The sequence below is a fragment of the Sphingobacterium chungjuense genome (assembly GCF_011316935.1).
Lineage (GTDB): Bacteria > Bacteroidota > Bacteroidia > Sphingobacteriales > Sphingobacteriaceae > Sphingobacterium > Sphingobacterium chungjuense.
Genome location: NZ_WLYS01000001.1, coordinates 749,728 through 807,398, shown reverse-complemented (window position 1 = coordinate 807,398; position 57,671 = coordinate 749,728). Strand labels below are relative to the sequence as shown.

54 protein-coding genes and 2 tRNA genes (2 of these 56 only partly in view) are annotated in these 57,671 nt (G+C 42.7%); 31 read left to right on the top strand and 25 right to left on the bottom strand.

Annotated elements, in window-relative coordinates:
- The 3 genes from GKO22_RS03695 to GKO22_RS03685 all read right to left on the bottom strand — a co-directional run.
- Window positions 1–271: the 5' portion of a gliding motility lipoprotein GldH gene (locus GKO22_RS03695; protein WP_166332721.1), read on the bottom strand. Its footprint begins 203 nt before the window's first position; only the first 271 of its 474 coding nucleotides appear in the window; its start codon is at window positions 269–271; the stop codon falls past the left edge of the window.
- Between the two features lies 1 nt (window position 272).
- Window positions 273–1,574 carry a PSP1 domain-containing protein gene (locus GKO22_RS03690; protein WP_166332720.1) on the bottom strand — a complete coding sequence of 434 codons (1,302 nt, stop codon included), beginning with the start codon at window positions 1,572–1,574 and terminating at the stop codon, window positions 273–275.
- Between the two features lie 94 nt (window positions 1,575–1,668).
- Window positions 1,669–2,817 (bottom strand): DNA polymerase III subunit, encoded by a 1,149-nt coding sequence (locus GKO22_RS03685; protein ID WP_166332719.1) that lies wholly within the window; start codon window positions 2,815–2,817, stop codon window positions 1,669–1,671.
- An 87-nt stretch (window positions 2,818–2,904) separates the two neighbouring features.
- Between GKO22_RS03685 and dnaN the strand changes: the two genes are divergently transcribed.
- The 5 genes from dnaN to nadD all read left to right on the top strand — a co-directional run bounded on the left by dnaN (window position 2,905) and on the right by nadD (window position 6,851).
- Window positions 2,905–4,026 (top strand): DNA polymerase III subunit beta, encoded by a 1,122-nt coding sequence (gene dnaN / locus GKO22_RS03680; RefSeq protein WP_116775370.1) that lies wholly within the window; start codon window positions 2,905–2,907, stop codon window positions 4,024–4,026.
- A 14-nt stretch (window positions 4,027–4,040) separates the two neighbouring features.
- Window positions 4,041–4,712 (top strand): DedA family protein, encoded by a 672-nt coding sequence (locus GKO22_RS03675; protein WP_116775369.1) that lies wholly within the window; start codon window positions 4,041–4,043, stop codon window positions 4,710–4,712.
- A gap of 97 nt (window positions 4,713–4,809) precedes the next feature.
- A complete protein-coding gene (locus GKO22_RS03670) occupies window positions 4,810–5,685 on the top strand; it encodes a YicC/YloC family endoribonuclease (protein WP_166332718.1) in 876 nt (291 codons plus the stop codon).
- A 7-nt stretch (window positions 5,686–5,692) separates the two neighbouring features.
- Entirely contained in the window at window positions 5,693–6,262 is a 570-nt protein-coding gene (gene gmk, locus GKO22_RS03665; RefSeq protein ID WP_166332717.1) for a guanylate kinase, read from the top strand.
- A gap of 7 nt (window positions 6,263–6,269) precedes the next feature.
- Window positions 6,270–6,851: a nicotinate (nicotinamide) nucleotide adenylyltransferase gene (gene nadD / locus GKO22_RS03660; protein ID WP_166332716.1), complete on the top strand. Its 582-nt coding sequence runs from the start codon at window positions 6,270–6,272 to the stop codon at window positions 6,849–6,851.
- Window positions 6,852–7,367: 516 nt separating this feature from the next.
- Here nadD and GKO22_RS03655 read toward each other — a convergent pair.
- A complete protein-coding gene (locus GKO22_RS03655) occupies window positions 7,368–8,198 on the bottom strand; it encodes an N-acetylmuramoyl-L-alanine amidase (RefSeq protein WP_240920093.1) in 831 nt (276 codons plus the stop codon).
- A gap of 82 nt (window positions 8,199–8,280) precedes the next feature.
- On the opposite strand from GKO22_RS03655, the gene surE reads away from it, so the two are divergent.
- Window positions 8,281–9,063, top strand: a complete 783-nt coding sequence (gene surE / locus GKO22_RS03650) for a 5'/3'-nucleotidase SurE (protein ID WP_166332715.1) — start codon at window positions 8,281–8,283, stop codon at window positions 9,061–9,063.
- On the top strand, window positions 9,063–9,332 hold the full coding sequence (locus GKO22_RS03645; protein ID WP_166332714.1) for a hypothetical protein: 270 nt from the start codon (window positions 9,063–9,065) through the stop codon (window positions 9,330–9,332). Before surE ends, GKO22_RS03645 begins: the two co-directional genes overlap by 1 nt.
- A gap of 10 nt (window positions 9,333–9,342) precedes the next feature.
- Here the strand turns inward: GKO22_RS03645 and GKO22_RS03640 are convergent, their stop codons facing one another.
- The 10 genes from GKO22_RS03640 to GKO22_RS03595 all read right to left on the bottom strand — a co-directional run bounded on the left by GKO22_RS03640 (window position 9,343) and on the right by GKO22_RS03595 (window position 20,171).
- The gene (locus GKO22_RS03640) at window positions 9,343–10,662 is read right to left on the bottom strand and encodes a nicotinamide mononucleotide adenylyltransferase (protein WP_166332713.1); all 1,320 of its coding nucleotides are present in this window, start codon (window positions 10,660–10,662) and stop codon (window positions 9,343–9,345) included.
- Window positions 10,663–10,723: 61 nt separating this feature from the next.
- Window positions 10,724–11,194, bottom strand: coding sequence for an NUDIX hydrolase (locus tag GKO22_RS03635; RefSeq protein ID WP_394352152.1), 471 nt, complete (start codon window positions 11,192–11,194; stop codon window positions 10,724–10,726).
- Window positions 11,195–11,296: 102 nt separating this feature from the next.
- Window positions 11,297–13,036 (bottom strand): phospho-sugar mutase, encoded by a 1,740-nt coding sequence (locus tag GKO22_RS03630; protein WP_166332711.1) that lies wholly within the window; start codon window positions 13,034–13,036, stop codon window positions 11,297–11,299.
- A gap of 71 nt (window positions 13,037–13,107) precedes the next feature.
- Window positions 13,108–13,767: a hypothetical protein gene (locus GKO22_RS03625; protein ID WP_166332710.1), complete on the bottom strand. Its 660-nt coding sequence runs from the start codon at window positions 13,765–13,767 to the stop codon at window positions 13,108–13,110.
- Window positions 13,768–13,770: 3 nt separating this feature from the next.
- Window positions 13,771–14,643 (bottom strand): SDR family oxidoreductase, encoded by an 873-nt coding sequence (locus GKO22_RS03620; protein ID WP_166332709.1) that lies wholly within the window; start codon window positions 14,641–14,643, stop codon window positions 13,771–13,773.
- Between the two features lies 1 nt (window position 14,644).
- Window positions 14,645–15,415: an enoyl-CoA hydratase/isomerase family protein gene (locus tag GKO22_RS03615; RefSeq protein WP_166332708.1), complete on the bottom strand. Its 771-nt coding sequence runs from the start codon at window positions 15,413–15,415 to the stop codon at window positions 14,645–14,647.
- A gap of 63 nt (window positions 15,416–15,478) precedes the next feature.
- The gene (locus tag GKO22_RS03610; RefSeq protein ID WP_166332707.1) at window positions 15,479–18,139 is read right to left on the bottom strand and encodes a hypothetical protein; all 2,661 of its coding nucleotides are present in this window, start codon (window positions 18,137–18,139) and stop codon (window positions 15,479–15,481) included.
- Between the two features lie 147 nt (window positions 18,140–18,286).
- On the bottom strand, window positions 18,287–18,625 hold the full coding sequence (locus GKO22_RS03605; RefSeq protein ID WP_166332706.1) for a hypothetical protein: 339 nt from the start codon (window positions 18,623–18,625) through the stop codon (window positions 18,287–18,289).
- Window positions 18,626–18,758: 133 nt separating this feature from the next.
- A complete protein-coding gene (locus GKO22_RS03600) occupies window positions 18,759–19,337 on the bottom strand; it encodes a TetR/AcrR family transcriptional regulator (RefSeq protein WP_166332705.1) in 579 nt (192 codons plus the stop codon).
- An 84-nt stretch (window positions 19,338–19,421) separates the two neighbouring features.
- The gene (locus tag GKO22_RS03595) at window positions 19,422–20,171 is read right to left on the bottom strand and encodes an SDR family NAD(P)-dependent oxidoreductase (protein WP_166332704.1); all 750 of its coding nucleotides are present in this window, start codon (window positions 20,169–20,171) and stop codon (window positions 19,422–19,424) included.
- A gap of 257 nt (window positions 20,172–20,428) precedes the next feature.
- Here GKO22_RS03595 and purD point away from each other — a divergent pair, with 257 nt between their 5' ends.
- The 8 genes from purD to GKO22_RS03555 all read left to right on the top strand — a co-directional run bounded on the left by purD (window position 20,429) and on the right by GKO22_RS03555 (window position 27,136).
- The gene (gene purD, locus GKO22_RS03590) at window positions 20,429–21,706 is read left to right on the top strand and encodes a phosphoribosylamine--glycine ligase (RefSeq protein WP_166332703.1); all 1,278 of its coding nucleotides are present in this window, start codon (window positions 20,429–20,431) and stop codon (window positions 21,704–21,706) included.
- A 97-nt stretch (window positions 21,707–21,803) separates the two neighbouring features.
- Window positions 21,804–21,878, top strand: a tRNA-Glu gene (locus GKO22_RS03585).
- A gap of 313 nt (window positions 21,879–22,191) precedes the next feature.
- Window positions 22,192–23,034 carry an ABC transporter ATP-binding protein gene (locus GKO22_RS03580; protein WP_166332702.1) on the top strand — a complete coding sequence of 281 codons (843 nt, stop codon included), beginning with the start codon at window positions 22,192–22,194 and terminating at the stop codon, window positions 23,032–23,034.
- A gap of 1 nt (window position 23,035) precedes the next feature.
- Window positions 23,036–23,842 (top strand): hypothetical protein, encoded by an 807-nt coding sequence (locus GKO22_RS03575; protein ID WP_166332701.1) that lies wholly within the window; start codon window positions 23,036–23,038, stop codon window positions 23,840–23,842.
- Between the two features lies 1 nt (window position 23,843).
- Window positions 23,844–24,197 (top strand): GntR family transcriptional regulator, encoded by a 354-nt coding sequence (locus GKO22_RS03570; RefSeq protein WP_166332700.1) that lies wholly within the window; start codon window positions 23,844–23,846, stop codon window positions 24,195–24,197.
- An 11-nt stretch (window positions 24,198–24,208) separates the two neighbouring features.
- Entirely contained in the window at window positions 24,209–25,000 is a 792-nt protein-coding gene (locus tag GKO22_RS03565; RefSeq protein WP_166332699.1) for a hypothetical protein, read from the top strand.
- Window positions 25,001–25,556: 556 nt separating this feature from the next.
- Entirely contained in the window at window positions 25,557–26,048 is a 492-nt protein-coding gene (locus tag GKO22_RS03560) for a VOC family protein (protein ID WP_166332698.1), read from the top strand.
- A gap of 140 nt (window positions 26,049–26,188) precedes the next feature.
- Window positions 26,189–27,136 (top strand): aldo/keto reductase, encoded by a 948-nt coding sequence (locus GKO22_RS03555; RefSeq protein WP_166332697.1) that lies wholly within the window; start codon window positions 26,189–26,191, stop codon window positions 27,134–27,136.
- Between the two features lie 237 nt (window positions 27,137–27,373).
- Here the strand turns inward: GKO22_RS03555 and GKO22_RS03550 are convergent, their stop codons facing one another.
- Window positions 27,374–28,384, bottom strand: a complete 1,011-nt coding sequence (locus GKO22_RS03550; RefSeq protein ID WP_166332696.1) for a helix-turn-helix domain-containing protein — start codon at window positions 28,382–28,384, stop codon at window positions 27,374–27,376.
- A gap of 107 nt (window positions 28,385–28,491) precedes the next feature.
- Here GKO22_RS03550 and GKO22_RS03545 point away from each other — a divergent pair, with 107 nt between their 5' ends.
- From GKO22_RS03545 to GKO22_RS03530, 4 genes are read left to right on the top strand one after another with little or no spacing between them, the layout of a single operon-like run.
- On the top strand, window positions 28,492–30,882 hold the full coding sequence (locus GKO22_RS03545; RefSeq protein ID WP_240920091.1) for a TonB-dependent receptor: 2,391 nt from the start codon (window positions 28,492–28,494) through the stop codon (window positions 30,880–30,882).
- Between the two features lie 56 nt (window positions 30,883–30,938).
- Window positions 30,939–31,214, top strand: a complete 276-nt coding sequence (locus GKO22_RS03540) for a hypothetical protein (protein WP_166332695.1) — start codon at window positions 30,939–30,941, stop codon at window positions 31,212–31,214.
- 2 nt (window positions 31,215–31,216) lie between these two features.
- A complete protein-coding gene (locus tag GKO22_RS03535; RefSeq protein WP_166332694.1) occupies window positions 31,217–31,501 on the top strand; it encodes a hypothetical protein in 285 nt (94 codons plus the stop codon).
- Between the two features lie 7 nt (window positions 31,502–31,508).
- Window positions 31,509–33,137 (top strand): PepSY-associated TM helix domain-containing protein, encoded by a 1,629-nt coding sequence (locus tag GKO22_RS03530; protein ID WP_166332693.1) that lies wholly within the window; start codon window positions 31,509–31,511, stop codon window positions 33,135–33,137.
- Between the two features lie 114 nt (window positions 33,138–33,251).
- Here GKO22_RS03530 and GKO22_RS03525 read toward each other — a convergent pair whose 3' ends face one another.
- Window positions 33,252–33,698 carry a KTSC domain-containing protein gene (locus GKO22_RS03525; RefSeq protein ID WP_166332692.1) on the bottom strand — a complete coding sequence of 149 codons (447 nt, stop codon included), beginning with the start codon at window positions 33,696–33,698 and terminating at the stop codon, window positions 33,252–33,254.
- A 256-nt stretch (window positions 33,699–33,954) separates the two neighbouring features.
- Between GKO22_RS03525 and GKO22_RS03520 the strand changes: the two genes are divergently transcribed.
- From GKO22_RS03520 to GKO22_RS03510, 3 genes are all read left to right on the top strand, one after another.
- The gene (locus tag GKO22_RS03520) at window positions 33,955–37,206 is read left to right on the top strand and encodes a SusC/RagA family TonB-linked outer membrane protein (RefSeq protein ID WP_166332691.1); all 3,252 of its coding nucleotides are present in this window, start codon (window positions 33,955–33,957) and stop codon (window positions 37,204–37,206) included.
- Window positions 37,207–37,224: 18 nt separating this feature from the next.
- Complete coding sequence (locus tag GKO22_RS03515) at window positions 37,225–39,240, top strand: RagB/SusD family nutrient uptake outer membrane protein (RefSeq protein ID WP_166332690.1); 2,016 nt, start codon at window positions 37,225–37,227, stop codon at window positions 39,238–39,240.
- A gap of 213 nt (window positions 39,241–39,453) precedes the next feature.
- The gene (locus GKO22_RS03510) at window positions 39,454–40,779 is read left to right on the top strand and encodes a hypothetical protein (protein ID WP_206367793.1); all 1,326 of its coding nucleotides are present in this window, start codon (window positions 39,454–39,456) and stop codon (window positions 40,777–40,779) included.
- On the opposite strand, the gene GKO22_RS03505 is transcribed toward GKO22_RS03510, so the two are convergent.
- Window positions 40,769–41,596, bottom strand: a complete 828-nt coding sequence (locus GKO22_RS03505) for an SMP-30/gluconolactonase/LRE family protein (protein WP_166332689.1) — start codon at window positions 41,594–41,596, stop codon at window positions 40,769–40,771. The two genes, GKO22_RS03510 and GKO22_RS03505, sit on opposite strands and share 11 nt — an antisense overlap.
- Before the next feature lie 85 nt (window positions 41,597–41,681).
- Between GKO22_RS03505 and rlmN the strand changes: the two genes are divergently transcribed.
- The gene (gene rlmN / locus GKO22_RS03500) at window positions 41,682–42,746 is read left to right on the top strand and encodes a 23S rRNA (adenine(2503)-C(2))-methyltransferase RlmN (protein WP_116775325.1); all 1,065 of its coding nucleotides are present in this window, start codon (window positions 41,682–41,684) and stop codon (window positions 42,744–42,746) included.
- Between the two features lie 35 nt (window positions 42,747–42,781).
- Window positions 42,782–43,483 (top strand): ComF family protein, encoded by a 702-nt coding sequence (locus GKO22_RS03495; RefSeq protein ID WP_166332688.1) that lies wholly within the window; start codon window positions 42,782–42,784, stop codon window positions 43,481–43,483.
- Window positions 43,484–43,545: 62 nt separating this feature from the next.
- Here the strand turns inward: GKO22_RS03495 and GKO22_RS03490 are convergent, their stop codons facing one another.
- The gene (locus GKO22_RS03490) at window positions 43,546–43,923 is read right to left on the bottom strand and encodes a VanZ family protein (RefSeq protein WP_166332687.1); all 378 of its coding nucleotides are present in this window, start codon (window positions 43,921–43,923) and stop codon (window positions 43,546–43,548) included.
- A gap of 200 nt (window positions 43,924–44,123) precedes the next feature.
- Between GKO22_RS03490 and GKO22_RS03485 the strand changes: the two genes are divergently transcribed.
- The 4 genes from GKO22_RS03485 to GKO22_RS03470 all read left to right on the top strand — a co-directional run bounded on the left by GKO22_RS03485 (window position 44,124) and on the right by GKO22_RS03470 (window position 49,273).
- Window positions 44,124–44,459, top strand: a complete 336-nt coding sequence (locus GKO22_RS03485; RefSeq protein WP_166332686.1) for a PadR family transcriptional regulator — start codon at window positions 44,124–44,126, stop codon at window positions 44,457–44,459.
- Between the two features lie 23 nt (window positions 44,460–44,482).
- On the top strand, window positions 44,483–46,126 hold the full coding sequence (locus GKO22_RS03480; RefSeq protein ID WP_166332685.1) for a PspC domain-containing protein: 1,644 nt from the start codon (window positions 44,483–44,485) through the stop codon (window positions 46,124–46,126).
- A 47-nt stretch (window positions 46,127–46,173) separates the two neighbouring features.
- Window positions 46,174–48,591: an outer membrane beta-barrel protein gene (locus tag GKO22_RS03475; RefSeq protein ID WP_166332684.1), complete on the top strand. Its 2,418-nt coding sequence runs from the start codon at window positions 46,174–46,176 to the stop codon at window positions 48,589–48,591.
- A gap of 94 nt (window positions 48,592–48,685) precedes the next feature.
- Entirely contained in the window at window positions 48,686–49,273 is a 588-nt protein-coding gene (locus GKO22_RS03470) for an LOG family protein (RefSeq protein ID WP_206367792.1), read from the top strand.
- 17 nt (window positions 49,274–49,290) lie between these two features.
- Here GKO22_RS03470 and GKO22_RS03465 read toward each other — a convergent pair whose 3' ends face one another.
- From GKO22_RS03465 to GKO22_RS03440, 6 genes are all read right to left on the bottom strand, one after another.
- The gene (locus tag GKO22_RS03465; protein ID WP_166332683.1) at window positions 49,291–50,991 is read right to left on the bottom strand and encodes a sodium:solute symporter; all 1,701 of its coding nucleotides are present in this window, start codon (window positions 50,989–50,991) and stop codon (window positions 49,291–49,293) included.
- A 105-nt stretch (window positions 50,992–51,096) separates the two neighbouring features.
- Window positions 51,097–51,288 carry a hypothetical protein gene (locus GKO22_RS03460; RefSeq protein ID WP_166332682.1) on the bottom strand — a complete coding sequence of 64 codons (192 nt, stop codon included), beginning with the start codon at window positions 51,286–51,288 and terminating at the stop codon, window positions 51,097–51,099.
- A 20-nt stretch (window positions 51,289–51,308) separates the two neighbouring features.
- Window positions 51,309–53,759, bottom strand: coding sequence for a PIG-L family deacetylase (locus GKO22_RS03455; protein WP_166332681.1), 2,451 nt, complete (start codon window positions 53,757–53,759; stop codon window positions 51,309–51,311).
- Between the two features lie 246 nt (window positions 53,760–54,005).
- Complete coding sequence (locus tag GKO22_RS03450) at window positions 54,006–54,263, bottom strand: DUF6952 family protein (RefSeq protein WP_166332680.1); 258 nt, start codon at window positions 54,261–54,263, stop codon at window positions 54,006–54,008.
- Entirely contained in the window at window positions 54,244–54,558 is a 315-nt protein-coding gene (locus GKO22_RS03445; RefSeq protein ID WP_116775315.1) for a thioredoxin family protein, read from the bottom strand. The genes GKO22_RS03450 and GKO22_RS03445 overlap by 20 nt, the downstream gene beginning before the upstream one ends.
- A 112-nt stretch (window positions 54,559–54,670) precedes the next feature.
- Complete coding sequence (locus tag GKO22_RS03440; RefSeq protein WP_166332679.1) at window positions 54,671–55,303, bottom strand: peroxiredoxin; 633 nt, start codon at window positions 55,301–55,303, stop codon at window positions 54,671–54,673.
- A gap of 212 nt (window positions 55,304–55,515) precedes the next feature.
- On the opposite strand from GKO22_RS03440, the gene GKO22_RS03435 reads away from it, so the two are divergent.
- The 3 genes from GKO22_RS03435 (at window position 55,516) to GKO22_RS03425 (ending at window position 57,203) form a co-directional block, all read left to right on the top strand.
- Window positions 55,516–55,587, top strand: a tRNA-Arg gene (locus GKO22_RS03435).
- Window positions 55,588–55,860: 273 nt separating this feature from the next.
- Complete coding sequence (locus GKO22_RS03430; protein ID WP_166332678.1) at window positions 55,861–56,562, top strand: porin family protein; 702 nt, start codon at window positions 55,861–55,863, stop codon at window positions 56,560–56,562.
- 104 nt (window positions 56,563–56,666) lie between these two features.
- The gene (locus GKO22_RS03425; protein ID WP_166332677.1) at window positions 56,667–57,203 is read left to right on the top strand and encodes a hypothetical protein; all 537 of its coding nucleotides are present in this window, start codon (window positions 56,667–56,669) and stop codon (window positions 57,201–57,203) included.
- A gap of 135 nt (window positions 57,204–57,338) precedes the next feature.
- Here the strand turns inward: GKO22_RS03425 and GKO22_RS03420 are convergent, their stop codons facing one another.
- A protein-coding gene (locus GKO22_RS03420; RefSeq protein ID WP_166332676.1) for an ABC transporter substrate-binding protein crosses the window boundary here: on the bottom strand, window positions 57,339–57,671 show its 3' end. 771 nt of this gene lie beyond the right edge of the window; 333 of the gene's 1,104 nt are visible here — the last part of the coding sequence; its start codon lies beyond the right edge, outside the window; it ends in the stop codon at window positions 57,339–57,341.

Sequence of the window (57,671 nt, the reverse complement as noted above, 5' to 3'; positions counted from 1 at the left end):
TATACGTGGTATCCTTACCGGAAGCATGCTGCTGTTCTACAGAAAACACCAGATTGGTGTAGGGATAAAAATTATTGTGCCGCACATTTACCAATATTTCATATGGTTGGGAGACATCAGCAATGTGCGCAGAAAACTGTGCAACAGAATCGCGATTCCAACGGTAATCGTCGATCCTGTTGTTTTTCTCGTATGCAATATGCGGATCGCAGGATGCCAACAACAACAGCCACACTAAGCTCAAAACTATTAGGCTATGTGCTCTCAGCATGCTATTCTGTCTTGTTTTCGTTGTTGTTATTATTCCTTCTATCGCGGTTTCTGTTATTGTTATTGCGTCTTTTTGGGCGCGGTTTTGCGGCACCTTCGGTTCCTTCGCCCGCAGTTGTTGCTTTTGGTTTAGGACTGTCCGTACGGGGAGCGTTCTCTGCTTTGGCTTGTTGCTGTCTTGGTGGTCGTGCTGGTCTACTTTCAGCAGATTTTTGCGGTGTTTCTCCGTTTGGATTTTTACTGGCAGGTTTTTTCTTACGACGTTTCTTTTTGTTGCGGTCGTCTAGTCGAGTTAAGCTATCCTGTCCAACTACGTTCTCGTAATCGTAGTTAATTGGCTTCGCTTTTGTTTCCTCTTCCGGCTCTATGTACAGCAATTCGGTTGGCTTTTGGCCGCCCTTGTTCATCTGTACGAATTCGCGCACTTTATCAACGGTCAAAGGAATCCAGTTTTCTGCTTTCGGGTACGAAAACCACATGGTTTTCTTGAAAATATCGGTCTTCTGCAAGTACGCCATCCCGATCTCGGTATCAATACGATCTATATCCGTCGGGATATCTTTTAAGGCATCCATATAGCTATCCAACTCGTAGTTCAAACAACACTTCAACTTGCCACATTGTCCGGCCAGTTTCAACGTATTCAACGAAAGATTTTGATAGCGCGCAGCCGAAGTAGAAACCGTTTTAAAATCTGTTAACCACGTAGAGCAGCACAATTCGCGTCCGCAAGATCCAATTCCGCCCAAACGACTCGCTTCTTGGCGCATACCAATTTGGCGCATTTCGATCCTAATACGGAAAGATTCAGCCATACGCTTAATCAATTCCCGAAAATCGACTCGGCCTTCGGCCGTATAATAAAACGTCGCTTTGGTCTTATCGCCTTGATAATCCACATCAGAAATCTTCATCGAAAGACCTAGATCTAAAGCAAGCGTACGAGCACGGTGCATGGTTTCCCACTCCAGCTCTTTTGCAGCATTAAACTTTTCAACATCTTTTTCTGTGGCTTTGCGGTATACTTTCTTGGCTACATCTTCCGCTTTTACACGATTTTTCTTGAGCTGCAAGCGAACCAATTCACCGGTGAGTGATACGTGGCCAATATCATAACCGCCCGTAGAAGGTTCTACGGCGACCATTTCGCCCATCTCCAAGTAAAGGTTTTCCGTATTCACAAAAAACTCCTTTCGAGAGCCTTTAAAGCGAACTTCTACTATGTCAAACGGTTTATAATTAGAAGGCAGATCCATGTCGGTCAGCCAATCGTAAACATCCAATTTATTGCATCCGCTGGTCATACACGTGCCGTTGTTATTACAACCTGCCGGTACAGTCCCTAGAGATTTGCTTCCGCAACCTCCGCCGGATGCGCAACTTCCACATCCCATATGTCTATATATATATTGAGTCCGCCTGTTGGCGGAACGTTTTGTATTTGAACAATAAAACTAACTGCAAAGATAAGTCTAAAAATAATATTTTAGCATTGGCATTCCGCTCGACGGCGTAATGCGTTTTCTCCAGTAGATCTACCCCTGCGCTTAATTGTTCCAGTGTAAATATTTCACTAAATTTAGTAATAAAATCCAATTCTTTGTCTTGCAGGAAGATCAAACTTTCCAGCCCCTGCGATTTCAACACGATCTGTCGCATCATGCCGATGGTATACATTAGGAAGTTTTTTTGATTTTCCCTACCCAATTTCGGGAAATCGACCTCCGATAATTGAATCAGCTTAAGCCCCGTATCGGTCACCACCAAACGCAACCATTGGATCATCAGATCAAAGTACGCATTGCTATCGCTTTGCAGCAACTCCATCGCAGATTGCAAATTGCCATCTGCCAAGAAAGAGATCTCTCCCGCTTTGAGTGGATCTATCCCCTTGTTTTCAATAAGGTATTGATTGATGTCGGTATGTGTCAGTTTGTGAATTTTCACCAACTGTGTTCGCGAAATGATGGTATTCAGAATACGATCTTGATTTTCCGCAACCAGTAGAAACAATGTTTTCTCAGGCGGTTCTTCAATCAGTTTCAATAAAGCATTTCCCTGCGCATCCAAGTATTCTGGAAGCCACATAATCAACACTTTATACTCAGATTCGAATGCTTTGAAACTGAGTTTCTTGATGATATCGTGTACCTCTGCAATATTAATGTTGGCTTGTTTGTTTTGCGCATCAAACTGCGCTCGCCACGCATTCATCCCCATATACGGATTTTCTGACAAGGCCTGTCGCCAAGCTTCGATATAGTTGATGGCGACTTCACCAGAAGATTTGGCGAAAAAAGGATAAGAAAAATGTAAATCCGGGTGGATTAACTTTTCGTATTTGCGGCAAGAAGCACAAACGCCACAGCTATCTGCTTCCTGTTTGTCTTCGCAATTCACGAATTGTGCGTATGCGATCGCCAGCGCCAAAGAGCCGGAACCTTCTGGTCCGAGAAATAATTGGGCATGACTTACCCGGTTATCTTGCACTGTACGTACGAGATGTTGTTTAACGCTGTCGTGACCTATTATATTTTCAAAACGCATAGCAGATTCGTACAAAAGTAACGAAAAAAGCTTGGAAGAAAGTTGGAATCTTTTTGTATTATTGCAGTATAAAATAGCCAACGACAAATGAGGTTTATCGTATCCACATCCACTTTATTAAAGCAATTGCAGGCCATTAGCGGAGCATCTAGTAGCAGCACGGTTTTGCCTATTTTGGAGAACTTTTTGTTCGAAATTAAAGACAACGAACTGACTATCTCGGCGACTGATTTGCAGACCAGTATGGTGACATCGTTGCAGATCGAAGCCAAAGAAGAAGGTCGTGTTGCCATGCCATCCAAGATCCTGATCGAGACGTTGAAAACTCTTCCAGATCAGCCGGTTGCTTTCTCGGTGGATACAGCCACGATGGCTATTGAAATCAGCGCGGGAGACGGTAAATACAAATTGAGTGGCGAGAATGCGGATGATTTTCCGAAAATCCCGGTGGTAGATAATATCTCTACGGTGAATATCGCGGCTCCGATCTTAGCAGAAGCCATTAGCAAAACTATTTTTGCGGTAAGTAGCGACGAATTGAGACCGGCGATGTCGGGTGTATATGTACAATTGGCGGAGCAGTCGATTACTTTTGTATCTACAGATGCGCACAAACTGGTGCGCTACCGTCGTACGGATATTGGCGCGGAAAAACCGACATCCTTAATATTACCGAAAAAAGCCTTGAATCTGTTGAAGTCTTCGTTGCCTTCAGATGATATCAACGTATCTATCGAATACAATAATACCAATGCATTTTTCCAATTCGGTCATGTATCGTTGATCTGTCGATTGATCGACGAGCGTTACCCAGATTACGAAGCGGTAATTCCACAGGTGAATCCTAACAAATTGACGGTGGAGCGTGCGAGTTTCTTAAACTCTTTGCGCCGCGTCGTAATTTTCGCGAATAAAACGACGCATCAAGTGCGGTTGAAAATCTCAGGAAGTGAATTGCACATTTCGGCAGAAGATTTGGATTTCTCCAACGAAGCACATGAGCGTTTGAGCTGTCAGTACGAGGGAGATGATATGGAGATCGGGTTTAATGCGCGTTTCTTGGTAGAGATGTTGAATAATTTAGGTTCTGAAGAGGTGACTTTAGAAATGAGTACACCAAATCGTGCCGGATTATTATTCCCAGCGATCAAAGAAGACAGTGAAGATGTCTTGATGTTGGTCATGCCTGTCATGTTAAACAATAATTAGTCAGCTCAGCTACGATGACGGATTTTTTATATGGAATCATCGATTTCATCTTACACATTGACGATCATCTGATACAGCTGATTGCTGATTACAAATATTGGATCTATGCGATCCTATTTCTTATTATTTTCGTTGAAACAGGTTTGGTCGTCATGCCATTCTTGCCGGGCGATTCCCTATTATTTGCTGTGGGTATGTTTGCGGCGCAAGGACAGCTAAACATTTACTTTTGCTTGGTATTGCTATTCGTTGCTGCGGTTTTAGGTGATGCCTGCAACTATCTCATTGGTAAGTATGCTGGCGATCGATTTGTGCGGTTACGATTGTTCAACAAGCAGCTCGTCAAAGACGAATACATCGAAAAAACCAATCAATTTTACGAAAAACATGGTCCTCAGACCATCATTATCGCTCGTTTCGTTCCGATCGTGAGAACCTTTGCTCCTTTTGTTGCGGGAATTGGACATATGAACTATGGTCGCTTTTTCACGTTCAATGTCATCGGAGGTTTCGTTTGGGTATTCGGTATCACCTTGGTCGGGTACTTCTTGGGCAATATTCCGGTGGTGGCTGACAACTTTGAAAAAGTCGTCTTAGGCATTATCTTGGTCTCGGTGTTGCCAATTATTTATGGCTTTATCAAGGAGTGGAATACATCGCGCAAAGCGCGCGCCGAAGGCTTATGACTCATACGGTTTTCTGTATTTTTTCTGAAGAAATAGCCTCTTCTCGAGGTCTAGAGATTATCAATTAATTTTCATATAGGTTTTCGTACCTTTGCGTATGATAAAATCCATGACCGGCTACGGTACAGGTTTGGCAGAAAACCAAACGGTAAAGTACACTGTAGAAATAAAATCCCTCAATTCGAAGTTTTTAGAGCTGAGCTTGCGTTTGCCTAAGCACGTATCTGATAAGGAATTGGCGCTGCGCGCCGAAAGCGGAAAGCTCATCGAGCGAGGAAAGGTCAATATCACGGTAACGGCGGAATATGCAGATCAAACCGCGAAATCATCCAGCATCAACGAAACATTATTTAAAAAGTACTACACGCAGCTACAAGAATTGGCAAATGTAGTTGGCGATCAACAATCGCCATTGCTTCAATTGGCATTGCAGATGCCGGATGTGGTCGGATCTAATGAAGCCGAAACGGATGAAGAAGAGGCCAATGTTTTATTCGAAGCATTCCACCAAGCGATCGAAAAATTCAATCAATTCCGTTTGGATGAAGGCCATGTATTACGTGCAGATCTACAAAAACGCGTGGAGGATATCATGGCTTTCCAAAAGGAGGTAGAAGCAGTAGATGGCGATCGTATTCCTTTGATTCGCGAACGCATTGCGCAATATATGGATACTGCTGTTGGCAAAGAAAATGTAGACATGAATCGTTTCGAGCAGGAATTGATTTATTACATCGATAAGTTAGACATCACCGAAGAAAAAGTGCGCTTGAGTAGCCACTGTGCGTATTTCCTAGAAGCGCTGAAAGCGCCTAATCCTAGTGGAAAAAAATTAGGATTCATCTCCCAAGAAATGGGTAGAGAAATAAATACGTTGGGCTCCAAAGCAAATAATGCACATATCCAACAGATCGTTGTGCGGATGAAAGAAGAGCTGGAAAAAATCAAAGAACAGTTATTAAACGTACTATAAGAGTAGCATGAGTGGCAAATTGATTATCTTTTCTGCACCATCCGGCGCAGGAAAAACAACCATAGTAAGACATCTATTAAATAAATATCCCAATGATCTGGCTTTTTCTATCTCGGCAAGTACGCGTGCTCCACGTGGCGAAGAGGTAGATGGCAAAGATTATTATTTTATCTCCAAAGACGATTTTCTGCACAAGATTGCGCACCAGAATTTCATCGAGTTTGAAGAAGTATATTCGGGCACTTTTTACGGTACGTTGCGTTCGGAAGTAGAGCGCATTTGGGCCGAAGGCAAACATGTAATTTTTGATATTGACGTGGTTGGAGGATTGCGCTTGAAATCTAAGTTCCCAGATCAGGCTTTAGCTATTTTTGTCAATCCACCCTCTTTGGCGGTGTTGAAAGAGCGCTTAGCCGGAAGAGGAACAGACAGCGAAGAAAAGTTGAAAGAGCGTTTTGCCAAAGCCGAGCATGAGCTTAGTTTTGCGGATAAATTTGATGTCATCCTCAACAATTTTGAGCTAGAGGAAGCTTGCCAGCAAGCGGAGGACTTGGTTATTCCATTTATTAAATCTTAACCGGATTATGAGTAAGCACGTAGGTTTGTTTTTTGGATCATTTAACCCCATTCATGTGGGTCATTTGATTATTGCAAACCATATGGCTCACTATACTTCGTTGGATGAGGTGTGGTTTGTGGTATCACCGCAAAACCCCTTCAAAGAAAAAAAGAGCTTGGCCAATATGTACGATCGTCTGGAGATGGTGAACTTAGCCCTACAAGATAGCGATCGATTGCGCGCCTCGGATATAGAATTTAACTTGCCTCAGCCATCGTATACCATCGATACGCTGATTCACCTGAAAGAGCGCTACGCAGATTACGATTTTTCGTTGATCATGGGCGAAGATAATTTGGCTAGTTTCCAGAAATGGAAGAATGCCGATATTATTCTAAGAGATTATAAGATCTTGGTGTATCCCAGACCAGCTTATGATGCTGGTGAATTAGCAAATCATCCATCGGTCACGCGTACCGAAACTCCTCAAATGGAATTATCCTCAACGGCAATTCGTAAAGCAATTCAAGCAGGTAAGAGCGTTCAATTTATGACGCCGGACGCAGTGATCGACTTTATAGATAAGAAGGGCTTGTATAGTCGTTAAATCCCGTTGTAACCAAAAGTTGGCGTAGGATTTATGGAATGATATCCATTTATTCTTTAAACGTTTTGTCTTATACGTGCTCAAGCCGCACAGGCTCTTACTTTTTTTCCGCAAAAAAGTAAGCAAAAAACTCTTCGCTTCAAATTTTTGCAACAACGGATACCCATTCCTGCACTTTGCAAAACTTTGTATGCGAGATTTTGGCGAGACAATGGATAGTGCTTCCATTGTTTGGGACTTTTAAGCGCTTTTTTATGTGCTCAAGCCGCACAGGCTCTTACTTTTTTTCCGCAAAAAAGTAAGCAAAAAACTCCTCGCTTCAAATTTTTGCAACAACGGATACCCATTCCTGCACTTTGCAAAACTTTGTATGCGAGATTTTGGCGAGACAATGGATAGTGCTTCCATTGTTTGGGACTTTTAAACGCTTTTTTATGTGCTCGAGCCGCACGGGTTCTTCCATTTTTTTATCAAAATTTAGCAAAAGCCGCAAATCGCTCAAGGAAGCTAAATACCTTACAGATACAAATACTTCATATAGATATTATACAAGATCGCGCGTTCCTGTTCATTAAATGTCGTGTCGTTTGCATTTTGTGGAATATAATGCCGTTTAAATCCTTTGATAGCGGCATCTAAGTTTTTGATATCGTATCCGATAACACGTAGTGCTACGCGCACATCGAAATCTTGAGGTGCAGGCTGCAAATTAGCATCGTACCAGAAACCAAAACCCGCTTGCGCCAAACGATCCCAAGGAAAATTCGCCGGATCAGGTTTGCGCGAAGGCGCAAAGTCCATGTGACCAATAAAGTTAGCTTGTGGGATTCTGTAGTTTTCCTTCAGCTTAGTCAAAAGTTGAATTAAAGCCGAAATTTGTGCTTCAGGCCAAGGATCAGTCGTGCCGTTATTGTCTAGTTCGATTCCGATAGATGAAGAGTTTAGATCGGTATCATTGCCCCATATACCAGCCCCAGCATGATGTGTTCTCAAGTAATCATTGACCATTTGTACCACCTTACCATTTCTGCCAACCACATAATGAGCGCTTACTTGCGTGCGCTCTAGCTGAAAGGTTTTAATGGTTTCGTCTACTGATTTTTGTGCTGTATGGTGAATCATCACATAATTGGGTTTTCGGATTCCAAAATTAACGGAGGCAATCCACTCCTTATCAATGACGGGTACTTTATCCCATTGGTTTTCTGCTGGTTGTGCGGTGATGGTCTTTGCAAAGGCCGTTGCTTTCTTTTCGTATAGTTTCTCTGAAGCAGCATGTTTCCCACCGCCACATCCGTTTAGCACCAAAGCAGCAGCTACTAATGCCAGTCCTGTAATCTTCATCATATTGGTCTTTTTGTGAATGTACTATTGCAAAAATCTTACCGAGCATCGAGCGAAACGAAGTTTTTCTTCCTAAATTCGCTACATGGCAACAAAGAAACCTCTTATACTCGTCGTGAACGATGACGGCATTACGGCGCCAGGCATCAAAGTATTGATGGAAGAAATGCAACACCTTGGCGAAGTCGTCGTGGTCGCACCAGATGGCCCACAATCGGGCATGGGACATGCCATCACGATTGGGAAGCCTTTGCGACTTGATAGAGTAGATATTTATCCGAAAGTCGAGATGTATAAATGCTCTGGTACGCCAGTAGATTGTGTCAAGCTTGCGGTCAACAAAGTATTTAAAGGGCGTAAGCCCGATTTGTGCGTTTCAGGTATCAATCACGGGTTGAATAATTCGATCAATGTATTGTACTCCGGTACGATGTCGGCAGCAGTAGAGGGAGCGATTGAGGGAATCCCATCCATTGGATTTTCGTTGGATGACTTTTCGTACGATGCAAATTTTGAGCACTGCCGTACATACGTTCGTGGTATCGCCACGCAAGTATTGCAAAATGGTTTGCCTAAACATTCGCTGCTCAATGTGAACTTTCCGAATGTAGATAAGCTGCAAGGCATCAAAATATGTCGGCAAGCGGGTGGTCGTTGGGTGGAAGAGTTCGAAGAACGTGTAGATCCACATCAACGGGAGTATTTTTGGCTTACAGGCAAGTTTCAGTTAGAAGATCGTGGCGAAGATACCGACGTATTCGCCTTGAACAATGGCTATGTATCGGTTGTGCCTACACAGTTTGATATGACGGCGCACCACGTGATTCCAGAGTTGAATTCTTGGAGTTTTGATATTCCTAAATCCTAATGATGCTACGCAAAAATAGTATGCTTTTGGGGTTGATTTTGGGACTCATTCTGCCGATAATCGCGTATCTCCTTACACAGTATACAGAGGTTGTGATAAAGTTGATACCTCAAAAGCCATTAGGATTATATGTGCTGGCTTTAACGGGCAATATGATCGCTGTGTGGTATTGCTATCGCAACGATCGCCAGCAGCTTGGAAAAGGCTTTGTGTTGGTCACATTCCTTGGCATGCTGCTGGCGGTAATCACGAAAACAGTAGTGATCTAGTTTTTGGGTATTAAGACTTTAGTGTCTTCACATCTTTGGTATCGAATCCTTCGACATCGATGATGTATTTATTCATCGTCAGGAAGTCAAACAGCGGTTTTGCATCGGCTGATACAGGCATGTTTGCTGTCGTAATGATCGCATGATCCTTTCCTTGCAAATAGGGGTAGGCATAGAGCTTCACATTTTTGCTAAATAAACCCGAGATATACGAAAGCAGCTCGTTGGTATAGTTTTCTTTCTGATAATTGTCGGAGTTGAAGATGTTCTTTAAGTTGGAAATGTTGGTTGCGATACCAATATTCTTAGGCTTGAACTGGTTTAGAAATTCCGCCAAATAGTTACTTCTTGTGAAGTTAGAAAGCAAAATGGTATTTCCGGTCGCACACAACTCTTCCGCACGTTTGGCGAAGTATTCTAAATCCTCGTCCGATAAGTTTACTTCCTCATCCAACACATTGCTCATCAACACCTCAATGATAACGACCAAACTTTCGTCTGTGGCATTCGTATTTTTCTTGAATTGCTCTACGGCACTATTGAAGAGATCAAAATTGGGAAGGGATTTTTGGCGGTATTTCGTGCGGAGGATTATAATGTCCTTTTTGTAGAGAAAGTCTTTGACCTGAGCCGCTTTTCCGTCTACTCGGAAGATGGCCGCTTTAGAAAAACCTTTGGCAATCAGGTAAAGATTGATCAATCGCTCATTGACCTTTTCAAAAACAGGCCCAGCAACCTTCACTAGGTCGATTTCTACCGATCCGGTTGGCAAGTTGTCTACTAAAGATTCGATCAGTGTTTGTATATCTTCGCGGTAATAGTAGGCTGCGAAAACTAAATTGACACCGATTATACCCAACACTTTTTGCTGTAAGGTATTGTCACTGTCTAGCAAACGAATGTGTATAATGACATCATTCGGTGGGCTATCTACTTCGTGTTGGAAACGAATACCAATCCAGCCATGCGGATCATTTGTTTTGCTAAAATTAAGTGTAGTTACCGTATTGGCGAAGGCAAAGAAAAGACGTTTGTCATACTTGTCGCCGTGTAAACGCTCTTCTAGCAAAGCAAACTCGCGGCAAATCATTTTGGTAAGGCGTGTACGACTCACATATCTGCCAGATTCTTCGGCGCCATAAATGGCATCGGAGAAGGTCATGTCGTAGGCAGACATCGTCTTTGCGATCGTACCCGAAGCAGCACCTGCTTCAAAGAAGTTACGGGCTACTTCCTGTCCAGCACCGATTTCGGCAAAAGTACCATAAAACTCAGGTGTCAGGTTTATTTTAAGTGCTTTTCGCTTCGTTTCGTATATTTCTCTACCCATGGCGGCAAAGTTATAAATTCTTACGCGCTAAATAGATTTAATTCTACAGATAGTATATGATCTAAAACAGCCCCTCGTGATGCAATACATAGAATAATGCGGAAGTGTGCAGTGCCTGTCCAATGCCATTCTTCAGCAGCATTTTTTTGGCCTCATCGATCGATAGAATCACCACTTCTATATCTTCCGAATCATCGAGCTGCTGCTCGGCCACTTTACGTCCGCCTTTCATCACATACGTATACGTGAGGTTGCCGCTTGTTGCGGGATTGGCGTAAAGCTGACAAATCTCCGTTACTTCGTCGAATTCGTAGCCCGTTTCTTCCATCATTTCGCGGCGCGCCGCTACTTCGGGCTCTTCGCCATCCTCGACCACGCCAGCTGGAAGTTCTAAGAGAACTTTTTCTGCGCCATGACGATACTGCCGAACAAAAACAATTTTGTTGTCTTCGGTGAAGCCCACCATATTGACCCATTTTGGGTATTCAAGAATATAGTATTCGTCTTTAACGAGGCCATTGGGCAATTGCACCTGGTCGACCCGTAAGGTCGCCCAGGGGCGCTTTATAATGTATTCGGATTGTAGGATCTTCCACGGTTCCGTCATGAGTGCTTTTTTGATGGATTGTTTGTATTAATCTTTGACGATATCCGCCATGATGCGCGTAACTTTCTCTTCCAGTTGCACGGCCGTCTGATCGTATTGCGTTGCATCTTGCAATGCTGTTTTCACCGAACAGTAGAATTTGATCTTTGGCTCCGTGCCCGAAGGACGCGCTGAGATCACATCACCATCAACCGTGATGAACTGCAACACATCCGACTTAGGAAGGTTAATAGCTGTCGTGCTGCCATCTGCTGGTGAAGTAGCTATCGAAGCTTGATAATCACGGACTTCCTTAACTTCAATGCCGCCCAAAGTTGTTGGTAGGTTCGCCCGTAAATCCGCCATCATCTGTTTGATCTCTTCTGCACCAGCTTTCCCTTTTTTCGTTAAAGAAATCAGTTTTTCTTGGTAACAGCCGTACGTTGTATAAAGCTCTGTCAGGACGTCAAATAAAGATTTGCCTTTGCTTTTGAAATAGGCAGCCATTTCTGCAATAAATGCACAGGAGTTGATCGCATCCTTATCTCTTACCAAATCACCAACTAAGAAACCATAACTTTCTTCACCACCGACCAAGTATTTTTCTTGACCTTCAAGCTTAGTCATCACCTCACCAATAAATTTGAAACCGGTCAATGTTTCTTCGGTTTTTACCGAGAAGCTACTCGCGATATCTGAAATCAAGTTGGTTGTTACAATGGTTTTTACCACATAATTGTTTTCTTGCAATTCGCCTTTCTCTTTGCGCGCTGAAAGCACATAATAGGTCAATAAACTACCGATTTGATTCCCGTTTAACAACTGAATCTCGCCAGCATGATTCTTCACCGCTAATCCTACGCGATCCGCATCTGGATCTGTTGCCATCACGATATCTGCATCGAGTGCTTTGCCTTGCTTGGTGGCCATAGACATCGCTTCTTCTTCCTCTGGATTCGGATACACCACGGTTGGGAAATCGCCATTTGGCTCTGCCTGTTCTTCTACGATATGTACATTTTCAAATCCCCAAGCCTTTAAGATTTTGGGTACTAGCGTAATGCCTGTACCATGAATAGGAGAGAAGACGATCTTTAGATCTTTTTGTGCGGCAACGACATCTGGATTAATGCTCAATGCTTTATTGGCTTGAATATAGATCTCATCAAAGTCTTCTTTCACCAAATGAATATGTTCTGCCTTGCGCTCGAATTGGATGTCGCGCACTGACTGAATGGCATTGACCTCTTCTATTACATTTTTATCATGAGGAGCGACTAATTGTCCGCCATCGTTCCAATAGGCTTTATAGCCATTGTATTCTTTAGGATTGTGCGAAGCCGTTAACATCACACCAGACTGACAACCAAAATGTCGAACGGCGAAAGATAACATTGGGGTAGGGCGCAATTCTTCAAAAAGATACACTTCGATATCATTTGCGGAAAAAACATCAGCTACCAAATGACCTAATTTCTGTGAATTGTTGCGGCTATCGTACGATACGGCTACTTTCAGCGGTTGGTCTGGAAATTGTTTTTTAAGGTAATTGGCCAATCCCTGCGTCGCCTGGCCCAATGTATATTTATTGATCCGGTTAGAGCCGACGCCCATGATGCCGCGGAGACCGCCTGTACCAAATTCAAGTGCTTTGTAAAAAGAATCTACCAATTCTGTTTCCTGGTTGGTATCAATCAATTGTTGTACAGCAGTTACAGTTTCAGCATCGTATTCTTCGGTTAACCAGCGATCTACCCGGGATTGGGTAGCAAGATCAATTATAGACATATATAAATTTTATCGATTTTTATGGATTAAATATAACCTTTTAATAGCAGATTCTCTATTTGGAATCGCAATTATGCGCCACAGTCTGCATAACCGCGATCAAGTATGGTGACATACCAGTTGTTACCAAACTGTTTTACATGAAAAATCAGTGGAGTAGGTGTTGTCAGGACAACTCGGTAACTATCTTTTTCTGCCGTTTCTATTTGTTTTAGATAATTGGGATCGAGCTGCACATCTTCAAACTCATTAAGATTGGTGGCAATGGGTTTTAGTAAGTTGGTGGCCGTCGTGAGGTCTATAAACAAACCCATTTTGTTCCATTTCTCTGACCCACAATCGTATTTCGGCGCAACTTCGTACTTGATTTCATAATCATTCTCTGCGCTGGCATATGGGTAGTAGGATGGCACGGGGCTATCGAAATCTATTTTAGAGACTTTTTCAAACCAATCCATTGCACCGGGGCGATGGATGAATATGATGCCGGCCTCGGGATGGATGTAACTATTTATTTTTTCGTTATCCCGTTCATTATACGCCTTAATAAATGCGGTAACCATGTCCGATACAAAGCGGCGATCGCTGTTAATATTGGCATTTAATAGGTCATCATTCATCAATACAGTAGAATCCATGTCGGATTCTGAACTTTCTTGCTTTTTGGTGTTGTTACATGATGCGCAGATCCATATGAACGTAAGCAGGAATAGAAAAAATATGTTTCGCATAGTTTACTTATTGTTTTTCCGGATGGATTGCTCAATGTTGTCCCACATATCCGAGGTGATGGCTTCCAATCCGTTGAATTGCCCTGCTCCTTGCAGCCACTCGCCTCCGTCGATTGTAACGACTTCACCATTGATATAACCCGCGAAATCTGATATCAAAAACGCGGCCAAGTTTGCCAACTCTTGATGATCACCAACACGTTTTAGCGGCACTCTTTTTTCGAAGCTAAAATCTTCTGCTAAATTACCGGGAAGCAGCCGTTCCCAGGCGCCTTTCGTAGGGAATGGGCCCGGCGCAATCGCATTGTTTCGAATCCCGTATTTCCCCCATTCTACCGCAAGAGATCGCGTCAAGGCTAATACGCCACCTTTGGCCACAGCAGAAGGAACGACATAACCAGAACCCGTGAATGCGTAAGTGGTTACGATGTTGAGGATGCTAGCGGCTTGTTTCTTTTCTATCCATTTCTTGCCAAACGTCAATGTACAATTGGTGGTACCTTTTAACACGATATCGATAATGGTCGAAAAAGCATTCGCCGACAGGCGCTCCGTCGGAGAAATGAAATTGCCAGCCGCATTATTCAGCAGCGCATCGACCTTTCCAAATTCTTCTTCGGCTTGTTTCCACAAGTTTTCTACTTCATCAATTTGGCGGATATCACAGGCAACCGGCAATACCTTGCCTCCTGTTTTTTCTGCAATTTCTTTTGCTGCTTCTTCCAGCACGGGAAGCTTTCTGCTTGAGATCACCACATTAGCCCCAAGCTCGGAGAAATAGGTTGACATCGCTTTTCCCAGACCACTTCCGCCACCGGTTACGACAATAGTTTTGCCTTGCAAAGCATCGTCACGTAGTGCACCTTGTATATTCATTTTATCTTTTTTTAGCGGTTAAATTATCGATTATGGTTTTTAGCACGGCACGCGTCGATGGTTTCCACCATTGTGTCAGCATCTCTACGATTGTCTGCTCTTTGTTGGCTTGCATGCTTTGCAATACGCGCGTACGGAGATTTAACTTGGTACGTTGCCACGCATTTTTCTCTAGCTGTGTGTATTTTTTGATGTGCCGTACTGCGCTACGTTGAATTTTATCGAGCGCCACAACCTCGTCGACCAAGCCGACCTGAAGCGCTTCTTGTGGTGATAGCAGTTTGCCCTCTAGTAGAAATCGGTACGCTTGCGCTTCACCGATCCAAAAACTATATAGATCAAAAATTCCATGTGGCACAATGATGCCTACAGGAACCTCATTCAACCCAATAATGTATTCGCCTTCGGCCATTACACGAGCATCTGCCGCGATGGCAAGAACACATCCTCCGGCTGGACTATGGCCAGAGATGGCAGCGACGTACGGTTTTGGAAAAGCAGTGACTGTGTACAAAAGATCAATAAATGCATCCCAGAAAACTTCCATTTGTCGCTCATCGTATCCGTAAAGCGTGATCAGATCAAGCCCAGAAGTGAAAAATCCTTCGTGCCCGGTGATAACAACACCTTCGATCGCAGGGTCTTTTTCTGCGTTGGCAAATACATCTTGTATTTCCTGTATCATTTCCAGGTGCATCGCATTACTCTTGCCACGATGCAAAATCACGTGCAGCACATGGTCGTCTATATGGGTTTTTAAAAATTCACTCATGGTTGTATTGTAATAGTTTATGTATTTTAATAACAAGTTAATGGAAAGATTGATTGCACGTATTTAGTTTTCTTTCCCTACCGAAATATCCAACACTTTCCTTCCTATTCTACCGCTCACATCGATACCTTCAAGAATGACTCGATATATGCCTGGTTCATCACTTGTGTAAAAGTCAAAACTCGCATTTCCATGTTCATCTGTTGCTACAAATGGTTGCCAATGTATGATAGTGCGTAGATCATTTTCAAAAGTCTGATCCGACGCTAACTCATAAGTTGGTCGGTAGAATTCTTTTGCTTCAGAAATGCCTTTTGCTGTGAATGACAAAATGCCTTTGGGTACATAATTGATTCGGCCTTCAGATCCAATCTTTGTGGTGATTACGATTACGCCATTACCACCGAAAGAACCGTAAATGGAAGTGTAATTGATGTTTCGCAAAACTTCTATACTAGCAACATCCATAACGGGTATGGTGGATAACATCTCTGGCTCTACGTACATGCCATCAAGGACGATTTGCATGGGTGCCCTGTTGCGTGTGCTATAAGGCACACCGCCTTGGAAATAAACACCAAGCAATCGACCATTTAATGCCATATCTATTGTGGCAAAATTTTGTAACTCTTCCCAAGTTATAATCTGGTCGGCATTCCCAGGCCCGTTTAGATTGCGCGAGTGTTCAGGTGCTTTTTCTACTTTGCGCGTGACCACGACTTGGGCAATATCAATCGTATTAGGCATCAATCCTTTTTCTTCCAACTCGCGAAAGAATTTTTTGGACGCCAATAATTCGTCTAGATATAAGCTATTTAAGTCGTTTTTACCAGCATCGTAAGCGTGGATTTCTGGCGGTTCGGGCAAGTCTAATACGATATCAATATTGTTTTTCCCCTTTTGATCTTTGGCAGAAATCAGGAATTTAGCGCTATCTGGGAAAAGTAAATCTTTGAAATGAAAAAATCCTTCCTCAGAGCTGAGCGTATCGATATAGTCGGTGAGATTTTCGGTAGAGATCAATTGAACCTCAGAAAGTGGGGCAGCAGCTTTTCGCCCCAATTTCTTGGTGAATCCTTTGATAGTCAAGCCTACTTCGGCTTCAAAAGCCTTGACCGTATCGACCGCTTGTGGGTCTTCTGACCAGTCGTATTTTCGCCAGCCTTGTGTCAACAGTAATTTATCCAGATCAATAAGCTTTTCCTCTATATTTTCGGATGAAAAATAATAGCCAGGGGATTCTATATGACCCTGTAAATCTGCTTCGAGCAATAAAGCGCTATAGATATTGCTGTGGAGGTCTGTCGTATCTTGCACTTTGGCAAGATTAACGACAGAGGCTGATAAAGAGGCTAAGCGTGTGGTATCTGTCGGCAGGCCTACTTCAATGGTTACGCCGACTTTTTTGCGGGTGCTAAGACGGCTATTCGGTGCACTGATCTGTAATGGCATGAAGTCGGCCGCTTGCCACAGAAATATGGGTCGTTCAAACAAAGGTTTGAAAGCGGCATCCAATACCGAAATGGTTATAACGCCAGAAGGCAACGGTTCTTTGTCCACGCTAAAAACAATGTTTTGGCGATCCATTTTCTGGCGAGAAGCATAAAAGGTGTTGCCTAGGTGATGTAGCACAAAATACACGGGATCTTCCGATAGCAGATCATCGGAGATGTTCATCTGCGCAAAAAGCTTGGTTGGATTTTGGTTGTTCACCATAAACGACATGCCGCTAGATTCGACTGACGGTGCTGGGACCTGCTGGATGTCTTCTCCTTCGATTAGCGCTCGAAAGGCGTAGCTTTCACCTGGAGAGGGAAGAAAGGCAATGCTTCCCATACCTAAGTGATTGGTTTCGCCAGCTCCAATAACCTCCTGTTTGGCATCAACGATTTCTACTTTTGCTTTTACACCAAGGCCATCCGAACGGGTCGCCTTGATACCGATATTGTTTAATGTGCCTGCCAAAATTCTGCCGCCTTCTGGAAGTAGCTGTACGCTGCTTTGCGGTTTTATAGATGCGGTATGTATTACTTTGGATACGGGTCGCTCATCCAGGTTTGTAAAGGAGAGTTGAATATCCTTATCTCTGTTCTTTTCGGTGACTTTAATTAGGATTAGTCCTTGTTCGTCGGTGCGCTCACTACCTTTTTGTGCAATCTTGTCTCCTTCCATGACTTGGTAGCGCACCGTTGTTTTTGGGAGCGGATTTCCGCTCAGTGTTTTCAGTTCTACGGCGACGAATGTGTCTTTTCCGTCCGACCGCAGAGAGGTTTGCGTTACCGTATTATCTGTTCTACCGTTGGTAATGGTGAGTGATTTTTCGAAGAAGTAATCTGTGCGGAAGTTCCGCATCCAATTTGTGTATGCACGTAAGCGATAACTTCCCTCCACTAAGGTATCGGCTAAGGTTAAACTGCCGGAACCTAATCCTAAGCCCAATTGAATCCGTTGATCGGCCACAATACGATTTTTGGGATCGATCAGTTCTATATAATTGATCCCACTTAGTGCCGAAAGCATGTTGGTGATGCCAAGCGTATTGTATGTTTTATACCAGATGGTTTCTCCGGCGGTATAATGATGCCGATCCGTATGGATATATATTTTTTCTTGTTGATTATTTGCGTAGTGGTCGCGCGAAGCGCTGATGCGATCATCTATACGTTGTGCATTGGCTACGCTAAAGCAAAAGAGTGAGAGAAATAGACATAATTTTTGGAGCATAATAACTGGGTTGTCGAACAAGCAAATTACGAAAATTTCGTTTGTTGGACAATGATAAAATTCTGTAAACGAATTTACCAATCGCAGATCATATTACAAGGCAGTAGTTAAATTTCAGGCAGTCACGATGAGTTTTTCATTTTCAATCTATTCTACTAATCTCATCGTGCTGTTTAATTTGATTTCTAAATCCTTATTGATAGTGGGGATTGCATAAGGCTCTAGCTCCTCCCAAAAAGGGTAAGAATAACGACTTATTTTCTCGGTTTTATATACATTACTTTCCAAACTAGAAGATAGGGCTTTGTATTCTGCCTGACTAATTCCCGTTCGCGCCATGACATAAAAATGCACTAAGCCTTCGTACGGAATATGCCCAAACTCCGCTTTTCGCTTTATGCTACCTATGGCGTGCTCGTGCGTACTAATGAGATTGTGAGCCGAAAGATCTTCTAGAGTAATTGAGGCATAGTTTTCCAAACGCACATCGCTTTTAGTTTTTGCCTCCAGTCTAAAAATTTTTGTTTTTTGAACCGTATCTGGTAGGACCTCATCCAAGTAAAAAGTCGAAGTTTGATCATTTGCTAAAATAACTAATAATAATCGGAACAAAATGGAGCTATTCAATCACGGAAAGTGCCGTTTTGGCGATGTCCTCAAACAGCTTGCGATCTTTTCTGAATTTGGCATAAACACGCATGCCCGCTACGGTATTCATGAAAAAACGGGCGGTTGCTAAGGCATCTTTAGCTTTATCTATTTCTTGATTTACTTGTCCGCCTTTAATCGCCTCATAAAGCGCGGTCTCAAGGATAAGATCGTCATCGTACAAAAGTTTTTGAATATCAGTATCGTGGTTCGCTAGCTCAACTTCCGAATTGACTTTGAAGCATCCTGCTGGAAATCGGTTCTCAAATATGTCTGAGATAACGGTATCTAGCAAGTTTTTAATACCTGTTTTCACAGAAGGAGCACTTTCAATGATGTTGATTAGTCTGGCGGTACCGTCGATCTGATATAGCTCAAGTGCTTTTATAAAGAGACTATGTTTGTCTCCATACGCGTGATAAATGCTAGAACGACCAATGCCCAGCGTGTCGATCAGGTCATGCATTGATGTCGCGTAGTAGCCTTTTTCCCAAAAGATCTGTATCGCTTTTCTCAGCACCTCTTCCTCATTAAAATCTTTGTGCCTCATAAGAATCAATAGCTTTTCATCGGATTACAAAGCTATTGATTTTATTTAATTCGTTGTAGAAAGTAGTGTTGATAAACCTGTCAACTAACGAAGTCCACCGCTTGCAGAAATGAGTTCGCCAGTCAACCAGGCCGATTCATCAGATGCAAGAAAGGCTGCAATCCCTGCTATATCGTCTGGTAAACCTACACGACCTAAAGGTGTCATGCTGATGAAGGTCTTCTCCATTTCGCTGCCAATAAATCCACCAGCTCTCGAGCCTTCCGTATTTACTACGCCTGGATTGATCGAGTTGACACGGATTTTTTTCGGCCCAAGTTCCTTAGATAGTACTCTCGTGATGGAATCAACGGCACTTTTTGTAGCCGTGTATACTACACTTCCAGCGGGTTGCGCACTGGATACGCTAGAGCCAATGTTAATGATATTTCCACCTTGTTCGGCGAAATAATTTACAGCAGTTTGCGAAGCGATAAGCAAGCCAAGTACATTTATATTAAACTGATTGTGAAAATCTTCTGCCGTCACGGACTCTAATGGTCCCCAATGGTACACTCCAGCATTGTTGACCAAAATGTCGATTTTCCCGTATTTCGCTGAAGTTTCCTCAAAGATCCTTTTTATGTCTTCTTGCTTGGAGATATTTCCTTGAATCGCAATTGCTTCGCCGCCTTTTTCACGAATGAAATTGACCACTTCATTTGCCTCCGATTCGGATGAAGAGAAATTCACCACAACAGAAGCGCCGTCTGCAGCAAGTCTTTTAGCAATGCCTGCGCCTATTCCTTTGGATGCACCAGTTACCAATGCTACTTTGTTTTCTAACTTTTTCATGATTTCAATTGTTAAGAGCACAAATCTAAACATCTAATTGTACCAATTGGTACAATTAGATGTTTATGATCTATTGATGACAGAATGTTTGGCAGTTGTCGAGAGATATTATTAATTTATTTTGGATATAGTCTATGGGTAAGACTCTAAACGAGAGGTCATAAGATTGAATTTCACCTGATCTAAAAGTGAGAATATTTTCTTAGTAATATCTGAAAGGATTTAGATACTACCTGCTAGTTAACTATATTTGCTAGATGAATATTTTAATCATTGGATCTGGCGGACGAGAATCTGCCCTTGCCTATAAGATCTCCCAAAGTCCGAAGTTAAGTCAATTGTTTATCGCTCCCGGAAATGCCGGAACGACACAGTATGGTCAAAATGTACCGTTGAAAGTCACCGACTTCGATGGCATCGCGGCATTCGCTTTGGAGAATGGAATCAACATGGTCATTGTGGGACCCGAAGAGCCTTTGGTAAAAGGTATTCATGATTACTTTTTGGGAAGAGAAGATTTAAAACATATCCCAGTTATTGGGCCGCAACAGCAGGGAGCGCAATTAGAAGGATCAAAAGATTTCTCTAAACAATTTATGGCGCGCCATAAGATCCCAACGGCAGCATCACGTTCTTTTGACAAGAGCACCTTAGCCGATGGACTAACGTATTTAGAATACCAATCCTTGCCAATCGTATTAAAAGCAGACGGTCTAGCCGCAGGTAAAGGCGTGTTAATTTGCGAAACATTGGAAGATGCCAAAGCAGAATTAACCGCTATGCTGGCAGATGCGAAATTTGGCGAGGCGAGTAGCACAGTCGTGATCGAAGAGTTTTTGACAGGAATTGAGCTTTCGGTTTTCGTGTTGACGGACGGCGAATCGTATAAAGTGTTGCCCTCGGCAAAAGATTATAAAAGAATCGGCGAAGGCGATACTGGTCTTAATACGGGCGGTATGGGATCAATTTCTCCAGTTCCTTTTGCAGACGAAGCGTTCCTTAGTAAAGTAGAAGAGCGTGTGATCAAACCAACAATCGACGGCTTGAAAAAAGACGGCATCCCGTACAAAGGATTTATTTTCATCGGCTTGATGAATATGGCGGGCGATCCTTACGTGATCGAGTACAATGTGCGCTTGGGTGATCCAGAAACAGAGTCGGTATTGCCACGCATCGAAGCAGATTTAGTAGACTTATTTTCTGGCGTAGCCGAAGGCAATCTGGCCGAGCGTTCGTTTTCGGTAAGTCCAAAAACGGCTGTAACCGTGATGATGGTTTCTGGTGGTTATCCAGGTGATTACGAGTCTGGAAAAGTGATCTCCAATATTGAAAATGTAAAAGAATCGATTGTATTTCACGCAGGCACTACAGTCAATGCCGCGGGTGAGGTCGTGACTGCCGGCGGACGCGTAATCGCGGTAACGACGTTGCAGGATGACTTATTTACCGCGTTACAACAAGCTACGGCAGATGCTGGGCGTATTTTTTACGAAGGAAAATACTTCCGTACAGACATCGGTTTCGATATTATTTAAATAAAATATTCTCACTATTAGTGAGTTACTTTTTTGATGCGGTTTTTATTTTGGCAAATTCGATAAAGCCCTTATATTTGCAACACCAAAAAAGAATGGCCCGTTCGTCTAGGGGTTAGGACGCCAGATTTTCATTCTGGAAACAGGGGTTCGATTCCCCTACGGGCTACCAACTGAAAGGTTAAAATCATAAAAAAGCTTGCAAGAAATTGCGAGCTTTTATCGTTTATAGACTTTCCCGTGCAATTTGAAGGAGCGTAATATATTGAAACCTAGATTTAAGCCATGTTTTGATGCTATGAGCCTGAGCTCCGTAAAATGTGAAAAGTCATCGCCTCTATTACAATCTCAAAGCAACTTTAGGCACTCAATTTCTTCGAGTTTCACCGAAAATTCACCGAAAAAATAAAAAATTGTTTGGTATTATATCGAAAGTTGTTCACATTTGTAGTGTACTATTATACTAATACACTAAATCTGATAATATGATTAACCTAGAAAATGTTTGTTATCACTACCGGAAGGGTGTTCCTATATTGGAAAATATCACGACACAATTGCAGCCCGGACATATTTATGGATTGTTAGGATTGAATGGGGTAGGTAAAACCACCTTACTCAAAAACATTGGCGGCTTACTCTTTCCAAGAAAAGGAACTATTAACATCGATAGTTTCAGCCCTGACCAACGAGATGTTGACTTTCTATCCGACATATATTTCGTGACCGATCAGGCTGAACTGCCGGATTGGAAGATTCGCCAGTTTGAAGAAGTTTACGGTGCATTGTATCCCAAGTTTGATGCACAATACTTTTATTCACTACTGGAGACCTTTCAGATCGATGCGCGTAAAAATATTAAGAGCCTTTCTTTTGGTCAGGTCAAGAAAGTAAATATTGCTTTTGCCCTAGCCACCAATGCCAATATCATCCTCATGGATGAGCCGACCAACGGCCTTGACATTCCCTCGAAAACACAGTTTCGCAAAATCATTGCGAGATACGTAACCGAAGAGCGTATCCTGATCATATCGACGCATCAAATCCGCGATATCCATTATCTAATCGATCATTTGCTTGTGCTCAATCACAGCAAATTGATCTTGGATAAGAGTATCCATGCGCTTCAAGATAGTTTTTATATCTCCAATAAACCAACTGATGCGGAAGGAGCCATCTATTCCGAAAAAAGTATGCACGGGACATTGAGTCTGATCGAGAACCTCCGGAATGAAGAGAGCCAATTTGATATCGAATTTTTCTTTAATGCGCTATCTGCCGATCCTAGTTTAGTAAACCGCGTAAAACCATCTAAAGCTAACTTGTAAGATGAAAAACATAAATATAAAAAGATTAAAGACGACTTTAACCGAATATTGGTTACTGAATAAAAGTAAGCTCATCAGCATTCCGGTGGTGGTAGTGGTATTGTATGTCTTGGCGATGTTTTGGTATGGCACACCGCTATTCAACCAACTCCTTTTCCGTACATATCCAGATAGCAACGCTTTTGCCGAGATGCTGGCAAATTACAATGGTCGGCAGAACAAAGAGCTCATCCTTTTTACGATACCGTTATATGTAATACTTTGTACTATTCCATATTTCAAGCTCTTAACCAAAACGGTGTACGGCACCATGACGCCGGTAAGCCGTGGCGAGCGCATGAGCACGTTATGGGCTGGAAATCTGGTGATCATTTTCGGCATTCTACTGTCCTTCTTTGTCATCGATTTGACGTTTACAACGATCATGAAGTCACTATATTTGGATGATGTGATCGCCTATAGAGAAAGCGTAGGAGACCTATTCTATACATTTGAAAATAGGACGTATTTCGCCACTTCCGAACGAGAGATTTACACCGTGGTCTCAATTCTTTCATTGAGTTTTGCCTGTTTGTATCAACTATCAACCCTGTTTTTTCGAAAATACAGTATTCCGCTTTTTGCGCTGATGTTACTTGGATTTTTTTACGTGGCATTTAAAGTTTTCGAGGCATTGTATCGGGATGTCAATTATCGATTTGATACCTCAGAGATTTCATTCCATGCGATGGTGGTTTTGTTTAGCATCGTAGCGATTGGTGTGGTAGTTACCACCTATTTCAAACTTAGAGAAAAGGAGATTTATTAATATGCAATTCAATAACGAAAAGGCGATTTATCTCCAAATCGGGGAGTATGCGATGGATCGGATTCTGCTTGAAGAATGGCGAGCAGAGGAAAAGATTCCATCCGTGCGTGATTTGGCGTCAGATCTCGAAGTGAATCCGAATACCGTGATGCGGGCTTACGATCACTTGCAGCAGCAAGAAATAATCTATAACAAGCGAGGCATTGGTTTTTTCGCGAGCAATTCTGCCAAGGAACTGATTTTGAAAACACGAAAAGACCACTTCCTCAACGAGGAATTGACGTTGGTGTTTCGAACAATGGATCTGCTGGACATCAGCATCGAAGAAGTGAATACCTATTATCAAAACCGATAAAGAAAGAAACAATGAAAAAATCAAATATTCTATTTGCCAGCATCCTAGCACTACTGCTTGTGGTGGCTTGTGTCCCACAACTTGTTGGCCTGATCAAATATAATCATGCAAACAAGCCCGCCGATTTTATGTCTAGATTTTGGGCAGAACATTTTAATCGCGACCAAGGGGAAAAGGTCTTAGAACGCTTTCACTATATCCATGTCGATGGTCAAGATAAGCGGATATCTTTGCATGTCAATAAGAGCAAGTCGGACACGGTAAAAGCATGGAACGTCTCGACCAAAGATTTGAAGATGGAGGTGAAGAATGATACATTATACTTGAAGCAACTCAATAAAGATGGATTTTACCTTATTTTAGATGTTCCTAATCCCATTCGCGACTTAACTGTTAATCAGTCTAAACTATCCGCATCATTTGCCGAAGACTTGATGAATGATATGCAATTAAACATTCTTGCAGGAAGTGATCTTACTTTAGGGCCGCCCTACAGAGGGGAAGAAGATACGATTCAACGGGTGATTCCTCAACTTCACTTCGCTATTTCTGGAAAATCGAGAGCATTTGTCGACAACTATTATGTGGAACAGTTAAATGTGGACCTTAAAGACGGTCTGTTGCGTTATTCACAAAACCTTATGGTAGATACAATGACTGTGAAATTGGCTGGTAAAAGTAGCGTTTCATCTATACGAGGTGACGAAAACAATCAAATTGGGTTGCTTCAAGTTTCTGGCGATCAAAAATACTTTCGCAAAGAGTTTATTGGTCAGAATGTCAAGCTCAACATCATAAATTAGCGCGCTATGATCTTCTTAATGATGAAATACGTGTATCATATTGCGGAGCTAGTCAGTTCGGTAGTAGAAAAGTTTTAAGAGGTAGCCGTGCCTCATTCTAACACACTTCAGGTTTGCTTGAAGTGTGTTTTTTGTATATTTAGATTCGTAACAACTTTTGGAAAACGATATGAATCTTCACTATTTCCGAGAGCGGAAACTAGCTCTCTATGTCTCTCTACTTTATGTCGGTCTTTCCACATTAACAGTCTGTTCACTTTATCCTAACGACCGATTGTATGGAGAATGGACGACCTACACATTGCTCTTTACTTTTCCAATCTCTATTTTTAGTTTTATGTTCCGGTATGCAGAAGCGGATCTGATTTACCCGGTTTTTATTATTCAAGCTATCCATATCATTCCAACGTTTTTATTTTGTAACTACATATTTAAAAAACCTCCAATCAAATACAAAGCAAATTAAATTCTAGTTGGATTCGTTAATTTAGAATAGACCTTAATTTGAGTGGGAGTAAGTTCAATTTCAGCATGATTTGGTATTAAAAAAGACAATATGGAAGAATACAAAATACCTGCGCAGACACGCATTGGTCACGTGCATTTAAAAGTATCCGATCTGAAGCGCGCACTAGATTTTTATCACGGATTATTAGGTTTCGAAATCACGACGATGTATGGCGATCAGGCCGCATTTATTTCAGCTGGCGGATACCATCATCATATTGGTTTGAATACGTGGCATAGTAAAGGTTTTCCACCGGCATCTCCAAATGGCGTTGGCCTGTATCATACCGCGATCCTATATCCAACCAGAAAAGATTTGGCGATGATCTTTAATCGATTGCAGGAGGCCAATTATCCGCTGACAGGCGCGAGCGATCACGGTGTTTCTGAAGCCATATATTTAGACGATCCAGATGGCAATGGTGTGGAATTGTATTGGGACAAACCACAGGAACTTTGGCCGACAAAAGCAGATGGATCTCTAGAAATGTATACCAGACAGCTTAATTTAAGTGATTTGCGGAACGAAGCCAATAGTTGATAGCGCGCTACTTGGTTTATTAAAAACAAGACATTCTAGATGAAGTCACTTTTTTTTGACACAAAGATGTATTAGAAAGGGAAGCTAACTGTAAATATATTTTGAACTTCAAACTATCATTCACTTAAAAGAGATAAAAGATGGAAAAAGTACTGATTGGACAGACAGATATAGAGGTAGCTCGTTTTAATTTAGGAGGCAATGTTTTTGGCTGGACACTTGATGAGGCCAAGTCTTTTGAGCTATTGGATGCCTACATTGATGCGGGGTTTGACTTTATTGATACCGCAGATATGTATTCGCATTGGGCGAATGGCGGTATTGGTGGGCAATCGGAAACCATCATCGGGAAATGGCTTAAAGCGCGTGGCGGCCGCGATAAAATCGTTGTTGCTACCAAAGTAGGTGGGCCTACGGGCACAAATGCGATAGACGTAAGCCGTAAGCACATTTTGGCAAGTGTAGATAAATCACTCAGCAGATTACAGACGGATTATATCGATCTTTATTATACACACTACGACGACGAAAAAACCCCTATTGAAGAGACGTTAGCGGCCTATGATGAGTTGATTCGTGCTGGTAAAGTCAGACATATCGGCGCCTCAAACATATCTCCAGAGCGTTTGCGTGACTCCTTAAAAATCGCGCAAGAAAATAACCTTCCAAAATATCAGGCTTTGCAGCCATTGTACAACTTGGTAGAACGTAAAGGCTATGAGACGGATTACGCTCCAATTGTGGCGGAACATGGCTTGACGGTGTTTCCTTATTATGCTTTAGCCGCAGGATTTCTAAGTGGGAAATACCGTTCTGAGGAAGATTTTAATAAAAGTCCACGCGGGCAAGGTGCTGCAAATTACCTAAACGAAAGGGGATTAGGTGTATTGAGTGCGATAGATGAAGTGGCTAAAAAGCACAGTGTAGTTCCAGCAACTGTAGCTTTGGCGTGGTTATCAGCGCAACCGAATATTGGCGGGCCAATTGCTAGTGCTACTTCAAAGGAGCAACTGAAAGAGATTTTATCCAGCACTTCACTACAATTGGATCGTGCTGATCAGGAATTGTTAGATAAAGCGAGTAAATAGATAAGTTTTTTGAAAAAGTATTATCGGACAGATAATTAAGGGACGGATGCGTGTTAGCTTGTTAAAAAAAAGAAAAGGTTTTCAAACGGGGAGAGAGAAAACCTTTCGATAACCAATTATAAACCTAAAATTTGATAAGACAAATATAATTCCCCGAAATGACAAAAACAAAAAAATCTACCAATTTGGTAGATTTTTTTTGAAAGCCTGTATTTGTAGCAATTTTTGATGGGATAATTATATGCGATCTATTCGACCAACTCCTTTACTGTACTGAATGGGAGACAACCCCGTTGCTCGCTTGAAGGCGACCGAAAAAGAAGAGGGCGCCGAGTAGCCTAGCAGGTAGGCAATCTCTTTAAAGGTGTGATTACGATTGCCGATGAGCTCCTTGGCGTGGTCCATTTTGAGCTTGATGGCATACTCAAATAGTCCCATTTCATAGCGCTGCTTAAATCCTTTTTTGAGTTTAAACTCGTTTACCCCAAATTCTTTAGCCAGAAATTCGGTCGAATAAAACTTGTCGAGATTTTGCGCAAGCAGCTGCGCGATTTGTTCAAGTTTTTTTTGTTCACCTTCGCGCAAGGCTAATGGCTGTCTTGGGTTAGGATCTGTTGTGTTTAGCGCTTTCTGAAATAATAAGCTCAATAACAGATAAATCTTTCCCTTAATAAAGTATTCTTGACTAATCTTATCGAGTTCATTCGCCTTAATATCTAGCAGTAGATTTGCTATGTCTGGACAAATTGGAATGCCAGCTGGGAATAGATGTGTGGCGCGATCGGCGCGCACATCTTCCACAAACTCGTTCACAAAGGAGTGTGTTGCCATCCACTCTTCGAGATGCCCGATTTCCAAGTATATATCCACATGTCGGTAGTTTTTGTGTTTTTCGAGAGTCACTTCAAGGTCTGCACCTTTCGGCACGAAATACACATATCCGCGATAGGGTTGATATTCGTTTGGTTTACCATCGATCAGGTCTTTTATGCTGTGGGCATGCATAAAAAAACTCATCTCTACATAACGGCTTTCAGTCACTATGCTTTTTAGCGTACAATCTTCATGATATAAGGAGTGATATTCTCGGATGGCCAGCGTATCGGATTCGTGGATATAAATCGTTTTGAAATCGCCTATTTCATTATGCAATGACTTCTCTTGACAAAGGCTATTCCGATTCGGATCCTGCCAAATTTTATCTAAATAGAAGAAATCCTGTACCTCATTTTGCCCGCTTTTCAACATATACTATCTCTCCCGAATTCTAAAACATTTATACCGATCGCAACAAAAACGATTACTGTCATTGTCTACTTTTGCCAAAGTTAATTAAACTAATTCTAAATAAGATAATGAACATATATAAAAGAGCATTGTATTCGATGCAGCTTGCCTTTGGCGCTTTACTGATTAGCTTAATCGTTTTTCCAAGCCAGGCCTCGGCACAAAATGGTAGTGAAATAGTTGGTAGAGTAAGGTCTGATCATGGTACTTCATTGGCAGGCGTGGTGATCAGTATTGCTAAAAGCACGCAAAAAACAGTCACCGATGAGGACGGGCGCTATACATTAGAAAATGTGCCATCGGGTAACCTCGAAGTTACCGCGACCTATCGCAAAACCAAATCTCAGAAAAGCGTGTTGATCGAAGCTGGATCCAAGATCACGTTGGATTTCGTGCTTGAAGTAAATCATGATGAAATCGAATCTGTCATCGTATCGGCCAACCGCAGAAATGTACCATCATCCACGTTACGTTTATCCGAGAATCTCTTAGTAACACCGCAGAATATTGTGGTGATCGACAAGAACTTATTGAACGATCAGATGATATTTTCTACCGCAGAAGGTTTTACACGTAATGTCAGTGGAGCGCGCACGATCTATCATCAAGAAGAGGCGAGCGCTGGTATCGCCGTACGTGGATATTCTGCTTCCAATTTAAGAAATGGTATGGATGTGAGTGGTAGTTTTGGTCCGCTTCGGGAAGATATGGCTTTCGTAGATCGTATTGAGTTTGTCAAAGGACCAGCCGGATTTATGATGGGCAATACGCAGCCGGGTGGTTTTTATAATATTGTAACCAAAAAACCAAAAGGAGACGATGCGGTCAATAGTGCGCGCTTGAGTCTGGGTAGTTTCGGTCTTTACCGCGCCGAGGTCGATGTAGATGGTATGCTGTCGCAAGATGGTAAGCTTTTAGGCCGATTCAGTGTGATGGGTACTAAAAAGGGTTCGCATGTGATGCATGCTTCCAATGAGCAATTTGTGATCAATCCATCCATAAAATATGTACACTCCGAAAAAACAGACTTTACGGCAGAATACATTTTATCTCAAAATGCATTCACAGGTGGATTCTCTAAATATGCGTACGGTATCGATGGATTCAAAGAGTTGCCAAGAGAGTTTAGCTTTTCCGATCCCATTATTGATCCAACGGTGGTGCGTGAGCACAATGTATTTGGTACGGTAAACCATTATTTTTCGGATAACTGGATGATGACCGGACAATTCGGCTACATCAATTCGCAGATGCAGGGAGAATCGTTGTACGCGACTTTTAATACATTGGATAGTCTTGGTAATACAAAGCGAAACCTCGCTATTGGCGATGCGATGAACACTTCGACCGTAGGACAGGTATTTATGAAAGGTAAATTCAACTTAGGCGAAGTACAGAACAATGTATTGTTTGGTTTGGATATGGGGACTAAATCTTATGTGGCAGATTGGACTAACTTGGATACACTGCCAGGTACATTCAACATCTACAACCCGGTGTATGGCAAACTAAAAAAATCAGATTTACCTACTTACGACAGAAGCCGTTCATTGCGGGAGCGTGGCGCGCAGTACTTAACAGAGTACAGCTACTATTCTTTGCATTTCCAAGATGAAGCTCATTTTCTAGATGATCAATTACGCATTGGAGCGGGACTACGTTATACGTCGACCACGCGAACCAGTGCGGCTTCGAATGGTGCCCGTGTGCACAACAGTGCCTTGACACCAAGATTTAGTATAACCGGTTTGATTACGCCAACATTTACAGCATTCGCCTTGTACGACCAGACATTTCAGGAGCAAACAGGTACGCAAGTAAACGGCAATCCGGTAGATCCATCGCGAGGTACGAGCAAAGAGTTAGGCTTGAAAAAAACCTGGTTTAATGGCAATTTGTTAGCAGGAATCACGGCTTACCATTTGGTACGGACAAATATTACGACCACGGCAGGACCTGATCGTCCGGGTTTGGTTGAGCAGTCGGGAGAAGCGACTTCCAAAGGAATTGAAGTGGATATAAACGGTCGTATTTCACCTTCTTTTAATGTGATGTTCAACTACGCGTACACTGATGCAAAGATCACGAAAGATAATAACCCGGCTCGTGTAGGAACGATGCTGTACGGAAATGCCGAACACATTACCAACGCTTGGTTGCATTACACGTTAGTGAGTGGTGCGCTTGAAGGATTGGGCTTTTCGGCGGGTTACGAGTTACAAGCAAACCGTGCAGCTTGGCCGTCAACCGTTGAGAAATACCTGCCAGATAATTTGTTTTCTGTGGACTTGGGTGCGTCTTTCAAAAGAGACAATTATAACATCGCTTTGGTCGTGAACAATGTGATGGATCGCTATAATTACACTGGTTTTTATCCTGGAGCATGGGGTTATTCGCACTATGGTTGGAGAGCATTGCCGCCGCGCGGATTTAGATTGACTTTAGGTTATACCTTTTAACAAATAAGATGATCACCACCTGCTGCTTTTTATTTTTTACCGGCTTCTTGCTGTGGATGAGTACGTCCAAGAGAATATCTTGGACGGATAAACCGCAGTGGTTAGCACAATGGCAAAGTCGCGAGATCAGTAAGAAATTGGCTGTCGGGCTATTTGTTCTGGGCACGATTGGCTGTATGCAGGCCTTGGGAATTGGAAGTGGTTTGTTTGCGGCAGTGGTGATCCTCATGATGATGGGCGGAATGTGCGTTTTGTTTTTCCCATTCTCTTGGCTTCGCGTACCATACGTGGTTGGTTTGTATCTGTTCTGTCTTCTGTTTGAACTGTTGTAATTATGCCAGCGAATAAAAAATACCTCACCAAATCGGGCTGGCTACGTCTCAGCAAAATCCTTGCAGGTACGATGGGAGGCTACAGCACGATGTTTAGTTTTCATTTGCTGATGACCGTATTCTTTCCGAAAGAAAATGTGGTGGCCACTGCTTTTTTTACGGGTTACATTTTATGGGCGTTTCTTTTGCTTTGGGCATTTGTGGACAAGAATGTGTGGCGTGTATGGCTGATCTACTTACTGGCCACCGGCGTTTTTTACGGATTGTACCTACTTCTTCAAGCATAAAAATCAGATGGATCAAAGGAAATACAATATCTACTTCCATACGCACACCATTAGCGGTATTATCATTGCTGCGCTGCTTTATGTGATCTTTTTCGCGGGTTCTTTTTCCTTCTTTAAAGACAGCATTAGCGCCTGGCAAAAAGCAGAAACACATGGAGAAAACGTATCCGCTGATTATAATTATTTGATCGATTCCCTATCGAAAACCTATAATCTACAGGGGCGTGACTTTGATTTCTATCTGCTTAATAGCGGGCAAGGTGCTTACATCAATATGTCGGCTTCTAAAGATACCACGATTAGTAAGCCAGCACCGATCGAGGCAAAGCGCGGCCGACGGCAGCAATCAGGTGATTCTGCCTATTTCTTGTATTACTTTGCTAGTAAAAAACCAACTAGCTATGCGGAGGGCTACGATATGGGAGAATTTCTGTATCGCCTACATTTCCTAGCGCCGCTCAATCAGATTCCCATTCGTTTAGGTACGCCGTTTGGCTATTTATTAGCGGGCATTGTATCTTTTCTTTTTTTATTTGCACTGATAACAGGTCTACTATTGCATTGGGATAAAATCAAAACCAACTTCTTCTTGTTCCGTCCGTGGAGCAAATGGAAAACCGTCTGGACGGATATGCACACGGTCTTAGGCGTGATCGGATTTCCATTTCAATTATTGTTTGCGGTGACGGGGGTGATCTTGATTACGAACTTTGTATTGACCACGCCATTCTCGCATTTTCTATATGAGGGCAAGCAAGAGCAACTTTTTGAGGATCTGCAATACAATCGTACGATCGAAGTACCCTATTCTTACCAAGCATTGGATAAGGAGTTTGATATGAATGCCTACGTTGCCGAATGGCAGCAGACTTGGGAGGGCAGTCGAATTGCTCGTATTCACATTCGTAATTTTCAAGATCAAAACATGCAAGTTGTGCTGGAAGCAAAACCAAACGCAGAGCAACGATTTGCCGGCTCTGGTTTTGTAAAGCAAAATATTGCGACGGGTGAAGTATTGCAATCAAAATCGCCAGTCGATGAAGCGAATTATGTGGATGGTGTACGCAGCTTGATCTATCATTTGCATTTTGGAGATTTTGGTGGTACACCGCTACGTCTTGTTTTCTTTGTTTTGGGGTTAATGGGCTGTGCGGTCATCATCTCTGGTATTATGATCTGGTTGGTAGCGCGCAACAAAAACAATGTGCCGTTGTACAAAAGACGGTTCAACTTCTGGGCAAGCAATGTGTTTCTGTCTGCCTGTCTGGCGATGTTGCCAGTTACGGCGTTCACCTTCATCATGTTGAAATTTTTGCCGAGCATTAGCCAAGCGATCGTCTATCGTGTTTACTTTTACAGTTGGCTTGTACTAAGCATCTACCTGATCGCCTTGCGAAATCCATCCAAAGTGAATCTCCATACCTTGATCTTATCGGCGATTACTTGTCTGCTGGTGCCATTAGTTAATGGATTTACTACAGGATTGTGGTTGTGGAAAACGAAACAAATGGGAGCCAACGGCATTTTCCTGATCGATATGCTCTTTTTATTGCTTGGCATAGCAAGTATAATCGCTTGCTGGAAAGTCAATAAGCAGGCGAAGCCTTTTCAGGTGTTGTTGGGCAAGGGGAAGTAGTTAACCAAAGGCTGATAAAGCCCGAAGACGAATCTCTTCCACGTTCAAACCCGCAGTTGCTAGCTTTTATGAAGCTAGCTGTACTTTAATCTCGGGGTTCATAGTGGTTGAAAATTAATCAGTCATTGCTTCACCAGACTTCCTGTATATAAAGTTTCCGTAAATATGTCTTCTAGCGAAACGGCTCGGCGAGTCTGAGTTTACCATCTTAATATAGACATTTTTTGGAACGCCGATGTATTCGAACTTTTGCCCATTAAGATGTTGCACTTTAAGAATTGACTTCTCTAAATAAAAATCATGAATATTAGATTTTGTAGTCGTTTCAGTGTACTCTTCTTTATATTTTTCCTGTGTTTCGGCATGTATGCTTACCAGAAAATGATATGCCTCAATAACTGTTTTGCTCTTCTCTTCCGCTTCTATTTTAGCATCGTCGTTATCTACAAACTTGTCAGGATGAGTATCTTTCATCGCATTTCTGTAGATGGTCTTAAGCTCTTTTAGCGTAGCGTTTTTGTCTACTCCCAATAAATTTCTATAGTCTGCAATTTTTTTCATCGCTGTTTTCTTTGAAGATGCAAAGCTAAGACAATTTCATTACCGCACAGTTGCTATTTAAAAAGAACAGCAGAAGCATGATACTATTTGGTTAGAAATTGAGCTAATTAGTCAATTTTTTCCCATAGAGATTGGAGACTTTTGAATTGTCGTCTGAACCGCGACACCAATTATTAAAAGTTTACCTAATGTCTACGATGATGGAATTGTATACGCCCTTAACTACGGCGTATGTCCTCCACCTAAATTGTTAATCATGATGAATAAATGCTACTTTATTCTTGTCATTCTGTTGGCAAGCTTAAGTCCCTATCGGACATCGATTGCGCTTGCGCAATCACCAAACAAGCAAATTTCCGGTATCGTTACATCCGAAGTTGGCACTCCTGTAGAAGGTGTAACCGTACGCGTGAAAGGCTCTGATCGCGCGACTTCTACGAATGTGGAAGGCCGATATAGCTTAGAGCTTACGGCCACGGGCGGAAACACACTAACCTTTACCAGTACAGGATACGCAGTACAAGAAATCCCTATTCAAAACCGAAGCACGATCAATGTCACATTGAGCACGGATGTGCACGGTATGGATGAGGTCGTGGTGGTAGGTTACGGTAGTATGCGCAAGAAAGATTTGACGGGTGCAGTCACGCAGATTCGCCCCGACAATATTGCCAACGAAAATCCTCGAACGGTACAAGACATTTTGCGCGGTACGCCAGGCGTACGCGTAGGTTTTGATCCTTCTGCCAAAGGTGGAGGTAGTTTGCAGATTCGCGGTCAGCGTTCTGTTTATGATGAAGGCGGTCACAATAGTCCGTTATTGATTCTGGATGGAATGATTTATTATGGGGAACTATCCGAAATCAATCCTGATGATATTGAGCAGATCGATATCTTGAAAGATGCTTCTGCGGCGGCAGTTTATGGCGCACAAGCAGCCAGTGGTGTTATCATTATTACCACTAAAAAAGGTAAACCCGGCAAACCAATTGTCAACTTACGGACAAACGTAGGAGCCTCTACCTTGAGCACCTTTCGTGAGCCATTTGATGAAGCAGGCTATCTCAAACATAGAGAAGATTGGTTTACCAAAAATACCTACGGTATAAATCCAAGCACAGGAGCATACGAAGCCTATCAAACGGGACTTTTTGCCCAGCAACCTGGATTCTTTGTGCGACCAGATCGATTACCAGCAGGTGTATCCGCCGATACTTGGCGCGCTTATACATCGAACGTAGATGGAGAGTCTGATATGGCGATTTGGGGACGGCGATTGGGTTTCACCGGCAATGCTTTGCAAAACTTCTTAGATGGAAATTTTACAGATTGGTCTAAACATGTTTTCCGTACGGGATTGGATCAAGATTATAATGCTAGCGTGAGTGGTGCTGGAGATCGGGTCAACTATTACCTGTCGATGGGGTATATGAAAAATCAAGGTGTTGTTGTCTCCGACAATTATCGCGCGGTACGCGCTAATATGAAGATTGACGCGAAAGTAACCAAGTGGTTTGAGTTGGGCGCAAATGTCAACTTTCAAAATAGATCGGATGGCAACGTGGATATCGATCAGGCACAGGCGCTACGCAACAGTCCGTATGGCGATTATGCGGATGCGGATGGCAATCCCGTTCAGTTTCCGTTAGGTCCCGAGTTTAGTCAACGCGGTTACAATTATGACTTTGTAAAACAATATTTAGAGCTAGAGAAAGGTTTCACTACGTTGAATTCCATCTTGCAGGCACGTGTGAAATTGCCGTTCAACATTAACTACTCTTTCAACGCCTCACCTCGTTTTCAGTTTTTCCATGATCGTTATTTTATGTCGGCCGCTTTGCCGGGCTCAGATCCGAAATCTCGCGGTGTGAACCGCTCGCAGGCACAGCGGTTCGATTGGTCGATCAACAATGTGGTGAGCTGGAAGAAAGAGTTTAATGACAAGCACCGCATCAACGCGACCTTTGTGTATGAAGCCGAAGAGCGCCAGTTTTGGGAGGATATGATCAATGCTCGAAACATCTTACCATCAGATGCTTTGGGTTTTCACAATACTAGAAATGGGATGAAAGAAGACAGCTCGTACTCCAGTTTTGATACGCGCCAAACGGCAGATGGTATGTTAGGACGTTTATTTTACTCCTATGATGACCGTTACCAGCTTACTACCTCACTTCGCCGAGATGGTTATTCGGGTTTTGGTACTTCTAATCCACACGCTATTTTCCCATCTGCTGCGGTAGCATGGAATTTTACCAACGAAAGTTTTTTCAATCCACAAGGCCTGATCAGTAATGGTAAACTTCGTTTATCATATGGAGAGAATGGTAATAGATCGTTGGCAGATCCCAATTTGGCACTAGCCAATCTATATGAAGGTGCAGGTAAGATGCAAGGATACATTAATAGTGCGGGAGAACTAGCATTGTACCGCTATTTGATGGCCGACCGTCTGGCAAACCCATTCTTACAATGGGAAAAAACCGCTTCCTATAACGTGGGCTTGGAATTCTCCCTGTTCAATAATCGTATCTCAACCACCATGGAATATTACTCCATGAGTACCAAAGATATGATTATGCAACAGCGTTTGCCATCATTTACAGGATTTGAGCGCATCGCGACAAACTTGGGTCAGGTAGATAACAGAGGTTTTGAATTGACCCTAAATACACTCAACATCCAACGCGAAAATTTCCAATGGAGCACCAATTTTGGTATGTCGTACAACAAGAATCGCATCAAGCATTTATACTACCAATACGAAGACGTTATTGCGCCGGACGGCAGTATTTTGAGTCGTAGAGAAGTAGATGATATCCCGAACGGATGGTTTATTGATCAACCGATTGATGCCATTTGGAACTATCGTGTTACTGGAATCTGGCAAGCCAATGAAGTAGAAGAAGCAGCGCGTTACGGGCAACTACCGGGCGATCCTAAAGTAGCTAACAATTATACGGAGGATGATGTCATTAATGCAGATGGCACGAGCAAACCAGTCTACAATGACCAAGATAAAGAATTCTTGGGACGTCGTGTAGCACCATTTCAATGGTCATTACGTAGTGATTTCACGTTGTGGAAAGACCTAACGTTCTCTTTCAATTTGTATGCGTACACCGGACACAAAAGCTTGAATGGTAACTACCTGAATAACGATGATAATGGTGGTCACATGGCGTACGGTTTATCTAATCGCGAGCGGAAAGAATATTGGACACCGGATAATCCAACCAATGAATTTGGTCGTATTGAAGCGGGCGGCCCGGTGGGCGCTGGCGGAGTGAATAAATTATATAATCGCTCTTTCGTGCGGTTGGAGAACATCACCCTAGGCTACACATTGCCAAGACATTGGACCTCAAATCTGGATCTAAACAGTGTCAAATTATTTGGCGCTGTGCGCAACGTGGCGACTTGGTCGCCAGGTTGGCCGTATGGCGATCCAGAGACCGGTGGTTGGGCACCGCGCTTGTATACGTTTGGCTTAAACCTAGTTTTTTAAATTTTAAAATACTTTATCATGAAAAATATTCATCAACGATCTAGCCGCCTGTCGTACAGCATAGCCGCGATATTAGGTGGGATCATGTTAATTAGCAGTTGTTCCAAAGATTTTTTGAAACCAAATCCCTTATCGATCTATGAGCCCGCAGCGACTTTTTCTACGGAATCAGGATTGATGTCTGCCATGGCCATTTGTGATCGTCACCTTAAACTATATTGGGCTACCGAGCACAATGAGATGCTCACGCTGGGTACAGAATATATCTTCTCGGAACTGATGGTTGCTGGCGCAACGGATAAGCGAAATATGCTATGTGACGTGGCTAATATGCTAACGCCAACCAGCGAAACTGGGTTGCAAAACTTGGACAGAACTAACAGTATCTGGTATTATTGGCAAGAAACATACAAAGGAATCTCGTATGCCAATACCATTATCCAATTTGTCGATCGAGTTGAGGGTTTGGACGAAAATATTAAAAATGCCTACAAAGGCAGAGCCTATTTTCATCGCGCCTTTCGGTATATGGCTTTGGTATTCCAATTTGGTGATATTCCATTAGTCAGCAAGCTACTGGAAGTGCCGAAGCAGAACTACCGCAGTACGGAGCGCGATGCCATTTTGCAGATGTTGATTCAAGATATGGAATTTGCGGTCGAATGGGTGCCTACGCAGCAGGAAACTAATCTGATTGGTTTAGTGAATAAAGGCGCTTGTCGGATGTTGTTGACAAAGCTTTATTTGGCGATGGGCGAATACCAGAAAGCGAAAGATCAAACTGATATTCTCATTAATCAATCGGGATATTCCTTGATGACCAATACGTTTGGAACCTTCAATCCGGGTGGTGAAGCGCGTACTTGGCCGATCACTAGAAATGTGATCTGGGATATGCACCGTGCTGAAAATAAACTAATCGCGGCGAACAGAGAAGTCATTATGGGAATGCCAAACCGAGGCTCTGATGCCGAATCCTTCTCCCAAATGTTGACGATGCGAATCTTATATCCATTTGTGTTCGACAATCGTGTACAAGCGCCTGATGGTCGCCAAGCGATGCTGAATGTCCGTCGTAATAGCGGCGACTATAATCCACTATACGATTATATGCGTTCTTTTGGACGAGGCATATCGACATTTCGTCCTACTTACTTTCAGACACATGCGGTATGGAATGTGAATGGACAAGTGGACGCGACCGATCTTCGCCACAGCTCGAGCAGCGGTAACTGGATACGGATGGAAGATTATAAAGTGAATAATAAAGCTTCTGCGCAGTTTGGCCAAAACCTAACCCTATTTCATCCTACTACGGGTGCATTATTATGCAGCGATACCATTCGTCGGTGGTTTGATGTGCCGCACTACAAGTTCTTTTTGAATGACCCGGTGAATGAAGCCAACATTGTCGGTTCTGATGGTTTGCGCGGAGCGACTAATGGTGGAATTGCCGATTGGTACTTGTATCGCTTGGCAGAAGCCTATTTACTACGCGCCGAAGCCAAATATTATCTTAACCCGAACGATGGAACAATTAAAGATGATTTGAACATCATTCGCCAGCGAGCCCAATGTACACAACTGTACCAAGGTGCGGTTACTATCGGCGATATTATGAATGAGCGCGCGCGGGAATTGTATTGGGAAGAGTGGCGCAATGTGGAGTTGAAACGCGTTTCACTTTGTTTAGCACGTAGCGGCAGACCCGACGAATGGGGAAATACCTACAGCTTGGCAAACTTTGATAAGCAGTCGGGTACGGATGATGCAGGCGGAAGTTACTGGTATCAGCGCATCAACCATTATAGCATGTACAACAAAGGTCCGATCCAGATCAACGCTACCGGAAATAGTAATCCGAATTACACAATGGACAAGAAAAACATGTATTGGCCGATACCCTACGCTGCTATAACAGCGAATACCAAAGGTGTTCTTAGTCAAAATTTCGGTTACGACGGTTATGATGCCGGTGTAGCCAAATGGAGCACTTGGCAAGAAGCGGTAGCCGACGAAGATAGAACGGAATAAGCCCGTATTTCGTAGCGAAGAAAGATCGTGCGAACCACCTCGATCTTTGACCTGTCATTCTACTGATGATGAAGAGCACCAGTAGAATGACATTTTTATATATACGATATATTATGCTATTACTTAAACTTTTTACCTTAATTGATGTGCGTTTTGTAATTAAAAGCTAACTTTGCACGCGGAATTGAATATTTGAGGTTAGGAGGGCTATTTATGCGGAACATTTTTTTCACCATTGCTACAGCGTTTATTTTTTGTGCGAAGACGGTAGGTCAAGTGCAAAGGGATACGCTAGTTAATCACAGCGATACCACCGATGTAGACAAACCGCGTTTTCAGCAACAGCCGGGCTTAGCTTTGGCCGCATCCAAAATCTTTTTCTCTGAAAAACGCTGGTCTGTTGGCGGTTTTGGAGAATTTAACTACGTTCCGGTACAACAAAATGTAAATGCAGATGTAGGAGATTTGGAACTCTACTACTCTGGCTTGTATCGATACTCTACGTTTTTCGGATATCGCCTCACGGACAAACTCATTTGGAATTCGGAGTTCCAAATAGAATTTATGCATGATCGTGATGGCAATACCAACCAAGAGTTTTTGATAGAAGCTTTTATAGACTATCTCTATGCCGATTATTTGAAAGCACGTGTGGGTTTTTATCCGCTAACCATCGGGTATGTCAATAATAATGATGAGCCTGTTATGTTCTATTCCGTAAACCGCTCCGATGTCGAGCGATTGATTACCCCTTCCACTTGGATTGAGTTTGGAGCGATGTTTTATGGCAATATTTCGAAAGATTGGAGCTATGCCTTGGGTTTGTCGCAGGGGCTTAATAGTGAAGATTTTATGGGAGGAAGTTGGATCAGACAAGGTCGCGAAATTCGATTGGGAGTGCCTCGTTCGCTCGCTATCAATCCACAAGTAAATTATCACGGACTGCCCGGAGCCACACTTTCTGTATCAGGCTACTATGGCAATTCAGGTCAGGGGAATGCTGTGCGAATCAACGATCGTGAGGAAGATGTAAAAGGCAGAATTAACTTAACAACGGCCTATGGAACATACCATTGGCGCACTTTTCGATTTGTGGCATTAGGCACTTACGGTACATTGAGTGATACGGAAAAAATATACCAGCAGACCGCTGAACACTCTGATAATGGTGGTCAGGTTTTGGGAAGCAATACATACGGCTATCTCTTCGAATTAGGTAGCGATATTTTGCCATATCTGCGCCGGCGGCCGGCAAGTCAACGTCCGCATCGATCCTCGTTTTTATTCGACTCTCACGAGATGAAACTAAGCCTGTTTGGAAGGTACGAACGCCTCAATACGCATCAGCAGGTAAATCCATTGCTGCAAAGCTTACCACGGGTAGAAAGCAATTTGAGCATAACTACATTGGGCGTTAATTTCAACACGAAAGAAAACATAGTGCTGAAAGCGAATTACCAGTACCGACGAAACAAGTCGCCATTGGATCCAAATCCGGTCTCCAACATTGTAGAGACCGGCATCGGATTTATTTTTTAACCAACTTATACGCGACTACGCTATTGTTGTTGAATGTAGGGATGTATAATGTCTTCGTTTTTGCATCAAAACCCAAGTCGGCCGTGTTCATTTTACCACGCACATCAAGCAGTTGTTCCAACGTGCCATCTGCTTTCACATAATAGATCAATCCAGGCCAGCAAGTGACTAAGAAATCGCCATTGCCGACTGGCTCCAAGCCATCACCACCTTCTTCCAAATCTTTGGTAATGACGGTCTTGTTTTTGGCTTGATCCACTTTCCACAGTTCCTTACCAGCTAACACATACAGTGCATCTCCGATTACGCGAACGCCATTCGCATTATTGGCGTCTTCCAAATACACAGACGCTTTGTCATTCTCGATCAGATACACTTTATGCTCGCGTGTGTCAGATACAAATACACGTCCTTTCGCATCGGCAGTCACGTCATTCAGGAATGTAGCACCTGCTACAGGGATTTTTTTCAGCACTTTGCCATTCGACATATCCACTACAACCACATCCGTAATATCGGCAATATATAAGCGATTGCCGTGCATAGCCATTCCTTTTGGGGCGTGCAGACCTGACACCCAAGTAGCATCTTTCATTTTACCGTCAGCATGCAATACGGCAACACCGCCTTTGCCGTCTTTTTCACTACCGCCACCATCGATCAACGAAACCAAAAGGGTGGATTGCGCAGTATGTGGCAATACCGATTCTGGGACGGGTAATTGCTCGGTGGATTCCCACAATTTTTCTAGTTTGTGCTGTGCCTGAGCGGAATAGGTCAGTGCAGAAAGAGCGAGTAATGCCAATGTCTTTTTCATGGTAGTGTGTTTTGTAAATGTCCTAATTTATCAAAATTAGCGAGGAATGTCAAAGGTTTGACGGGCTTTCTGTATCTTTGCCCTTGTGAAAGATAATGTAAAATTGGTGGATATCAGAAGTTTGAGTGTTGATCAGCTAAAGGTCAAGCTTACGGAGATGGGGGAGCAGGCGTTTCGCGCAAAGCAGATATATGAGTGGCTATGGCAAAAATCATGTACCTCTTTTGACGAGATGAGCAACCTAAGTAAGGCGCTGCGCGAAAACCTCAAAACCAATTTTACGATCAATGCGGCACAAGTGCGTCAATCGCAGATCAGTAACGATAAGACCATCAAAAGCACCTTTACACTATATGATGGTAATGTGATCGAAGGCGTACTGATTCCAGCTGATTCACGGATGACGGCTTGTGTGAGTTCGCAAGTAGGCTGTAGTCTCACCTGCAAATTCTGCGCAACAGGATACATGGATCGCAAGCGCAATCTGAATGCCGATGAGATCTATGATCAAGTGGTCTTGATTGCCAAACAAGCTGAAGACCATTATCAACAACCGTTATCTAACATCGTATACATGGGTATGGGCGAGCCGCTGCTCAACTATGCCAATATGATGAAATCTATCGAGCGCATCACGTCACCAACTGGTCTGAATATGGCCGCTAAACGGATTACAGTAAGTACGGCGGGTATTGCTAAGATGATCAAAAAATTGGGTGACGATGAAGTACGGTTCAATCTGGCGCTTTCCCTGCATGCGGCCAACGATGAGAAGCGCAACGAAATCATGCCGATTAACGAGCAAAATACGTTGAAAGCATTGGCAGAAGCGCTCAAATATTACTACGCCAAAACTAAGAATGCGGTCACATTCGAGTACATCGTGTTTCATAACTTCAACGATGAGTTGGAAGATGCTAAGGATCTAGCGAAATTCTGTAAACATATCCCTTGTAAGGTCAATATCATTGAGTACAACCCGATTGCGTTGGCTGATTTTGTGAATGCAGAGGCAGATAAAATTGACGTATTTGCGGATTATTTGCGTAACCAAGGCGTGGTGACCAATGTAAGACGTAGTAGGGGGAAAGATATTGACGCGGCCTGCGGTCAATTGGCTATTAAAGATAAAACTGCTGAGGAGGTATAAATCGTATTTTCCGTGGCAGTATTCATGTATCCATTATGTACAAATTGGATCGGTATTGGCATGGATTATTACACATTCTGTTTCCACAGCGTTGTGCAGGATGTGATACCGTTTTGATCCATCAGGAACACATACTCTGCAGTACTTGCTTGTACCATTTACCCCAAACCGACCACCACAAGGATACCGAAAATGAAACGGCGAAACAGTTGTGGGGCAAAGTCAAATTTCAATATGCCGCGTCGATGTTGACGCTTTCCAAATCATCCCGCGTACAGCGAATTATTCACCAGCTCAAATATGACCAACAGCCTGAAATCGGAATCTATCTCGGAAAGATGTACGGTGAAATACTGCTAGAAAACCCGATTGTAGATAGAGTAGATGTTATTGTGCCCATTCCCATTCACTCCATCAAAAAAAGAAAACGTGGCTACAATCAATCCGAATATTTTGCAATAGGCCTCAGTGAAGCGTTAAATATTCCATTCGACACGACGTGTTTAAAGCGTACGGTGAACTCCGTGTCTCAAACACGCAAATCGCGAATAGATCGTTATGATAACGTGGAAAATGCCTTTGCTTTTGTACCGCAAACAGGTGGAAAACAAACTCCAAACCACGTGCTACTGGTCGATGATGTCATCACAACAGGCGCCACCATTGCCGCTGCCGCACAACAGCTAATAGATGGTTTGGGCTGCACGGTGTCGATCGTCACCATAGCACGCGCATAAGCCTGAAAGCGTAATCACGAAAAGTTAAAGGAAATCTTTTAAAGTAGTTCCGTTATGAACCTCTAAAATCGTTTTCGGTAGAATAGCAAGTAAGAAAATAATGCCATGCCGATACCAACAGCATCTGCAAAGATATCCCACCAATCTGCTTGCCGCGTACTGGTAAAGTAATACTGTGCAAACTCGGTTAAAAAAGCAAATGAACCTGTTCCTAACAAAACCCAAAATGCGGTAAGATACTTTCGCGCCATACCCTTCGTATTAGCGATTGCGCCGTACAGAAACAATGCAGTAAGCAAAAAGAAACTGCCGCAATGAGCAATCTTATCAAAACCTTCGTAAAGTGGTATGGGAAGATCGTTGCTGGGCGATTTTAACATGAGGTACAACATACAGATGCTCCATAGGAATGCCCAGGAATAGCTTAGAATAAATCGCATAGCCGTAAAAGTCGGCTTTATATGCTAAAGAAAAAAGTGTTTAACGAATTTTATCGGTTTTACGCCACAGGCGACATCCTACGATTTATTTTGTTTTAAAAATTATTTGTTTGATAATCAGTGATTTAGAAAAAATATATAATTTTATACAGTACTATGTATTGCAAAGTACTGTCTTAAAGATATATCTTTGTATTGTTATGGTAGCTGAAAACACACAAGTACAGATGCGAAAGGGAATACTGGAATACTGTATTCTTTCGATTATTTCTCGGAATGAGATCTATGCATCAGATATAATTGCGGAGTTGAAGAAAGCGGAGTTGCTCATCGTGGAAGGTACATTGTACCCTTTACTAACCAGACTTAAAAACAATGGACTGTTGAGCTACAATTGGAAAGAATCTACTTCTGGCCCGCCACGCAAATATTATGAGATCACCGAAGAAGGCATGGCCGTGCTCAAAAAGCTGGATGTGACTTGGAAGGAACTACTTTTTGCCGTAGAAACTTCCTTAGGACATAGAGCAATTTAAAAGATATTAAAAACCCTAAAACCATGAATAAGACTATAATCATCAACATAAACAGCATCGTCTTCCACATTGAGGAAGATGCATACGAGATACTACGATCGTACATGATCGACATTAAGCGGCATTTTGGCCGCTCGGAAGATAGCAAAGAAATATTGGAAGATATTGAGAACCGCATTGCGGAGATGTTTTCCGAACGCATTCATTCTGGCAAGAAAGAGGTGATTGGTATTGACGATGTCAATCAAGTCATTGCCCAAATGGGTCGAGTAAGTGATTTTGAAGCAGGTATAATCAGCGACGAGGAAGAATTTTCGGCAACAACTGATGCTGTTGCGGATCCGGGTGCGCCATCTATAGACGCAGAAGAGTCTGCGCCGAAAGTGGAACCGTCCTACTTTGCCAAAAAACTGATGAAAGATCCTGATGACAAGATCTTAGGTGGTGTATGTAGCGGTTTGGGACATTATTTCGGCATTGAGCCGAAGTGGGTTCGCATCATGTTTTTGACTTTCTTCCTCTTTGCGGGATCTGGCGCTATGCTATATGTGGTCTTATGGATTTTTATGCCCAAAGCAGTAAGTCGCGCGGATAAGATGGCTATGCGTGGCGAGGCACCTAACTTGCAAAATTTCAAGAAATCCTACGAAATGGATGAACAGTCAGGCCAGTTGTCGGGCGCTCGTGAATACTTCGGTCGTGGTGCTCGTTCTGTAGAGTCATTTATCGGTTCGTTTTTCCGCATTATTGGCCGTTTTTTCGGAATAATCCTCCTTATTTCTGTTGGTCTAACCTTGTTAGGATTATTTATTTTCTTCATATTCTGTGGATTATATCTCATCGGTTTCAAGACTGATATGCACTTCCCTCCGCTAGAATTGCTGGATGCTTCGGATGCCTATGTAGCATTGCTAGCCGGGTTTCTAGCCAACTTTATTCCGTTTATGGCATTGTTTTACCTTTTGCTACGGATATTGTTTAAAGCGCCAAAGATGAACAACTATGCATCGCTTACCTTGCTAACTGTCTGGGGATTGTCGATCATTGCGATCATCTATTTCTGTGTGGCTACTGCTCAAAACTTCCGAGAAACAAGTACTATCAAAGTGGAGAAACCTTTGCGATCGGCTTCGAACTATATATTCTCCGAAAAGGATGTGCGTGTGATCGATGCTTCAAGTGAGGATTTTGACAACGGTCGACTAAAAGCGATTGAAGATGGATTTAGCCTTCGCGATGATTTAAGCATTCGTATAGAATCGTTGGATTCATTAGAAAAACCATTTGTACAATACAACTATACGGCAAAAGGTCGCACTTTCAAACAAGCTTCGGATAATGCGTCTGACATCGCTTATCAAATGAAACAGGATGGTTCTAACTTGGTGTTTGACAGTCACTTCTTGTTTAGCTCAAAAAAGAAATTGTACCGCGATCAGCGTATCGACGTGAGCGTGTTCTTACCCGTTGGCACAAAAGTCACCATTATGAATAATATGGATCATCGCGTAAGAAATAGCGTATGGATACACGATTGCTATCCAGGTATCAACCATAAATCGACCGAATGGATTATGACAAAAAATGGGTTGAAATGTGCTACCGCCGATCCAGATAAGGACGAAGATGAAAAAAATGTGGAAGAAGATGTAACATCGGAGTCTTAGTTGGCGTCTAACCTATAGAATAAATACTTATTACATACTACCTACCAATGATTAGAATACTATTTATAGTTGCCTGGACGACTATTGCCCTAACGAATCTAGCATTTGCCCAGCAAGCAACTGTCCATATACAAGGTCTAGTACACAATGAACAGCAAGAGCCACTAGAAGGAGCCACGGTTTATTTAATGACCAGCAGCTCGAAGGTTTTGTTGAAATCGGCACTGACCGATGCAAAAGGACATTATACCATAAGCTACGTGCCCAATGGAAATTATTACCTAGAAGTTGGCTCTATTGGCTATGCTTCTTCACAATCTGCGCCTTTTGAATTTACCGGAAAAGCCTTAGAAATGCCTGCTTTTATACTAACGACGCAAAGTCAAACGATCGAAGCTGTAGCAGTAACCGGACAGCAACCTTTGATTAGAAGTAGCAACGGCAAATTGGTGATGGATGTTGAAAATTCTACCTTGGCGGCGGGTAATAATGCGTTGGAAGTGTTGCAACGCGCACCAGGAGTGACCATTGATAAAGATGAAAACATTCTGTTAATGGGGCGAGAAGGCATTAATGTGACGATCGACGGCCGCCAAACGTTTATGACGGGCGAACAATTGGCTTCCTTTCTGAAATCGATGGATGGCGGACAGATCAAGAATATTGAAGTAGCTACTACGCGTAGTGCTAAAGATGATGCGGAAGGCTCATCCGGCAGTATCAACATAGTGTTGAAAAAGAATAAAATCGAAGGTTTTAACGGGACATTGATCGGAAGTTTGGCGCAAGGAAACTATGCACGCGGTAATACCTCAGCAAGTTTGAATTATAAGAAAAACAATACGACACTGTTCGGTACGTATTCTTACATGCAGAATAAACGAAAGTTTGATTTGGATATTTATCGCGTTGTAGGCGAGGAAGAACCGACGGCTTTCGATCAGACTTCAGATTTGTTTCAGACAAACAAAACGCATACCTACCGATTCGGAATAGAGCAAAAAACCTCAGAAAGAAATACGTTGGTAGCACAATTTTCTGCTAATAATTCTTTCGAGACAGAAGACAATGTCAGTGTCACCGAGATGAGTCGCCCAAGTGGACCAATCGATTCTATGCTAAATTCCAATACCTTTGGGCGCGCTGGTTTCAATCGCTATTCCTTGAACTTAAACAATACCTTTTTGACAGATACTTCCGGCGGGAAACTTGTGGTGGATGCGGATTTGACTCGTTTTAGAAATACCAATACCATCAACTACGAGTACCTGATGCGTGACGCACAGGGATCGTTATTATATGATCCAGAGTTTGAGCGCAGTGCGATGCCGGTCGATATCGATATCTATGTGGGGCGAATGGATTATAGCAAGCCATTTAAGAATAAAGATAAGTTCGAAACGGGATTGAAGTACAGTAATGTGCGTTCGGACAATAATATGCAATTTGATCACATTGTCGATGGCGTATGGCAAGAGTTTGCGGGTCGTCCGAATCACTTTATTTATACCGAGCAAGTAGCTGCTGCCTATGCAGATTATAGCAGAGAGATCAACAAATGGTCGATCAAAGCAGGTTTGAGAGGGGAATTGACGATGTCGAATGGAGAATCGCGCACGATGGAAAGCAATGTGAAACGTCGTTATTTCGACTTGTTCCCCTCGGCCAGCATCACGCGCACTTTGAATGAAAACAACATTATTTCCTTGAGCTATGCCAAGAAGATTTCACGACCAAATTATCGATACCTCAATCCATTCGAGTATTTCATCGATCGATTCACCTTTATGCGCGGTAATCCTTATTTGCAACCTCAATATACGCATGGATTCTCTTTGAATTATACATGGAAGCAGATGTTCAACTTCACGTTGGGTAGCGATATCACCAACGATGCGATTACCGAAAGTATGGGACAAGATGAAGAAACAAAAAGATCTTGGGTAATTCGGGAGAATCTCGGCCGTCAGGTAAATAGTTATTTGAATATCAATACACCGTATAAGGTGGGCAATTTCTGGAGCATCAACAACAATATGACTTTGGTGCATATGTACTTCAAAGGTCCGATTGCCGGCTCGTTCGTAGATCAAGGTGGCTTTATGTTTCAGTTAAACAACATGAACAACTTCAAGATTAATAAGTCATTCTCGGCAGAAACATCATTGGCCTACACGTCGCCATTTGTGTACAACATCTACAAAATCCACAGTCGCTGGAACTTGGATGTGGGGGTGAATTATACCTTTAAAGATCCGCGCAGCACCTTGAAATTGGCAGCGACAGATATCTTTCGCACCAGCAGAAATAACGTCAGTACCAACTTTGGTGCATTCTTGGCCGATATCCGCCAGTACAATGACAATCAAACCGTACGGTTGACGTATACTTTCCGCTTTGGTAATTTGAAACAGAATTTCCGCAAATCAGATAGCGGTAACGATGAAAGAGATCGTGCACAATAGGCACACATAAATCATCGGTAAAACAAGAAATCCTCCCTTAATAAAGGAAGGATTTCCTGTTTTTAGGCTTTCGAAAAAGACCTATCTTTGAGTTATGAATATAAAAAGTGTCGTAATTTTTTGTGCTTCCAGTCCCGGTTTTGATGGGGTGTGGATGGAGAGCGCGCGCCGAGTTGGTGCACATTTGGCGCAAGCCGAAATCACTTTGGTATATGGTGGTGGCAAAGTTGGATTGATGGGCGCTGTCGCGGATGCAGCATTGGATTCCGATGGAAAAGTGATCGGCGTGATTCCCGAATTTCTAGACGCTAAAGAAGTAGGTCATCATGGCTTGACAGAATTGATCGTAGTCGAAACGATGCACGAGCGCAAAATGAAAATGAGCACGCTCTGCGAAGGCGTCATCGCTCTGCCGGGTGGATTTGGCACATTAGAAGAACTTTTTGAGATGATCACTTGGGCGCAGCTAGGTTTGCACAACAAGCCAGTCGGCATCTTGAATGTCAATGGGTTTTATGATTACCTGATCACATTTATCGACAAAATGGTAGAAGCAGGATTGCTCAAGCCAGAGAATAGAGATATGTTGCTCGTATCGGATAATATCGTGGATCTGCTAGAGAAAATGAATAACTACGAAGCGCCTAATGTGCCGAAATGGTTAGACAAAGGTGATGTGTAAAGAAAGTACTATGCTGCCTATTGCGTGATGCTTTTATGTGCTGGTAAGAAGAGTTGTATGATATAACCGATCAAAATCACGCCGATACAACCAATCAAATTGAGCCACAAGAAAGCAATCATATCTTGTTGCCAGATGTAGATGATCAATGCTTCGGTGAGCAGAGCGGCAATAAATACGGCTCTTCCACCTATTTTTTTGAGGTAAAATGCAACTAGAAAAATACCGAGTATGGTTCCATAAAATAGGGAACCAAGAATATTCACCGCCTCCAATAAGTTGCCAACACGGTTGGCATACAAAGCAATAATCATGGTGAAAATTCCCCAAAATAGCGTCGTAAATCTAGATATACGCAAATAGGTTTTATCATCACCTGTTTTTCGTACAAATCGCTTAATGATATCGATTACCGTGGTAGACGAGAGGGAGTTGATAGCACTTGCTGTAGCTCCCATAGAAGCAAGGAAGATAATCGCAATCAGCAATCCAACAAGTCCTTTGGGAAATACATCGCTAACGAAAGATAAGAATACGTAGTTATTGTCATTGGTATCTGCTGCAGCATCATTTTGCTGTAGCAGATCGATCATTTGGGCACGAAGCGAATCGGTCGATTGATTGTGCACAGCTAAGGCGGTAGTAAAGTCTTCTTCCGCCCGCTTATCGTTGGCTTTCATCGCTTTTATTAGTCCTTCTACATCAGCAGCTTTGGCCGCTTTTGTTTGCTCGTGTTTTGTGATCAAGGATTTGTATTCGGCAGAATAGCTACTATTTTCCAATTTCTTGGCTTCCGCTTGATTGAAGAATAGTGGCGGTGTGTTGTATTGATAATAGGCAAATACCAACACGCCAATTAAAAGAATACAGAACTGCATGGGTATTTTCAAAACGCCATTCATCAGCAATCCCATGCGGCTTTCGCGCACGGAAGATCCGGTGAGATAGCGGCCGACTTGACTTTGATCTGTGCCGAAATAAGATAGTTGCAAAAAGAATCCACCGATCAATCCGGTCCATACCGTGTATTGATTGTTCAAATCAAAGCTGAAATCAATCGCGTTCGTTTTGCCGGATTTACCGGCAATGTGTAGTGCTTCTGAAAAGCCAATTTCTTCGGGCAAGAAATGCACCACTAAAATGCCCGCCAATAGCAAGCCACCAAAGATAATAGACATTTGTAGCAACTGCGTGTAAGAAACCGCTTTGGTACCACCATACACCGTATAGGAGATTACCATAATACCGATCCCTAAAGTGGTTAAAGTAAGGTCAATCTCGAAAATGGTCGATAAAATAACGGCAGGAGCAAAGATCGTGATACCAGTAGAGATGCCGCGCTGAATGAGGAACAGTATCGCGGTAAGTACACGCGTATTCACGTCAAAACGCTTTTCTAAGAATTCGTAAGCCGTATATACTTTTAGTCGGTGAAAGATCGGCACAAAGGTGATGCACAATACAATCATGGCTAAAGGAAGCCCAAAATAAAATTGCACGAAGCTCATGCCCGAGCTGTAGGCTAAGCCTGGAGCCGAAAGAAAAGTGATGGCGCTGGCTTGTGTGGCCATCACTGAGAAACCGACATTGTACCAAGGCAACTCGCGATCGCCCAGCATGTAGCCATCAATGTTTTGAACATTGCGGCTTTTGTAGATCCCATACGTTACAATACCCAGCAACGTGAGAATGAGCACTATCCAATCGAGAGTGCTCATTCAAAATATTTTGTAAACCAGTACATCAATGCAATATTGACCACGAGCCACAGCGCAACTAGCCAATAAAATCGTTGCCAGCTACCGATAAAGGAAGGTAGTCCCTTATCTATCACTAGGCTTGTGCGGGATAACAAATTTCACAAAGATGCTTGCAAAAATTAATCCGCCGATTGCTCCTGTCACTAAGCTCAAAGGTGCTCCTGACGATGCGAATGCAATGATGGCACCCATGACAGCACCGATTAGATAAAGAGAATTGTGCAAAGTTGCTTTTTCGTTTTTAGTATTTTCCATATCAATGTTATGCGTTGTATTTATTCTTCTTTTGCCAGTAAATTTACAAATAATCTGTAAGCTCCCGGAACTCCAGCAGGCAATTGCCTAAAAAAGGCCAGGGATGTGTATACAAATTTGCCTTTTCCGTACCGGGCGATAATTAAGGAGCCATCGTGAGCAGTTTCGTTTTTATCGTGCATGGATAGCGGTTTGCGGTACGTGGCATCCGTATTTTCCACAAAATACAAGCCGCGTTCTTGTATCCAATCCGCAAAATCTGCCTCAGTAATTTTATTCGGTTTTTGCAAAGAAGGGTCATTTGGTAAAAGAAATTTTACGTCCGCATCTTCCTCCGTTACGCGTGCGCGCGTTACTTGGAAAGGATAAGGCCCAATATCTTTTCCAGCTACGCCGGAATTCACTTGATATTGCGCCAATACCGTTCCGCCCGCTTCCGCATAGCGCAATAATGCCGGCGTATATTCAGTAAGATAAGCATGTACATTATAAGCACGGATGCCTACGATCAACGCGTCATATTGCGCCGCGCTTACGGTCGAGATTTCTTGCGGACGAATCACATCGACCACCATACCGACAGCACGCAAAGATTCAGGTACGCGATCGCCTGCTCCAGTTACATACGCGACGCGTTTCACCGGGACATTCAAATCTATTTTTTCCGCTTTGATGGCCAACTTAGGAAACCAAGCCTGCGATGGAATGTGATTGTATTCGATCAACCGATACTGACGAATCGTATCCTTTCCTATGCTAAAGCTAATGTCTTCAGCCGATCCTTCGGATGCTTTAGCAGGTCCGCCTGCGGCAGCTTTTACTTCAAAGGACTGCGTGATGGATTTGGATTTACCAAAACTCAAAACGGCTGTAGAAGGAGCTATAGCCACGCCTGTTGGTACATTGACTGAAACCTCCACTTGATCGCTATCATCATGCCGTGTAAAGGTGACTTCTAATTTGTGCGGCTGCCCCTTATCAGCTAATAGGATCGCACTTTGAGCTGCCGAAGCAGTAATTTGTGGCAATATATGCAGCGGATTGTGAATTTCGCCACGAACTGGATCTACATAACGATGTGTGATCGGCTGATGGATCACGATCGGTAGACCGTCAATCGTAATCACGATCTCCGTCTGTGGGCGATCGCTACTTTCGGCTGCGCCGAAATCCGCCTCTTCCACATCAAATTTACCCAACGTATACGGTTTACGTAACCAAAATGGTTGCGTAATCGCTGGCGATGTGATTTGATATTGATGACGGAAAGTCTTGTTATTTTCGAGCGTTTGGCGAATCGATTGCGTGCCAATGCGCTCAACGCTGGCGTCGATATTTGGATTGCGAACAATAATTTCTTGAAACACCTCTACAGACTCGCCCAGGATGCCGACTGGTTTTAAGGTATAGTTGTCGATATAAAAGCCAGCACAGGCCAAGATCAGTTCCTCGATCTCTTGCGTTTTTATGGCGCGCCAATGCTTGTCTGCTATATTTTGTACGCTTTTGTGCAGTGCAAGTAATGCTGGTATGGATTTTTGTGGAGCGCTCATGTCGAAGGTTTTGTTCAAATCGGCAATTTGCTGCGCGACTAAGCCAGCGTTCGCTATGCGAGACCAATCTGTCGTGACACCATCCAATAAGGTTTGCTTTGCTGGCTCACCAGCCACATGTTCAAAGTACTCGATGCTTTGGCCGCGAGAAGACGCCGAGCCAAAGCCTTGGCTTTTGTGTTGCGAACGGCTGATCGCCGATACTTCGCCGTAAGAAGCACCTAGTAACGTATTGAAGTCACCCGTTTCAATCTTTAATTGATCGTCCGACGTATTATTCTGTCCGCCAAAGTTTGCCGTATTCCACAGCAAGCGTTTGGCTTGCCACACGTCGAGTTCGTCCAGTTGTTCTGGAAAGCGTTTTGGATCTGCTGCCGCAATAAACGCTTCATGCGCTAGAATGGCAGATGCTTGATGATGGCCGTGGCCACCGCGTGGATCTGGTGGAAATCGGGTGATGATCACATCTGGACGCAGCTTGCGGATCAGCCAAACGCTTTCGCGCAGTGTCTCTTCTTTATTCCAAAAAGCAAACGTTTCTTCAAAGGTTTTGGAAAATCCAAAGTCATACGCAGAGCTGAAATACTGATTGCCACCATCAATGCGTCGAGCGGCTAATAATTCCTGCGTGCGGATCAGACCAAGTTCGATGCCCATCTCCGTGCCAATAAGATTTTGGCCACCATCACCTCTGGTTAAGGATAGATAAGCGGTTTCATATTTCTTTTCATTGGCCAACCAAGCAATCAATTTGGTATTTTCATCATCTGGATGAGCGGCAAAGTAGAGTACAGAACCTAGCACATTTAGCTTCTCTAGTCCAGCTTTGATTTCGGAAGAATTTTTTGGGATAATGGTTTGACCAAAAGAAAAACTATGCGTTATTAACAGTATTAGGAAAGTAAGTGTGCGCAGCATGTATGAATGTACATTAACAATAAAAGGAATCAAATAGTTATTTGATTCCTTTTACCAACAATTAAAAATCCTTTTAAAACCCTTGATACTAAACCTGATACTTCTTTCATCCTGAAATGAAATGGGAGTCAGGCATTAATTTCATTTCTATAAAAGTAGGACATTATATGTTATTAAAACGCAAAAGGTCTTAAAAAACTTTTCCACAAAAATGCAGTTATGCACAGTTTTTTGTGGAAAACCGTGTTATCGGTCTATCGAGCCCATTACGCGTTGCATAAACGCATTGATAGCATCTTTTGGAGCTTGCCCTTCTTTGATTAATTTGTTGACTTCCACGGCGGCATACATATTAGAGATCAATTCGCCGATTACGTCGAGCTCTTCATCTTTTAGCGTTGAAACCTCTGTTAAGGATTCTAAGGTTTCGATGGTTTCTAAAACAAAATCAACATCGTTCTCCGCGATGAAATTGGTCAGGTGCTTAATTACTGGTAACTTCATTTAATAAATCTACTAGACCATCAATCTTGTTTGTTTGCACTTGGTTGACCAACTTACCATTGCTAAAGGCTGCAAAAGTCGGTAAATTATCTACGTTCGCTAGTTTTCTAGACTCTGGAAACTTTTCCGCGTCGACGATGACAAAAGCTACGTTTTCATTTTCACCAGATAGTTTTTTGAACTTCGGTTTCATAATGCGGCAATTGCCACACCAAGAGGCCGAGAACTGTACTAATACGGTGTCATTGCTATTTACAATCTCCTGAAGATTGTCATTATCTAATTCTTGTAACATGCTATTTGCGCTTAATGGTGTACAAAAAAGCTGACTAAAAATGTCACTGTAGCAGAAACGCTTTCTAGTCAGCCCGAAAATTTACTCAAAGACCGAATTGACGGCTTTGTTATTAGTTGCTCGCTAAGTAAGAAGCTACGCCATCACGTGTTGCGCTCATGGCTTCTTTTCCTTCTTCCCAGTTCGCTGGACATACTTCACCGTGTTTCTGTACGTGTGTGTATGCGTCGATGAGGCGGATGTATTCTTTTACGTTACGACCCAATGGCATATCGTTTACCGACTCGTGGAATACTTTTCCAGTTTCGTCGATCAAGTAAGTAGCGCGGTAAGTTACAGCCGAACCTTCTACTAAAGTGCCGTATTCTGGGTGCTCTACTTCGTTCATTTCCAAGATGCCTAATACGCTAGATAAATTGCGGTTAGTATCTGCAATGATTGGGTATTCCACACCTTCGATACCGCCGTTGTCTTTTGCAGTATTCAACCAAGCAAAGTGTACTTCATTAGAGTCGCAAGATGCACCAATCACAATGGTATTGCGTTTTTCTAATTCAGCAACTTCCGCTTGAAAAGCGTGCAATTCAGTAGGACACACAAAAGTGAAATCTTTCGGATACCAGAATAAAAGGATCTTTTTATTCTCTTGTTGTGCTTTTTCAAAAATATTTAGTGAGATATAATCTCCCATGTAATCGATTGCGTCTACGGTAATGTTAGGGAAGTTTTTGCCTGTAAAGCTCATAGTTAAGATATTTTGTTTTTCGTATTAATTTCGATGCACAAAAGTACATATAATACAAACTATTGTCACATCGAAATTATCAATAACTTATAAACTTAATCTATATTATAAGCTTGGTTATATTGATCAATCCTATGTTTGTGGTAGGGGGAACTAAATACTCGTTTGACTTGATAGTGGACTTATTTTTTTAAATCTTTGTATATACTATTGGCCCTGTAGTTCAACGGATAGAATAGGTGTTTCCTAAACATTAGATAGCAGTTCGATTCTGCTCGGGGCTACTATACGGCTTATTCCTCACAGAGGTTTAATTAGGGTATCTTTTCTTTATTATATGCGTTTAATCACACTGATGCATGCATTTTTATTTAACCATATCTATTATATATAGCTTTTTTATCTCTTTATATCTTATTTTAAAAGTGATTTTATTGCGTATCTTCAATAGTTTTCCCGCATTAAGAGCTGTCTGTAATTAGAAATAGTATATACCTGTAGCACTTCCAGTCCCAAAAACGTATTGTTCAGTAATCTAAAAGTCCTAAATTCTGAATATGCGTCCAAAGATAATTTGTGTTGCTCTGCTATTGGCCTTCTTACTGACTGGTGTAGAAAACGCGAGTAGTCAAGTACAGATTGGTGTAAGAGCTGGGATGAACTTTGCTGGCCTTCGTTTAGTCAATGAAGTTGGGGAAAGGCAGGAAACTGGAATGATACCGCGATTTCAAGTCGGGATGACAGTAGAGATTCCTATTGCGGCAGATATTTCGATCCAACCGGCAGCACTTTACTCTGGCAAGGGTTTTAAGCAGAATGGAGGATGGTTGGCCGAATCGGATCTAGAATTCCGAGCTACAGCTTCCTATATCGAGATTCCGGTAAATCTGCTTTACTCGCCTCCATTGGGGTCTGGTAATTTGATCTTCGGGGCTGGACCTTACGTTGGATATGCAACCGGGGGTAAATGGAAAGCGGATCAAGCTCACGTGCTGATCGGTGATATTATGATCGAGCCCCGTGGTGATGTCATTTTCAGAAGCGATGTCGCCGATGGAGAATTTGGCAATTACCTTTATGGAAAGCCTTGGGATTATGGTATAAATCTCATCTTGGGTTATGAGCTCATGCGTGGGATTACTATGCAGCTTCATGGTCAATTTGGAGCGGCCAACCTCGCGCCTAGAATTGGAGGCAACAGTCCCACAGGGAGTGTCAGAAATAAAGTTTATGGTATTTCCATCGGATATAAGCTGTGACTTCACGGCTGTACGGAGGAGATTCGATTCTTATCATATTGTTTTTAACTAATTTAAAACCGTAAATATTAGAGGCGATCTTTCAATTCTAACAATAGATAAATATGAAATACAATCCATTGTCTTTAAAACAAATCCTCGTTACGTATAGCTTGTGCCTCTTTTTGATTGCGTCCTGTAATAAAAGTAATCCTGTGTACATCGCCGAACCACCCGTGATAGAACCTACCTTCTACCATCCATGTGCAAATGATGGCGACATATATAAATTACTTTTCGACACGTTGGTGATCAATCGCAAGCGCGAGATGTATACCGCAGACGCCCATGAAATTAAATATAAGCTGGATAATGCAATGCCACTTGGCGTGTGCGAAAAAACGGCAAGGTTGTACGGTAGAGCACAGTATAGCCCGCTTTCGGCTATCGTGAAAACGGATGAGGACGTTTCCAGGCCTACCAAGTGGGATATAAGGGGTTATTTTCGAGACATTATTCTGGAAGCAGATATTGATCGGATGATGAGTTTTCCGGAAGGGGAAAAAGTGACATTTCAGCTTACGTTGTTGAATCACAGCAAGGAAGTGATCCAAACGTCACCGATTGTACTAATCTATAGAGCAGATTATCCTGATAAATAAAATAAGATGACATCTTGAGATAATCTAGTATGACAAATTCAGTAGGCAGATAAACGCTTATTATACCGCTGTGCACTGGCGATACAAAAAAGGGAAGCAATGACGCTTCCCTTTCTCTTTTTAATAGCACGGCTTTTAGTTATCGGTCAATAAATCAAGATATTGTGGGTCAGTAAGTGGAGATCCTCCTTGAACAGGTCCTATTCTTTCTTCCATCTGTCTGTACATCTCATCGTAAGCCTCTGTGTCCGATAAAAACTGAATGTATTCTATTGGGGATGTATTTTGGTAAGTTCTGAAATCATAGCCCGCTTTGATGGGAAGATCTGTTCTTACAGACCACTGAAACCAAACATCCCTTTGTATTCTTTGAGAAAGCATCCAAGTCAGATAGAGCTTAGCAGCATTTTTGTTTTTTGTCTGCTTGAATATTGCTGCCGTTTGCCCCCACGTTACAAAAGGGTCTCT

Excerpts from the sequence above, each read along its gene's own strand:
- GKO22_RS03690 (WP_166332720.1), bottom strand. The coding sequence starts at position 1,574 with ATGACCAGCGGATGCAATAAATTGGATGTTTACGATTGGCTGACCGAC.
- GKO22_RS03685 (WP_166332719.1), bottom strand. The coding sequence starts at position 2,817 with ATGCGTTTTGAAAATATAATAGGTCACGACAGCGTTAAACAACATCTC.
- dnaN (WP_116775370.1), top strand. The coding sequence starts at position 2,905 with ATGAGGTTTATCGTATCCACATCCACTTTATTAAAGCAATTGCAGGCC.
- GKO22_RS03675 (WP_116775369.1), top strand. The coding sequence starts at position 4,041 with ATGACGGATTTTTTATATGGAATCATCGATTTCATCTTACACATTGAC.
- GKO22_RS03670 (WP_166332718.1), top strand. The coding sequence starts at position 4,810 with ATGATAAAATCCATGACCGGCTACGGTACAGGTTTGGCAGAAAACCAA.
- gmk (WP_166332717.1), top strand. The coding sequence starts at position 5,693 with ATGAGTGGCAAATTGATTATCTTTTCTGCACCATCCGGCGCAGGAAAA.
- nadD (WP_166332716.1), top strand. The coding sequence starts at position 6,270 with ATGAGTAAGCACGTAGGTTTGTTTTTTGGATCATTTAACCCCATTCAT.
- GKO22_RS03655 (WP_240920093.1), bottom strand. The coding sequence starts at position 8,198 with ATGATGAAGATTACAGGACTGGCATTAGTAGCTGCTGCTTTGGTGCTA.
- surE (WP_166332715.1), top strand. The coding sequence starts at position 8,281 with ATGGCAACAAAGAAACCTCTTATACTCGTCGTGAACGATGACGGCATT.
- GKO22_RS03645 (WP_166332714.1), top strand. The coding sequence starts at position 9,063 with ATGATGCTACGCAAAAATAGTATGCTTTTGGGGTTGATTTTGGGACTC.
- GKO22_RS03640 (WP_166332713.1), bottom strand. The coding sequence starts at position 10,662 with ATGGGTAGAGAAATATACGAAACGAAGCGAAAAGCACTTAAAATAAAC.
- GKO22_RS03630 (WP_166332711.1), bottom strand. The coding sequence starts at position 13,036 with ATGTCTATAATTGATCTTGCTACCCAATCCCGGGTAGATCGCTGGTTA.
- GKO22_RS03625 (WP_166332710.1), bottom strand. The coding sequence starts at position 13,767 with ATGCGAAACATATTTTTTCTATTCCTGCTTACGTTCATATGGATCTGC.
- GKO22_RS03620 (WP_166332709.1), bottom strand. The coding sequence starts at position 14,643 with ATGAATATACAAGGTGCACTACGTGACGATGCTTTGCAAGGCAAAACT.
- GKO22_RS03615 (WP_166332708.1), bottom strand. The coding sequence starts at position 15,415 with ATGAGTGAATTTTTAAAAACCCATATAGACGACCATGTGCTGCACGTG.
- GKO22_RS03610 (WP_166332707.1), bottom strand. The coding sequence starts at position 18,139 with ATGCTCCAAAAATTATGTCTATTTCTCTCACTCTTTTGCTTTAGCGTA.
- GKO22_RS03600 (WP_166332705.1), bottom strand. The coding sequence starts at position 19,337 with ATGAGGCACAAAGATTTTAATGAGGAAGAGGTGCTGAGAAAAGCGATA.
- GKO22_RS03595 (WP_166332704.1), bottom strand. The coding sequence starts at position 20,171 with ATGAAAAAGTTAGAAAACAAAGTAGCATTGGTAACTGGTGCATCCAAA.
- purD (WP_166332703.1), top strand. The coding sequence starts at position 20,429 with ATGAATATTTTAATCATTGGATCTGGCGGACGAGAATCTGCCCTTGCC.
- GKO22_RS03580 (WP_166332702.1), top strand. The coding sequence starts at position 22,192 with ATGATTAACCTAGAAAATGTTTGTTATCACTACCGGAAGGGTGTTCCT.
- GKO22_RS03575 (WP_166332701.1), top strand. The coding sequence starts at position 23,036 with ATGAAAAACATAAATATAAAAAGATTAAAGACGACTTTAACCGAATAT.
- GKO22_RS03570 (WP_166332700.1), top strand. The coding sequence starts at position 23,844 with ATGCAATTCAATAACGAAAAGGCGATTTATCTCCAAATCGGGGAGTAT.
- GKO22_RS03565 (WP_166332699.1), top strand. The coding sequence starts at position 24,209 with ATGAAAAAATCAAATATTCTATTTGCCAGCATCCTAGCACTACTGCTT.
- GKO22_RS03560 (WP_166332698.1), top strand. The coding sequence starts at position 25,557 with ATGGAAGAATACAAAATACCTGCGCAGACACGCATTGGTCACGTGCAT.
- GKO22_RS03555 (WP_166332697.1), top strand. The coding sequence starts at position 26,189 with ATGGAAAAAGTACTGATTGGACAGACAGATATAGAGGTAGCTCGTTTT.
- GKO22_RS03550 (WP_166332696.1), bottom strand. The coding sequence starts at position 28,384 with ATGTTGAAAAGCGGGCAAAATGAGGTACAGGATTTCTTCTATTTAGAT.
- GKO22_RS03545 (WP_240920091.1), top strand. The coding sequence starts at position 28,492 with ATGAACATATATAAAAGAGCATTGTATTCGATGCAGCTTGCCTTTGGC.
- GKO22_RS03540 (WP_166332695.1), top strand. The coding sequence starts at position 30,939 with ATGAGTACGTCCAAGAGAATATCTTGGACGGATAAACCGCAGTGGTTA.
- GKO22_RS03535 (WP_166332694.1), top strand. The coding sequence starts at position 31,217 with ATGCCAGCGAATAAAAAATACCTCACCAAATCGGGCTGGCTACGTCTC.
- GKO22_RS03530 (WP_166332693.1), top strand. The coding sequence starts at position 31,509 with ATGGATCAAAGGAAATACAATATCTACTTCCATACGCACACCATTAGC.
- GKO22_RS03525 (WP_166332692.1), bottom strand. The coding sequence starts at position 33,698 with ATGAAAAAAATTGCAGACTATAGAAATTTATTGGGAGTAGACAAAAAC.
- GKO22_RS03520 (WP_166332691.1), top strand. The coding sequence starts at position 33,955 with ATGATGAATAAATGCTACTTTATTCTTGTCATTCTGTTGGCAAGCTTA.
- GKO22_RS03515 (WP_166332690.1), top strand. The coding sequence starts at position 37,225 with ATGAAAAATATTCATCAACGATCTAGCCGCCTGTCGTACAGCATAGCC.
- GKO22_RS03510 (WP_206367793.1), top strand. The coding sequence starts at position 39,454 with ATGCGGAACATTTTTTTCACCATTGCTACAGCGTTTATTTTTTGTGCG.
- GKO22_RS03505 (WP_166332689.1), bottom strand. The coding sequence starts at position 41,596 with ATGAAAAAGACATTGGCATTACTCGCTCTTTCTGCACTGACCTATTCC.
- GKO22_RS03495 (WP_166332688.1), top strand. The coding sequence starts at position 42,782 with ATGTACAAATTGGATCGGTATTGGCATGGATTATTACACATTCTGTTT.
- GKO22_RS03490 (WP_166332687.1), bottom strand. The coding sequence starts at position 43,923 with ATGCGATTTATTCTAAGCTATTCCTGGGCATTCCTATGGAGCATCTGT.
- GKO22_RS03485 (WP_166332686.1), top strand. The coding sequence starts at position 44,124 with ATGGTAGCTGAAAACACACAAGTACAGATGCGAAAGGGAATACTGGAA.
- GKO22_RS03480 (WP_166332685.1), top strand. The coding sequence starts at position 44,483 with ATGAATAAGACTATAATCATCAACATAAACAGCATCGTCTTCCACATT.
- GKO22_RS03475 (WP_166332684.1), top strand. The coding sequence starts at position 46,174 with ATGATTAGAATACTATTTATAGTTGCCTGGACGACTATTGCCCTAACG.
- GKO22_RS03470 (WP_206367792.1), top strand. The coding sequence starts at position 48,686 with ATGAATATAAAAAGTGTCGTAATTTTTTGTGCTTCCAGTCCCGGTTTT.
- GKO22_RS03465 (WP_166332683.1), bottom strand. The coding sequence starts at position 50,991 with ATGAGCACTCTCGATTGGATAGTGCTCATTCTCACGTTGCTGGGTATT.
- GKO22_RS03460 (WP_166332682.1), bottom strand. The coding sequence starts at position 51,288 with ATGGAAAATACTAAAAACGAAAAAGCAACTTTGCACAATTCTCTTTAT.
- GKO22_RS03455 (WP_166332681.1), bottom strand. The coding sequence starts at position 53,759 with ATGCTGCGCACACTTACTTTCCTAATACTGTTAATAACGCATAGTTTT.
- GKO22_RS03450 (WP_166332680.1), bottom strand. The coding sequence starts at position 54,263 with ATGAAGTTACCAGTAATTAAGCACCTGACCAATTTCATCGCGGAGAAC.
- GKO22_RS03445 (WP_116775315.1), bottom strand. The coding sequence starts at position 54,558 with ATGTTACAAGAATTAGATAATGACAATCTTCAGGAGATTGTAAATAGC.
- GKO22_RS03440 (WP_166332679.1), bottom strand. The coding sequence starts at position 55,303 with ATGAGCTTTACAGGCAAAAACTTCCCTAACATTACCGTAGACGCAATC.
- GKO22_RS03430 (WP_166332678.1), top strand. The coding sequence starts at position 55,861 with ATGCGTCCAAAGATAATTTGTGTTGCTCTGCTATTGGCCTTCTTACTG.
- GKO22_RS03425 (WP_166332677.1), top strand. The coding sequence starts at position 56,667 with ATGAAATACAATCCATTGTCTTTAAAACAAATCCTCGTTACGTATAGC.